66 protein-coding genes and 1 tRNA gene (1 of these 67 cut by a window edge) are annotated in these 51,796 nt (G+C 63.5%); 26 read left to right on the top strand and 41 right to left on the bottom strand.

Annotated features, from left to right (window positions below):
• The first annotated feature begins 288 nt into the window (after positions 1-288).
• Together GGR00_RS23120 and GGR00_RS23125 are read left to right on the top strand one after the other, a co-directional pair.
• A complete protein-coding gene (locus tag GGR00_RS23120) occupies positions 289-981 on the top strand; it encodes a DUF1013 domain-containing protein (RefSeq protein ID WP_055974354.1) in 693 nt (230 codons plus the stop codon).
• Between the two features lie 183 nt (positions 982-1,164).
• Positions 1,165-1,968, top strand: a complete 804-nt coding sequence (locus GGR00_RS23125; protein ID WP_184701409.1) for a class I SAM-dependent methyltransferase — start codon at positions 1,165-1,167, stop codon at positions 1,966-1,968.
• A gap of 49 nt (positions 1,969-2,017) precedes the next feature.
• On the opposite strand, the gene GGR00_RS23130 is transcribed toward GGR00_RS23125, so the two are convergent.
• Entirely contained in the window at positions 2,018-2,452 is a 435-nt protein-coding gene (locus GGR00_RS23130) for a GFA family protein (RefSeq protein ID WP_184701411.1), read from the bottom strand.
• A 106-nt stretch (positions 2,453-2,558) separates the two neighbouring features.
• Here GGR00_RS23130 and GGR00_RS23135 point away from each other — a divergent pair, with 106 nt between their 5' ends.
• Positions 2,559-2,651: a type II toxin-antitoxin system mRNA interferase toxin, RelE/StbE family gene (locus GGR00_RS23135; RefSeq protein WP_184701554.1), complete on the top strand. Its 93-nt coding sequence runs from the start codon at positions 2,559-2,561 to the stop codon at positions 2,649-2,651.
• 77 nt (positions 2,652-2,728) lie between these two features.
• Here the strand turns inward: GGR00_RS23135 and GGR00_RS23140 are convergent, their stop codons facing one another.
• The 4 genes from GGR00_RS23140 to GGR00_RS23155 form a co-directional block, all read right to left on the bottom strand.
• Complete coding sequence (locus GGR00_RS23140) at positions 2,729-3,439, bottom strand: helix-turn-helix transcriptional regulator (protein ID WP_184701413.1); 711 nt, start codon at positions 3,437-3,439, stop codon at positions 2,729-2,731.
• Between the two features lie 181 nt (positions 3,440-3,620).
• Positions 3,621-4,253, bottom strand: a complete 633-nt coding sequence (locus GGR00_RS23145) for a DJ-1/PfpI family protein (RefSeq protein WP_184701415.1) — start codon at positions 4,251-4,253, stop codon at positions 3,621-3,623.
• A gap of 25 nt (positions 4,254-4,278) precedes the next feature.
• Positions 4,279-4,452 (bottom strand): hypothetical protein, encoded by a 174-nt coding sequence (locus GGR00_RS23150; RefSeq protein WP_184117373.1) that lies wholly within the window; start codon positions 4,450-4,452, stop codon positions 4,279-4,281.
• Between the two features lie 166 nt (positions 4,453-4,618).
• A complete protein-coding gene (locus GGR00_RS23155) occupies positions 4,619-5,404 on the bottom strand; it encodes an SDR family NAD(P)-dependent oxidoreductase (protein WP_055974341.1) in 786 nt (261 codons plus the stop codon).
• Between the two features lie 208 nt (positions 5,405-5,612).
• On the opposite strand from GGR00_RS23155, the gene GGR00_RS23160 reads away from it, so the two are divergent.
• The 3 genes from GGR00_RS23160 (at position 5,613) to GGR00_RS23170 (ending at position 7,509) form a co-directional block, all read left to right on the top strand.
• Positions 5,613-5,885, top strand: coding sequence for a metal/formaldehyde-sensitive transcriptional repressor (locus GGR00_RS23160; protein ID WP_055974338.1), 273 nt, complete (start codon positions 5,613-5,615; stop codon positions 5,883-5,885).
• The gene (gene dmeF, locus GGR00_RS23165; protein WP_184701417.1) at positions 5,882-6,874 is read left to right on the top strand and encodes a CDF family Co(II)/Ni(II) efflux transporter DmeF; all 993 of its coding nucleotides are present in this window, start codon (positions 5,882-5,884) and stop codon (positions 6,872-6,874) included. Before GGR00_RS23160 ends, dmeF begins: the two co-directional genes overlap by 4 nt.
• Positions 6,875-7,035: 161 nt before the next feature.
• Entirely contained in the window at positions 7,036-7,509 is a 474-nt protein-coding gene (locus tag GGR00_RS23170; protein ID WP_184117384.1) for a VOC family protein, read from the top strand.
• 48 nt (positions 7,510-7,557) lie between these two features.
• Here the strand turns inward: GGR00_RS23170 and GGR00_RS23175 are convergent, their stop codons facing one another.
• The 5 genes from GGR00_RS23175 to GGR00_RS23195 are packed head-to-tail and all read right to left on the bottom strand — an operon-like array spanning position 7,558 to position 9,462.
• Complete coding sequence (locus GGR00_RS23175) at positions 7,558-8,007, bottom strand: GNAT family N-acetyltransferase (protein ID WP_184701419.1); 450 nt, start codon at positions 8,005-8,007, stop codon at positions 7,558-7,560.
• Positions 8,008-8,042: 35 nt separating this feature from the next.
• Positions 8,043-8,465, bottom strand: a complete 423-nt coding sequence (locus GGR00_RS23180) for a DUF1801 domain-containing protein (RefSeq protein ID WP_184701421.1) — start codon at positions 8,463-8,465, stop codon at positions 8,043-8,045.
• A complete protein-coding gene (locus tag GGR00_RS23185) occupies positions 8,465-8,689 on the bottom strand; it encodes a hypothetical protein (RefSeq protein ID WP_184701423.1) in 225 nt (74 codons plus the stop codon). The genes GGR00_RS23180 and GGR00_RS23185 overlap by 1 nt, the downstream gene beginning before the upstream one ends.
• Before the next feature lie 42 nt (positions 8,690-8,731).
• Positions 8,732-9,142, bottom strand: a complete 411-nt coding sequence (locus GGR00_RS23190; RefSeq protein WP_184701425.1) for an SRPBCC family protein — start codon at positions 9,140-9,142, stop codon at positions 8,732-8,734.
• The gene (locus GGR00_RS23195) at positions 9,139-9,462 is read right to left on the bottom strand and encodes an ArsR/SmtB family transcription factor (RefSeq protein ID WP_055974317.1); all 324 of its coding nucleotides are present in this window, start codon (positions 9,460-9,462) and stop codon (positions 9,139-9,141) included. The genes GGR00_RS23190 and GGR00_RS23195 overlap by 4 nt, the downstream gene beginning before the upstream one ends.
• Before the next feature lie 136 nt (positions 9,463-9,598).
• Between GGR00_RS23195 and ybaK the strand changes: the two genes are divergently transcribed.
• Complete coding sequence (gene ybaK, locus GGR00_RS23200; RefSeq protein ID WP_184701427.1) at positions 9,599-10,072, top strand: Cys-tRNA(Pro) deacylase; 474 nt, start codon at positions 9,599-9,601, stop codon at positions 10,070-10,072.
• Between the two features lie 6 nt (positions 10,073-10,078).
• Here ybaK and GGR00_RS23205 read toward each other — a convergent pair whose 3' ends face one another.
• Together GGR00_RS23205 and GGR00_RS23210 are read right to left on the bottom strand one after the other, a co-directional pair.
• Complete coding sequence (locus GGR00_RS23205; RefSeq protein WP_184701429.1) at positions 10,079-11,731, bottom strand: alpha/beta hydrolase; 1,653 nt, start codon at positions 11,729-11,731, stop codon at positions 10,079-10,081.
• A 439-nt stretch (positions 11,732-12,170) separates the two neighbouring features.
• Positions 12,171-14,081, bottom strand: a complete 1,911-nt coding sequence (locus tag GGR00_RS23210) for a propionyl-CoA synthetase (RefSeq protein ID WP_184701431.1) — start codon at positions 14,079-14,081, stop codon at positions 12,171-12,173.
• Between the two features lie 241 nt (positions 14,082-14,322).
• Between GGR00_RS23210 and GGR00_RS23215 the strand changes: the two genes are divergently transcribed.
• Positions 14,323-14,493, top strand: a complete 171-nt coding sequence (locus GGR00_RS23215) for a hypothetical protein (RefSeq protein WP_156381199.1) — start codon at positions 14,323-14,325, stop codon at positions 14,491-14,493.
• On the opposite strand, the gene GGR00_RS23220 is transcribed toward GGR00_RS23215, so the two are convergent.
• A complete protein-coding gene (locus tag GGR00_RS23220) occupies positions 14,490-15,245 on the bottom strand; it encodes a sulfite exporter TauE/SafE family protein (RefSeq protein ID WP_184701433.1) in 756 nt (251 codons plus the stop codon). The two genes, GGR00_RS23215 and GGR00_RS23220, sit on opposite strands and share 4 nt — an antisense overlap.
• 180 nt (positions 15,246-15,425) lie before the next feature.
• On the opposite strand from GGR00_RS23220, the gene GGR00_RS23225 reads away from it, so the two are divergent.
• From GGR00_RS23225 to GGR00_RS23235, 3 genes are all read left to right on the top strand, one after another.
• Complete coding sequence (locus GGR00_RS23225) at positions 15,426-16,142, top strand: type 1 glutamine amidotransferase (RefSeq protein ID WP_184701435.1); 717 nt, start codon at positions 15,426-15,428, stop codon at positions 16,140-16,142.
• Between the two features lie 174 nt (positions 16,143-16,316).
• A complete protein-coding gene (locus tag GGR00_RS23230; protein WP_055974303.1) occupies positions 16,317-16,559 on the top strand; it encodes a hypothetical protein in 243 nt (80 codons plus the stop codon).
• Positions 16,560-16,646: 87 nt separating this feature from the next.
• On the top strand, positions 16,647-16,817 hold the full coding sequence (locus tag GGR00_RS23235; RefSeq protein ID WP_184701437.1) for a hypothetical protein: 171 nt from the start codon (positions 16,647-16,649) through the stop codon (positions 16,815-16,817).
• A 29-nt stretch (positions 16,818-16,846) separates the two neighbouring features.
• Here the strand turns inward: GGR00_RS23235 and GGR00_RS23240 are convergent, their stop codons facing one another.
• A complete protein-coding gene (locus GGR00_RS23240; RefSeq protein ID WP_055974299.1) occupies positions 16,847-17,101 on the bottom strand; it encodes a DUF982 domain-containing protein in 255 nt (84 codons plus the stop codon).
• Between the two features lie 98 nt (positions 17,102-17,199).
• On the opposite strand from GGR00_RS23240, the gene GGR00_RS23245 reads away from it, so the two are divergent.
• The gene (locus GGR00_RS23245) at positions 17,200-17,727 is read left to right on the top strand and encodes a hypothetical protein (RefSeq protein ID WP_184701439.1); all 528 of its coding nucleotides are present in this window, start codon (positions 17,200-17,202) and stop codon (positions 17,725-17,727) included.
• 72 nt (positions 17,728-17,799) lie between these two features.
• Here GGR00_RS23245 and GGR00_RS23250 read toward each other — a convergent pair whose 3' ends face one another.
• Together GGR00_RS23250 and GGR00_RS23255 are read right to left on the bottom strand one after the other, a co-directional pair.
• Complete coding sequence (locus GGR00_RS23250; protein WP_184701440.1) at positions 17,800-18,825, bottom strand: class I fructose-bisphosphate aldolase; 1,026 nt, start codon at positions 18,823-18,825, stop codon at positions 17,800-17,802.
• 267 nt (positions 18,826-19,092) lie between these two features.
• Entirely contained in the window at positions 19,093-20,289 is a 1,197-nt protein-coding gene (locus GGR00_RS23255; RefSeq protein ID WP_184701442.1) for a phosphoglycerate kinase, read from the bottom strand.
• Between the two features lie 152 nt (positions 20,290-20,441).
• Between GGR00_RS23255 and GGR00_RS23260 the strand changes: the two genes are divergently transcribed.
• The gene (locus tag GGR00_RS23260) at positions 20,442-20,993 is read left to right on the top strand and encodes an AAA family ATPase (protein WP_184701444.1); all 552 of its coding nucleotides are present in this window, start codon (positions 20,442-20,444) and stop codon (positions 20,991-20,993) included.
• A gap of 129 nt (positions 20,994-21,122) precedes the next feature.
• A complete protein-coding gene (locus GGR00_RS23265; protein ID WP_055974285.1) occupies positions 21,123-21,506 on the top strand; it encodes a VOC family protein in 384 nt (127 codons plus the stop codon).
• Positions 21,507-21,533: 27 nt separating this feature from the next.
• Here GGR00_RS23265 and GGR00_RS23270 read toward each other — a convergent pair whose 3' ends face one another.
• Positions 21,534-22,214 carry a TetR/AcrR family transcriptional regulator gene (locus tag GGR00_RS23270; protein WP_184701446.1) on the bottom strand — a complete coding sequence of 227 codons (681 nt, stop codon included), beginning with the start codon at positions 22,212-22,214 and terminating at the stop codon, positions 21,534-21,536.
• Between the two features lie 192 nt (positions 22,215-22,406).
• Between GGR00_RS23270 and GGR00_RS23275 the strand changes: the two genes are divergently transcribed.
• A complete protein-coding gene (locus tag GGR00_RS23275; RefSeq protein WP_184701448.1) occupies positions 22,407-22,889 on the top strand; it encodes a RidA family protein in 483 nt (160 codons plus the stop codon).
• 100 nt (positions 22,890-22,989) lie between these two features.
• Here GGR00_RS23275 and GGR00_RS23280 read toward each other — a convergent pair whose 3' ends face one another.
• The 3 genes from GGR00_RS23280 to tkt form a co-directional block, all read right to left on the bottom strand.
• On the bottom strand, positions 22,990-24,852 hold the full coding sequence (locus GGR00_RS23280; protein ID WP_055974277.1) for a potassium/proton antiporter: 1,863 nt from the start codon (positions 24,850-24,852) through the stop codon (positions 22,990-22,992).
• Between the two features lie 189 nt (positions 24,853-25,041).
• Positions 25,042-26,052, bottom strand: coding sequence for a type I glyceraldehyde-3-phosphate dehydrogenase (gene gap / locus GGR00_RS23285; protein WP_184701451.1), 1,011 nt, complete (start codon positions 26,050-26,052; stop codon positions 25,042-25,044).
• Between the two features lie 24 nt (positions 26,053-26,076).
• Complete coding sequence (gene tkt, locus GGR00_RS23290) at positions 26,077-28,065, bottom strand: transketolase (protein ID WP_055974271.1); 1,989 nt, start codon at positions 28,063-28,065, stop codon at positions 26,077-26,079.
• 283 nt (positions 28,066-28,348) lie between these two features.
• On the opposite strand from tkt, the gene GGR00_RS23295 reads away from it, so the two are divergent.
• Both GGR00_RS23295 and GGR00_RS23300 read left to right on the top strand, forming a co-directional pair.
• Positions 28,349-28,621 carry a DUF4164 domain-containing protein gene (locus GGR00_RS23295; protein ID WP_055974268.1) on the top strand — a complete coding sequence of 91 codons (273 nt, stop codon included), beginning with the start codon at positions 28,349-28,351 and terminating at the stop codon, positions 28,619-28,621.
• 7 nt (positions 28,622-28,628) lie between these two features.
• On the top strand, positions 28,629-28,991 hold the full coding sequence (locus tag GGR00_RS23300) for a cell division protein ZapA (RefSeq protein ID WP_055975387.1): 363 nt from the start codon (positions 28,629-28,631) through the stop codon (positions 28,989-28,991).
• 76 nt (positions 28,992-29,067) lie between these two features.
• Here the strand turns inward: GGR00_RS23300 and GGR00_RS23305 are convergent, their stop codons facing one another.
• The 3 genes from GGR00_RS23305 to GGR00_RS23315 form a co-directional block, all read right to left on the bottom strand.
• Entirely contained in the window at positions 29,068-30,885 is a 1,818-nt protein-coding gene (locus GGR00_RS23305) for a sensor domain-containing diguanylate cyclase (RefSeq protein ID WP_184701453.1), read from the bottom strand.
• A 172-nt stretch (positions 30,886-31,057) separates the two neighbouring features.
• The gene (rpoH, locus tag GGR00_RS23310; protein WP_055974265.1) at positions 31,058-31,957 is read right to left on the bottom strand and encodes an RNA polymerase sigma factor RpoH; all 900 of its coding nucleotides are present in this window, start codon (positions 31,955-31,957) and stop codon (positions 31,058-31,060) included.
• Between the two features lie 186 nt (positions 31,958-32,143).
• Positions 32,144-33,172: an RluA family pseudouridine synthase gene (locus tag GGR00_RS23315; RefSeq protein WP_184701455.1), complete on the bottom strand. Its 1,029-nt coding sequence runs from the start codon at positions 33,170-33,172 to the stop codon at positions 32,144-32,146.
• 24 nt (positions 33,173-33,196) lie between these two features.
• Between GGR00_RS23315 and GGR00_RS23320 the strand changes: the two genes are divergently transcribed.
• From GGR00_RS23320 to GGR00_RS23335, 4 genes are all read left to right on the top strand, one after another.
• A complete protein-coding gene (locus GGR00_RS23320) occupies positions 33,197-33,577 on the top strand; it encodes a fimbrial protein (protein WP_184701457.1) in 381 nt (126 codons plus the stop codon).
• Positions 33,574-33,984 carry a VOC family protein gene (locus GGR00_RS23325; RefSeq protein WP_055974256.1) on the top strand — a complete coding sequence of 137 codons (411 nt, stop codon included), beginning with the start codon at positions 33,574-33,576 and terminating at the stop codon, positions 33,982-33,984. Before GGR00_RS23320 ends, GGR00_RS23325 begins: the two co-directional genes overlap by 4 nt.
• Before the next feature lie 79 nt (positions 33,985-34,063).
• Positions 34,064-34,138 (top strand) — tRNA-Glu (locus GGR00_RS23330).
• Positions 34,139-34,294: 156 nt separating this feature from the next.
• A complete protein-coding gene (locus GGR00_RS23335; RefSeq protein WP_184701459.1) occupies positions 34,295-34,573 on the top strand; it encodes a hypothetical protein in 279 nt (92 codons plus the stop codon).
• A gap of 702 nt (positions 34,574-35,275) precedes the next feature.
• Here GGR00_RS23335 and GGR00_RS23340 read toward each other — a convergent pair.
• The 7 genes from GGR00_RS23340 to GGR00_RS23370 all read right to left on the bottom strand — a co-directional run bounded on the left by GGR00_RS23340 (position 35,276) and on the right by GGR00_RS23370 (position 38,479).
• Complete coding sequence (locus tag GGR00_RS23340; protein ID WP_184701461.1) at positions 35,276-35,794, bottom strand: hypothetical protein; 519 nt, start codon at positions 35,792-35,794, stop codon at positions 35,276-35,278.
• 17 nt (positions 35,795-35,811) lie between these two features.
• Positions 35,812-36,483 (bottom strand): hypothetical protein, encoded by a 672-nt coding sequence (locus GGR00_RS23345; RefSeq protein ID WP_184701463.1) that lies wholly within the window; start codon positions 36,481-36,483, stop codon positions 35,812-35,814.
• Positions 36,484-36,863: 380 nt separating this feature from the next.
• A complete protein-coding gene (locus GGR00_RS23350; protein WP_184701465.1) occupies positions 36,864-37,079 on the bottom strand; it encodes a hypothetical protein in 216 nt (71 codons plus the stop codon).
• Positions 37,076-37,312: a hypothetical protein gene (locus GGR00_RS23355; protein WP_184701467.1), complete on the bottom strand. Its 237-nt coding sequence runs from the start codon at positions 37,310-37,312 to the stop codon at positions 37,076-37,078. Before GGR00_RS23355 ends, GGR00_RS23350 begins: the two co-directional genes overlap by 4 nt.
• Positions 37,309-37,608 carry a twin-arginine translocation signal domain-containing protein gene (locus tag GGR00_RS23360; protein WP_184701469.1) on the bottom strand — a complete coding sequence of 100 codons (300 nt, stop codon included), beginning with the start codon at positions 37,606-37,608 and terminating at the stop codon, positions 37,309-37,311. The genes GGR00_RS23355 and GGR00_RS23360 overlap by 4 nt, the downstream gene beginning before the upstream one ends.
• On the bottom strand, positions 37,605-38,042 hold the full coding sequence (locus GGR00_RS23365; RefSeq protein WP_184701470.1) for a hypothetical protein: 438 nt from the start codon (positions 38,040-38,042) through the stop codon (positions 37,605-37,607). Before GGR00_RS23365 ends, GGR00_RS23360 begins: the two co-directional genes overlap by 4 nt.
• 2 nt (positions 38,043-38,044) lie before the next feature.
• On the bottom strand, positions 38,045-38,479 hold the full coding sequence (locus tag GGR00_RS23370) for a hypothetical protein (RefSeq protein WP_184701472.1): 435 nt from the start codon (positions 38,477-38,479) through the stop codon (positions 38,045-38,047).
• Positions 38,480-38,656: 177 nt separating this feature from the next.
• Here GGR00_RS23370 and GGR00_RS23375 point away from each other — a divergent pair, with 177 nt between their 5' ends.
• Both GGR00_RS23375 and GGR00_RS23380 read left to right on the top strand, forming a co-directional pair.
• Positions 38,657-38,905, top strand: coding sequence for a helix-turn-helix domain-containing protein (locus GGR00_RS23375; RefSeq protein WP_377864745.1), 249 nt, complete (start codon positions 38,657-38,659; stop codon positions 38,903-38,905).
• A 1,622-nt stretch (positions 38,906-40,527) separates the two neighbouring features.
• Positions 40,528-40,761, top strand: coding sequence for a hypothetical protein (locus GGR00_RS23380; protein WP_184701474.1), 234 nt, complete (start codon positions 40,528-40,530; stop codon positions 40,759-40,761).
• Here GGR00_RS23380 and GGR00_RS23385 read toward each other — a convergent pair.
• The 8 genes from GGR00_RS23385 to GGR00_RS23420 form a co-directional block, all read right to left on the bottom strand.
• Complete coding sequence (locus GGR00_RS23385; RefSeq protein ID WP_184701476.1) at positions 40,758-41,039, bottom strand: helix-turn-helix transcriptional regulator; 282 nt, start codon at positions 41,037-41,039, stop codon at positions 40,758-40,760. The genes GGR00_RS23380 and GGR00_RS23385 overlap by 4 nt on opposite strands.
• Before the next feature lie 471 nt (positions 41,040-41,510).
• Entirely contained in the window at positions 41,511-42,104 is a 594-nt protein-coding gene (locus tag GGR00_RS23390; protein WP_184701478.1) for a hypothetical protein, read from the bottom strand.
• 55 nt (positions 42,105-42,159) lie between these two features.
• On the bottom strand, positions 42,160-42,402 hold the full coding sequence (locus tag GGR00_RS23395) for a hypothetical protein (protein WP_184701480.1): 243 nt from the start codon (positions 42,400-42,402) through the stop codon (positions 42,160-42,162).
• A gap of 3 nt (positions 42,403-42,405) precedes the next feature.
• The gene (locus tag GGR00_RS23400; RefSeq protein WP_184701481.1) at positions 42,406-42,651 is read right to left on the bottom strand and encodes a hypothetical protein; all 246 of its coding nucleotides are present in this window, start codon (positions 42,649-42,651) and stop codon (positions 42,406-42,408) included.
• A 202-nt stretch (positions 42,652-42,853) separates the two neighbouring features.
• A complete protein-coding gene (locus tag GGR00_RS23405) occupies positions 42,854-43,300 on the bottom strand; it encodes a DUF5681 domain-containing protein (protein WP_184701483.1) in 447 nt (148 codons plus the stop codon).
• A 4-nt stretch (positions 43,301-43,304) separates the two neighbouring features.
• Positions 43,305-43,700 (bottom strand): hypothetical protein, encoded by a 396-nt coding sequence (locus GGR00_RS23410; protein ID WP_184701485.1) that lies wholly within the window; start codon positions 43,698-43,700, stop codon positions 43,305-43,307.
• A gap of 12 nt (positions 43,701-43,712) precedes the next feature.
• Entirely contained in the window at positions 43,713-44,393 is a 681-nt protein-coding gene (locus tag GGR00_RS23415; protein ID WP_184701487.1) for a hypothetical protein, read from the bottom strand.
• Positions 44,394-44,453: 60 nt separating this feature from the next.
• Entirely contained in the window at positions 44,454-46,802 is a 2,349-nt protein-coding gene (locus GGR00_RS23420; protein ID WP_184701489.1) for a cell wall hydrolase, read from the bottom strand.
• Positions 46,803-46,828: 26 nt separating this feature from the next.
• Here GGR00_RS23420 and GGR00_RS28535 point away from each other — a divergent pair, with 26 nt between their 5' ends.
• Positions 46,829-46,963, top strand: coding sequence for a hypothetical protein (locus tag GGR00_RS28535; RefSeq protein WP_281389297.1), 135 nt, complete (start codon positions 46,829-46,831; stop codon positions 46,961-46,963).
• Here the strand turns inward: GGR00_RS28535 and GGR00_RS23425 are convergent.
• The 3 genes from GGR00_RS23425 to GGR00_RS23435 form a co-directional block, all read right to left on the bottom strand.
• On the bottom strand, positions 46,957-49,020 hold the full coding sequence (locus tag GGR00_RS23425) for a hypothetical protein (protein ID WP_184701491.1): 2,064 nt from the start codon (positions 49,018-49,020) through the stop codon (positions 46,957-46,959). The genes GGR00_RS28535 and GGR00_RS23425 overlap by 7 nt on opposite strands.
• Positions 49,020-50,171: a hypothetical protein gene (locus GGR00_RS23430; RefSeq protein WP_184701493.1), complete on the bottom strand. Its 1,152-nt coding sequence runs from the start codon at positions 50,169-50,171 to the stop codon at positions 49,020-49,022. Before GGR00_RS23430 ends, GGR00_RS23425 begins: the two co-directional genes overlap by 1 nt.
• A gap of 195 nt (positions 50,172-50,366) precedes the next feature.
• Positions 50,367-50,522: a hypothetical protein gene (locus tag GGR00_RS23435; protein WP_184701495.1), complete on the bottom strand. Its 156-nt coding sequence runs from the start codon at positions 50,520-50,522 to the stop codon at positions 50,367-50,369.
• A 116-nt stretch (positions 50,523-50,638) separates the two neighbouring features.
• Here GGR00_RS23435 and GGR00_RS23440 point away from each other — a divergent pair, with 116 nt between their 5' ends.
• Both GGR00_RS23440 and GGR00_RS23445 read left to right on the top strand, forming a co-directional pair.
• Positions 50,639-51,226, top strand: coding sequence for a DUF6932 family protein (locus GGR00_RS23440; RefSeq protein ID WP_184701497.1), 588 nt, complete (start codon positions 50,639-50,641; stop codon positions 51,224-51,226).
• A protein-coding gene (locus GGR00_RS23445) for a hypothetical protein (RefSeq protein WP_184701499.1) crosses the window boundary here: on the top strand, positions 51,223-51,796 show its 5' portion. Its footprint extends 386 nt past the window's final position; the window shows 574 of its 960 coding nt (coding positions 1-574); it begins with the start codon at positions 51,223-51,225; the stop codon falls past the right edge of the window. The genes GGR00_RS23440 and GGR00_RS23445 overlap by 4 nt, the downstream gene beginning before the upstream one ends.

The following is a 51,796-nucleotide window of genomic DNA, read 5'->3' on the forward strand; positions in this document are numbered from 1 at the left end:
ACATCGGCCACCTCGTCGAAACCATCGAGGCAGCCGAATGCAGGAACTACTTCGAAAACGCCGGATACGCTTCCGTTAAAACATGAAGGGCTCTAAGCCCCGCTTCCCGAGACAGGAGGCGGGGCTTTTTCCCATGCCTGCGCGGGCGGGAAGGCGTGATGGCGGGCGGTTCCAAAATCGTTGCGGTGGGGCGCGAATACGTCTATATACGGGCCGAATTTCCCATTTTCTGGTGGTCTGAACCACCGCCCGCGTGAGGGACGCGGGCGAGCGAAGAGGATATATCGCATGGCCAATACGCTGCTTATGCCCAAGGCGACCGCCGTCTGGCTGGTCGACAACACGGCACTTTCGTTCGACCAGATCGCGCAGTTCTGCTCGCTGCACCCGCTCGAGGTGAAGGCGATCGCCGACGGCGAATCGGCCCAGGGCATCAAGGGCATGGACCCGATCATGACCGGCCAGCTGACGCGCGCCGAGATTGCCAAGGGCGAGGCCGACATCAACCACCGCCTCAAGCTGTCGGACCCCAAGGTCCGCGTGCCCGAGAGCAAGCGCAAGGGCCCGCGCTACACGCCGCTGTCGAAGCGCCAGGATCGCCCGAACGCCATCTACTGGCTGGTCAAGAACCATCCCGAGCTGAAGGACGCGCAGATCTCGCGCCTGGTCGGCACGACCAAGGCGACGATCGAGCAGATCCGCGAGCGCAAGCACTGGAACATGGCGACCCTTACGCCGCTCGATCCGGTGGCGCTCGGCCTGTGCTCGCAGATCGACCTCGACATCGAAGTGCAGCGCGCCTCGCGCGGCCGCGAAGCCCCGGCGCCGACCGGCGATACGCTGCTGCCGGCCTCGCTGACCGAGCGCCTGACGCCGGAGCAGGCCTCGCCCCAGGACGAGGACAAGGAACTCGACGCCAACGCGGTGTTCGCCAAGCTGTCAGCGCTCAAGTCGAAGACCCCCGACGAAGACGAGGAATAGGCTCCTTCGCCTGCTGCGCCATCGGCGTGGGATAACGTTAAAAAAGCCCGCTTTAAGCGGGCTTTTTTCATGCCCGGATCTTGCCCAGGACGGCTGAACTGGCAGGTGTTTTGATTTGCCGCGCAAGCCACCCGGGCGCATGGTTGCTCGCGGGCAACTTCGCCTGAAACGTCGAGGTGCGAGATGAGCGGTTCCGCTGCATTCGACGCCTGGAGCGCCGGCGACAGCTACGAACACTATATGGGCCGGTGGAGCCGGCTGGTGGCGGCGAAATTCGTCGCCTGGCTGTCGCCGCCCGATCAGGCGGCATGGCTGGAGATCGGCTGTGGCACCGGGGCGCTGACGGCCGCCATACTGGCGGGTGCCGTGCCACGCTCGCTACTGTCGATCGACCCGTCGGCCGATTTCGTCGCGCACGCCCGCGCAGCGACCGGCGACAAGCGCGCCCGGTTCGAGATTGCGGATGCGCTTAATCTGCCGGCGGAACCTGCAAGCATCGATGTCCTCACGTCGGGGCTGGTGCTCAACTTCGTATCCGACAGGCCGGCGGCGCTGGCCGAGATGCAACGGGTGATGAAGCCGGACGGCCTGCTGTCGTTCTATGTCTGGGACTATCCCGGCGGAGGCATCGGCTTCATCCGCCAGTTCTGGCTGGCTGCCATCGAAATCGATCCGGCCGCAGCGGAATTGGGCGAAGACAGGCGGTTTCCGTTCTGCACGCGGGAAGGGCTGCTGGCGCTGTGCCATGGGGCCGGCCTGCGCGATGTCGTCATCGCCCCGGTCGAGATCGAAACGCGGTTCGAGGATTTCGAGGCGTTCTGGCAGCCGTTCACGCTGGGGGCAGGGCCGGCGCCGGGTTACTGCATGAGCCTGGCCGAGGATCACAGGGCGAGGCTGAAGGCGCGCCTCGCCGAACGCCTGGGCGAAGCAGGCCCCATCAGCCTTGTTGCACGTGCCTGGATCGCCAAGGCAAGCAAACAACACTGAGGCTCAGGATGCGCCTGGATGCCGGCGCTGATTGCGTCGGCCTCGGCGTCTATTCCGCGGCGATGAATTTCAGCGTGCCGGCGATGCCCGAGCCCGACGCGCCGTCCTTGCGGTCGGACGGATGGTTGATGCCGTCCATGACCGGGATTTCGGTGAAGTCGAACGGGCTGATACCCTCCAGAACCGAGGCATTGACGCCATACTGGTTGGGGTCCGAGCGACGCTGGTGATGGGTGTAAATGCCGCATTTCGAGCAGAAATAGTGCTTCGCGGCCATGGTGTTGAACTGGTAGGTGGTGAGGCTGTCCGCGCCGGCCACGACATCGACGCCGCCAAGGTCGGCCGACAAGGCGACCGCGCCCTTCATCCGGCAGTAGGAACAGGTGCAGCGCCGCGCGCTGCGCAGCCCGTCCGACAGCCTGACGCGCAGGCGGACCGTGCCGCAATGGCAGGCGCCGTCGATCTCGTGAATGTCCATGTTCATTCTGCAATTCCCGCCGTCAGGGGTGTTCCGGCTGGTCACATGAGCGGAGTCGCTGCGGCGTGCAAGTGGCCCGGCCTGATTTCGTCTTGCCCCTTCAGCCGCTCATATCGAACCAGATTGGCTCTTGCTCTACCGGATTGTCGGCGACGAATTGCATTTGGTGCGGACGGGCTCCCATTCCGCTCTTTTTCAAGACTGAGTGCGGGTTGACCCAATGGCAAAAAAAGCCCGGCTGGCGGCCGGGCTTTTCGAAGGGGCTGACGTTGGGAGGATGCGTCAGCCGTGGGAATTGCGATCGCCGAAGGATTCGCTGCGTTCGACGCTGCGGTAATAATCGACCAGCAGCTTGCCGCGCTCGGGCTTGAAGTTACGGCCGGCGGAAGCAACGGAGGCGATGCGGTCGATGCGGAAGGCACGGAAGTCGTTGCGCATCTCACACCAGGCGATCAGCGTCCAGACCTTGCCCCAGAACCACAGGCCGAGCGGGCGCACATCGCGCGCCGAGCCGCGGCCGGCCTCGTCATTGTAATCGAGCTTGAGCACATGGCGCTTTTCGACGGCGCGTTCGATCAGGTCGATCGCCTCGCGGTCGGCGTCGGAGACGACCCACATCGGCGTGTGGATCTCGGTGCGGGCGATGCGGTCCTTTTCCGAGTCCGGCAGGACCGCGCCGATCTTGACCAGGGCCTCGTCGGCGGCACGGGCCATGGCGGCGCCGCCGAAGGCGCGGACCATGCGGGCGCCGGCAACAAGGGCTACGATTTCATCTCGTGTGAACATCAGCGGCGGAAGGTCGAAGCCTTCCCTCATGAGGTAGCCTACGCCTGCCTCGCCATCGATCGGCACACCCGTCGATTGCAGGTCGGCGATGTCGCGATAGATCGTGCGCTCGGAAACCTCGAGCCACGCGCCCAGCTTGTGCGCGGTGACCAGGCGGCCACCTCGGAGATGCTGTACGATCTGGAACAGCCTGTCGGCGCGTCTCATCGAATACCCCTCAAAGTCTCGCGCTGTCCTTGGCCAAGTGGGGGCGCCTGGCCTCGGTGACAATGCGCAAAGTCAAAAGCCGTTCCGGCATACCCTTCGCGCTGGCGCTGCATGGTGCCGAAAGCCTGCGTATGCGGACCTGTTCATCCTATCATCGCACAGGCCTCCTGACAGCATAGTGTCAGGAGCCGTCACCACGTCCGTGCGCGACCATGGCATGCTCGCGGGCGACCGTGGCATGCTCGCGGGCAAACATGGCGCGCATCTCGCCGACCTGGCCGGCCTGCTCGGGATACAACGTCTCGAGGAAGGCCGCGGCGAAGGTTCCCGGCGCCGACCCCGGAGCCGAGACGATGTTGCCGTCGGCAACGGCATGCGGCACATCCCGATAGTTCGCAGCGCCGGCATAGGCCGGCTCATGGCCGAGGATCCAGTCGCGGCCATTGCTGGTGTGGGCGACGCCCTCGAACAGGCCGGCGCGGGCGAGGGCGAGCGTGCCGGCGCAGATGCCGCCGACCACGCCGCCGCGGGCCGCCACCGCCTTCAGCAGCGGCGCGACGTCGGGTGCGCCTGCTGCGGCCCATCCGTCGGAGCCGATGACGGCAACCGCGTCGAGGTCGCCATTTTCCGCCGGTTTGGCGCCGCGCACCGCATCGAGGCGGAAGCCGGCGATCGAGGTCAGCGGCGAGGCGTGCGGCGAAATCGCCACGGCGCGCGCGCCGAACCATTCGACCGCCGAGGCGGCAAGCATGCCGTATTCCCAGTCTGCGTAGCCTTCGATGAAGAGAACACCGATGGTTTTCGAGGCGGTCATGTCGCGTCCTTTCTCGCTGGATGTGTCAGCTGTTGTCGGTGCGGCGCGAGCCGAAGCGATCGGGCCAGCCGATGTCCTTGCGCAGTTCGGCGGGGAGCGAGCTCAGGAATCGCTCGGTGCGGATCTCGTTGTGAATGGTCCTGATCTTGCCGGCATAATGCCTGACCGCGCGGAAGATGTCGGGGGTGAACTTGCTCATGACTGATCCTCCAATTCTTGTACGAGAGGAGTATCGCACAGCCCTCCTGACAGCAGTCTGTCAGGAGCCGGCAGGTGTATCGAGATGCCGGCGAGGCAGGCTTGCAGCTATCGGCCTGGTGCGCTTCCTGAGTCGAAATTTCGACGCACCGGGTGCATTACCGGGCTCAGCCCTTGGCCGGCACCGTGTAGTTGAGGGCGAGCCGTCCGCCGTCGGCGAAGATGGTCTGGCCGGTGATGTAGCTGGCGTCGTCGGAAGCGAGGAAGGCGGCGATCGCGGCGATTTCCTCGGGCTCGCCGATGCGGCCGAGCGGCGTGCGCGACAGGATGCGGGCCTTGGCCGCGGGGTCGGCGTTGACGCGCGCCAGCATGTCGGTCGAGATCGAGCCGGGGCCGATGGCGTTGACGCGGATGCCCCAGGGCGCCAGCGCCAGCGCCATGACGGTGGTGAGCTGGGCGACGCCGCCCTTGGACACGGCGTAGGGCACCTGGTCGGGGATGGCGACGACCGAATTGACCGAGGACATGTTGACGATGGCGCCGGGCGCGCCGCCGGTCTTGACCTTCTCGACCATGAAGCGCGCCACCGCCTGGCCGGCAAGGAAGGCGCCCTTGAGGTTGACCCTGAGCACACGATCGAAATCGTCCTCGGTGACGTCGAGGAAATCGGCCTGGTGGTCGATGCCGGCATTGTTGACCAGCACGTCCACGTCGCCGAAGGCGTCGATCGTCGAGGCGACGAGGTTGTGAACATCGAGGCGCTTGCCGACATCGGCGCGAACGAAGCGCGCCTTGCCGAGCCGGGCGAGGTCGCGCTCGGCTGCGTCGCCCTGTTCCTGGTCGATGTCGGCGATGACGACGCGGGCGCCTTCGCCGAGGAGACGCTCGGCAATGGCATAGCCGATGCCCTTGGCGCCGCCCGTGACGATTGCCGTCTTGCCGTCGAGTTTCATGTCCGCTCCTGTCACCGTTGCCGCGAGGGCGAATCCAGTGGCGGACAGTGGCGGGAAGGGCGGGCGGGGTCAACGGGGCGGGATGTTGCCTCTCCTTACCCCCACCCTTGGTCCCTCCCCACAAGGGGGAGGGAGGAAGGCAACGCTTGCGCCATTGCAAACGCCGCTTCATAATATAGGATACCCCCCTATATTATGTGAGGTGGCGATGTCCCATGTGATCCGTGAAAAATCGAAGCTTCTGGCGCGGGTGCGGCGCATCAAGGGCCAGGTCGAGGCGGTGGAGCGCGCGCTCGAGGCCGAGCTCGGCTGCAGCGACGTGCTGCAACTGGTCGCATCGGTGCGCGGCGCCGTCGGCGGGCTGACCGCCGAGCTGATGGAAGACCACATCCGCGACCATGTTCTCGCGCCCACCGACGCGGCCGAGCGCCAGCGCGGCGGCGACGAGTTGATCGACGTCATCAGGACCTATCTGAAATGAGCCACGACCATCCGTATCCGCACGGCCATTCCCATGACCGGCACCATAGCCATGACCATGACGGGCAGGAGCACGGGCATCGCCACGACGCGTTCGAGCCGGCGCACAGCCACGTCTTCCTGGGCGAGCGCCACGACCGCAATGCGCGGCGGACGATGTTCGTGATCGCGCTGACGGCTGCGATGATGGTGGTCGAGATCGTCGCCGGCACGATCTACGGCTCGATGGCGCTGGTGGCCGACGGCTGGCACATGTCGACCCATGCAGCGGCCATGGCGATCGCGGCACTCGCCTACGTCTTCGCGCGCCGGCAGGCGCACAATCCGCGCTTCACCTTCGGCACCGGCAAGGTCGGCGATCTCGCGGCGTTTGCCAGCGCGGTGATCCTGGCGATGGTGGCGATCTATATCGGCTGGGAAAGCGTCGTCCGGCTGATGAACCCGGTAGCGATCAATTTTCGCGAGGCGGCGATCATCGCCGTGGTCGGGCTGGCGGTGAACCTTGCCAGCGCCTGGCTGCTGCATGATGGCGGCCACGATCATGCGCATGGACATGATCATGGGCATGGGCACGACAACAATCTGCGTGCCGCCTACGTGCATGTGCTGGCCGATGCGCTGACATCGGTGCTGGCGATCTTCGCGCTGGTGATGGGCGCGATCTATGGGCTCCGGTGGATCGATCCGTTGATGGGCATCGTCGGCGCCGTGGTCATCGCGCGCTGGTCGTGGACGCTGATCCGCGACGCGGGGCGCGTGCTGGTCGACTACGTGCCTTCGGGCGAGGACCTGCCCGACGAGATCCGCCAGGCGGTGCAGACCGACAAGGACGTGATCACCGACCTGCATGTCTGGCAGGTCGGGCCGGGCCATCACGCGGCCATCGTGGCGCTCAAGTCGAGTGCGCCGGCAACACCCGAGAGCTACAAATCGAAGCTCGCCCACATCCAAGATCTGTCGCATGTCACCATAGAAGTGCAGCCGGCATAGTATTCAGGCTGCCGTAGGGGTAGCCTGTCGGGCCGGCGGCGGAACGCCAGGCGCGCTGGCGCATTCTGTGTTGGTAGGCATGCCGGCGTCGACAGCGAGCGGCTGCGGCGTGCGTGAAACCGGGCGGGACCGGGCTTCAACGAGGAGGACCAGCAATGGCCATCGCCAAGAACACGATCTGCCTGTGGTACGACAAGGACGCGGAGACTGCCGCGCGCTTCTATGCCGAGGTTTTTCCGGACAGCAAGGTGGGGGCGGTCCATCGCGCCCCCGGCGACTATCCCTCCGGTAAGGAGGGCGACGTGCTGACGGTGGATTTCACGGTTGCCGGCATTCCCTGCATCGGCCTCAATGGCGGGCCTGCCTTCAAGCACAACGAGGCCTTCTCGTTCCAGATCGCCACCGACGACCAGGAGGAGACGGACCGCTACTGGAACGCCATCGTCGGCAATGGCGGGCAGGAGAGCGCCTGCGGCTGGTGCAAGGACAAATGGGGCATCAACTGGCAGATCACGCCGCGCGTGCTGACCGAGGCGATGGCGGCCGGCGGCGGCGAAGCCAAGCGGGCGTTTGCCGTGATGATGGACATGAAGAAGATCGACGTCGCCAAGATCGAGGCGGCGCGAAGAGGGTGATGTCGCCCTGAGGCGTGGCGGCCTGATCTCGGCCCGTAACCCCCAGTGCTAGGGGAGCTCCTTTTGCAGCCTGGCGGCAGGCGCAAGATCGGTTGCGACCGTCTTCACGAATCGAAAGCCTGACGCCTCGTAGAACGAACGCGCGCGCTCGCCGGCAACGACGCCGAGCGTTCGCGCGCCGAACGCCCTGGCGCGGCGTTCGGCTTCGGCGAGAAGCATGCCGCCAATGCCCTGTCGCCATGCTTCGGGTGCCACGAAGAGGTCTTCGAGCTCGGCATGAGTGGCAGCGTCGGCCGGAAGGACAGTGACGAAGCCGACGATCTTCCCGGCGATTTCCGCGACCGCGACATGAGGCAGTTGCGTGGCCGGAACCTCGCGCGCCTCCGCCAGCGCCTGCAACTCCTCGACATGGTCGCCCCAGGCCAGCGAAGATCGCAGCTTGAGTGCTCCAAGCGCATCCCTGTCCGCAGCGAGAGCGGTCCGGATGCCGATGGTCATGGCAGTTCCCGTGCGATCGTTCAGGGCGGTGTCCTTCACATCTTCTCGCCGGGCAAGGCGCTTGCCTGTTTGACCCATTCGGAGAACTGCTGCTCGTCGAACGGCTTGCCCTCGTAGATGTCGAGATAACGCACGTCGGCCTGCTTCGACGTACCTGATGGCAGCGGGGAGAGCTGCGCGCCCTTGAAGAAGGCGACCTTGACGTATTTCGTCATGCAGTGGAAGCCGAGGAACCAGATGTCCTTTTCCATGCCGTAGAAGGGCGAGTTCCACTTCACTGCCTTGACCACGCCGGGCACCGCGTCTGTGACGAGAGCGTCGAGGCGGCGGCCGACGTCCTGCTTCCAGCCGGGCATGGCGTCGATGTAGGACTGGACGACGGCGTCGCCGTAACCCTTTGCGATCTGCGGATTGCCGCCCGACAGGAGCTTTGCCTTGGCGGGTTCCTTTCCGGTCATCAGGCGCTGCCCTTCGCTGCAGACACGGGACTTCCCCGGCCGTTGAAATAGGGCACGAAGAACATGTAGATGCCGGTCGGGATCAGCACGAAGAGCGGCGGAAGCGGCAGGTAGTAGGACCACTCGGGCAAGGTGGTGACGGCCATGCCGGCGAAGATCGATGCGACGGCCAGGCAGAAGACGAGCGACGTCCAGCGGTGGATGGTGCGGATCACAGAGTTCATGGCAATGCTCCGGGATTTCGATGTGGTTGCGGGGGTGCGCGGTCAGTCCAGCTTCGAGACGACGTTGCCCAACGCGTCGAAGAAGCGCGGCCAGCCGACGGTGGCGCCCTGGAAGTAGGATTTCTGGGCGGTGGTGAAGCCGCGCTGTTCCATGCGCAGGCTGGTGCCCGACGCGGTGGGGGCGAGCGTCCAGGTGACGATGCTGCGGAGGTCCTTGGTGTCCCAACGATAGGCCAGCGCGCGGTTCTCCTCGACCGTCTCGACCTGGCAATCGACCTGGCCCCAGTCGGCGGAGAGCGTGAAGCGGCGGCTGGCCTCGGCGGCGAAATCGTTGTTCATCAGCCATTCGGCGATGAGATGCGGCTGGGTCAGCGCGCGCCAGAGCTTTTCGGGCGGATAGGGAAAATCGCGCTCGACCACGACCGAGCGCGTGGTTTCCATGGTTTCGGTCATTGGTCCATCCTCCTGAGCAGGTTGTCGAGATCGTCGAAGCGGTCGTTCCAGAAACCGGACATCTCGCTGGTCCAGTCGACCAGCGTCCTGAGCGCGGCACGCTCGGCGCTGTAGTAGGTGTAGCGGCCTTCGTGCCGGTCGCGCACCAGGCCTGCGGACTTCAGCACCTTGAGGTGCCTGGAGACCACCGGCTGCGAGACGCCGGCGCCGGAGAGCAGCCCGACGACCGTCGTGTCGCCCTCGCGGCAGAGACGCTCGAAGAGCCCGCGGCGGGTGGGGTCGGACAGCGCCCGGAACATCGCGTCGTGAATTTCAGACATCACTCATACCTATCTGGCTATGCGATGACACATAGCCATATAGGTATGAGTATGTCAAGGAGACGACGACCGCCGAAGGGCATGATCCATTTTGGTAGCCCTTGCGAATGGCCGGGCCGCTGTTGCACAACGGGGCATGTCCAAGACCACTCCCGCCACGCTCGCGCTGACCAAGTCGGGCATAGCCTTCACCGTCGCCACCTATGACTACGATTCCGGTGCCGAGCGCGTCGGGCTGCAGGCGGCCGAGGCGATGGGGGTTGCGCCTGGCATCGTGCTCAAGACGCTGATGGTCGAGGTCGACGGCAAGCCGGCCTGCGTGGTGGTGCCCTCCGACCAGGAGGTCAACATGAAGAAGGTCGCCGCCGCCTTCGGCGGCAAGGCGGCGCAGATGATGAAGCCGGTCGATGCCGAGCGGCTGACCGGCTACAAGGTCGGCGGCATCTCGCCCTTCGGCCAGCGCAAGCAGGTGCCGACGGCGGTCGAGGAGATGGCGACGCTGGAGGACGAGATCTACCTCAATGGCGGCCAGAGGGGCCTTCAGATACGCATGCGCCCCGACGACCTGATCGCAGCGCTCGGCGCCAGGGCGGCCGACCTCATCCGCTGACCCGCGTCATTTGCGGGCATCGATGAAATGCTGCTTCAGCCTGGCGACGGCATCGGGAGTCCAGCCCTCGATGTCGGCAACCTGCATCCAGGCATCGATGTAGTGCTCGGCAGCGTAGACGTGGCCATGGCCGATGGGCGCGGTGGTGGCCATGGCGATGTCGAGCGTCAGCTGGAGGAAGGTGACGACCGGGTACCAGCGAAGCTCGGGCGACACGTCGGGCCCGCGCGGCGTCTTCATCCAGTCGGGCTCGCGGTAGAGCGCACGCGGCTCGTAGAAGACGATCGGGTCCGAGGCGTATTGCAGGTAGACGAGGCGCAGCGGACCCCAGCTGGCGCCCGGAATGTCGAGCGCGTTCTTCTGGGCGGTGAAGCGGACATAGGAGCCGTCGCGGAACTCGGGCAGCCATGCCGGCGTGCCGGGATTGCGGCCGTCGGTGATCGAGCGCCAGATGCGGCTGGCGAAGGGCGGGCCGCTGAGCAGGGCGCCCTGATATGGGTCGCCAAGGACCTCGAACAGTTCGTTGGACAGCTCGGTGCTGAGGGCGCCGAGGCTGAGGCCGAAGAGGTAGAGTTTCGGGCGCGTTTCGCGGGGCAGGGTGCGCCAGTGGCCGTAGACCTCGGAAAACAGCGCGCGCGACTGCTCGGCGCCGTAGCCGGGCTCGACCAGCAGCGACAGCCAACTGGCGAGGTAGGAATACTGGGTGGCGACGCTGGCGACATCGCCATCGTGCAGGAACTCGATCGGGTCGAGGGCCTGTTCGTCGACCCAACCGGTGCCGGTGGGCGTGACGATGACCAGCGTCGAGCGTTCGAAGCCGCCGGCGCGCTTGAGTTCCTCCAGAGCGAGCTTGGCGCGCTGCTGCGGCGTGTCGCCCGATTGAAGCCCGACATAGACGCGGACCGGCTCCAGGGCCGGTTTTCCGGTGAGCTTGCCGATGTCGGCTGCGGTCGGGCCGGTGGCGATGTAGGAGCGGCCCATGCGGCCGAGATCCTGCCAGCGGACCAGCGAAGCGGTGCTGCCGGTCTTGCCCGGTTCGGTCGGCTGCTGCGTCTCCGGCGGCATCAGCGCGTCGAGGCGCTGGAACGAGCTGTCCATCACGCGCAGCCCGTAGCGGAAGATGATGCCGTCGGCGGCCGACCAGAACAGCAGCACTGCAATGGTGGTGCCGATGACATAGGAGACGCGCGTCGGCACGAAGCGGCGCAGCTTCTCAGAGACGAAGATCAGCGTCAGCTTGAACAGCCGGCCAAGCGTCACGAGCACGACGAAGGTGACGAGCGCGATGGCGCCGACTTCCAGCGGGTGGGCGGTGTCGACCGGGTCGAGCTGCATCAGGCCGCGAATCGAATTCTGCCATTCCGAGGCGCGCCACAGGAACACCAGGCCGACGATGCCGCAGGCGATGGCGGCAACAAGCTTGCCGCCGACCAGGATGCGCGCCTTGAGTTCAGGCAGCTCGAGGTAGCGCCACAGCCAGCGCAGGAAGAAGCCGCAGCCATAGCCGACGGCGGCGGAAAGGCCCGAGAGCACGCCCTGGGTCAGGTAGGTGCGCGGGATCAGCGTCGGGGTCAGCGATGCCGCGAAGAACAGCGTTCCCAACAGCAGGCCGGTGGTCGAAAACGAATACCAGTACCTGACGACCCAGTTCCGCAGCATCTTCAGTGCCCCTCATGCATGTCGGGGCAACTTGCCTCGGGCCCGGCGTGCAGGCAATGGCACAGCGTCCAGATCTGCGGGACAGGCTGTGTCGAGCCTAGCGCCCTCGTGGTTCGACAGGCTCACCATGAGGGCTACTGGCGCGCCTCACCATGAGGGCTACTGGCGCGCCTCACCGTGAGGGCTACTGGCGCGCCTCACCATGAGGGCTACTGGCGCGCCTCACCGTGAGGGCTGCTGGCGCGCCTCACCGTGAGGCTGCTGGCGCGCCTCACCGTGAGGGCTGCTGGCGCGCCTCACCGTGAGGGTTGCTGGCGCGCTTCACCGTGAAGGCTACTGAAGCGCTTCATAATGAGGGCTGAGGTGCTTGGTGCGGCCGACCCAAAATCCTCATGGTGAGCCTGTCGAACCATGGGATTTTGGGTCCATCGCGAGGGTATTAGTCGACGCCGATGCCGCGGGCCTTCAGCGCCTCCGTGATCTCGTCGAGGATGACGGGATCGTCGATGGTTGCCGGCATCTTCCATTCCTCGCGGTCGGCGATCTTCTGCATGGTGCCGCGCAGGATCTTGCCCGAGCGCGTCTTGGGCAGGCGCTTGATGGTGACGACCGTCTTGAAGGCGGCGACCGGGCCGATGCGGTCGCGGACCAGGCCGACGACCTCCTTCTCGATGGCGCCAGTGTCGCGGACGACGCCGGAGTTGAGCACGATGAAGCCGCACGGGATCTGGCCCTTCATCGCATCGGCGATGCCGATGACGGCGCATTCGGCGACGTCGGGATGCTCGGCCACGACCTCCTCCATGCCGCCTGTCGACAGGCGGTGGCCGGCGACGTTGATGATGTCGTCGGTGCGGGCCATGATGAAGAGGTAGTTTTCGTCGTCGACGAAGCCGGCGTCCGCCGTCTTGTAGTAGCCGGGGAACTCGGCGAGGTAGGCGTTGAAGAAGCGCTCGTCGGCATGCCACAGCGTCGGCAGGCAGCCGGGCGGCAGCGGCAGCTTGACCACGACGTTGCCGAGCGTGCCGTGCGGCACCTCATGGCCGGCGTCGTCGAGCACGCGCACGTCGTAGCCGGGCATCGGCACGCAGGGCGAGCCGTACTTGACCGGCAGCAGGCCGAGCCCGACCGGGTTCTGGCTGATCGGATGTCCGGTCTCGGTCTGCCACCAATGGTCGATGACCGGCACGCCGAGCTTGAGCTCGGCCCATTTGATGGTCTCGGGGTCGGCGCGCTCGCCGGCGAGGAACAGGGTGCGGAACTTCGACAGGTCGTATTGCGGCACGAAGGTGCCTTGGGGGTCTTCCTTCTTGATGGCGCGGAAGGCGGTGGGGGCGGTGAACAGGGCGACGACGCCGTGTTCCGAAATGACACGCCAGAACGTGCCGGCGTCGGGCGTGCCGACCGGCTTGCCCTCGAACAGGATGGTGGTGGCGCCGTGCAGCAGCGGGGCATAGACGATGTAGGAATGGCCGACGACCCAGCCGACGTCGGAGGCGGCCCAGAACACCTCGCCGGGCTTGACGCCGAATTCGTTCTCCATCGTCCATTTGAGTGCGACCATGTGGCCGCCATTGTCGCGCACGACGCCCTTGGGCTGGCCGGTGGTGCCGGAGGTGTAGAGCACATAGAGCGGATCGGTGGCGAGAACCGGCACGCAGTCGACCTTGCGGCCGGCAGCCCTGGCAGCGCTGACGGCCTCGGCATAGTCGAGGTCGCGGCCGGCGACGAGATCGCAGGTCAGCTGCGGCCGCTGCAGGACGACGCACCGTTCCGGCTTGTGGGCGGAAAGCTCGATGGCGCCGTCGAGCAGCGGCTTGTAGGCGATGACGCGGCCCGGCTCGATGCCGCAGGAGGCCGAAATGATCAGCTTGGGCGTGGCGTCGTCGATGCGGGTGGCGAGTTCCTTGGCGGCGAAGCCGCCAAACACCACCGAATGGATGGCGCCGAGGCGGGCGCAGGCGAGCATGGCGAAGGCTGCTTCGGCGACCATCGGCATGTAGATGATGACGCGGTCGCCCTTGCCGACGCCCTGGTCGGCGAGCACGGCGGCCAGGGCCGTGACCTCGGCGAGCACGCCGGCATAGGTGAATTTCTTCTGGGTGCCGGTGATGGGACTGTCGTGGATCAGCGCCACCTGCTCGGCGCGGCCGCCCTCGACGTGGCGGTCGAGCGCGTTCCAGCAGGTGTTGCACTCGGCGCCTGAGAACCACTGGCCGTAGACGCCGCCTTCGGCATCGAACACCTTGTCCCAGGGCTTGAACCAGTCGATGGCGCCCGCCGCCTCGGCCCAGAACGCCTCGGGGTTGCGGACCCAACCGTCATAGACCTCGTGATAGCGAGATGGCATGGCGTCTCCTTCCCAGGATATTGGCCCTTCAGGGCGTCTCGTTTGGTTGGTCTTGTAACCGCCTGTGCCGCGCGGCGTCCATTTGACCTTGGTTTAACTGCCGGCCAGCAAAGCCGATCTGGCCCGGAATTCCGATGCGGTTTTGCGCACGCCGGGTGTTCGCCTGATGTAGCGCGCGCTGCTGCCTGTTGGCGGTCACGATAGCAGATTGCCGGCGGCACTTTGACAGGGGCGCGGGAAGTTGATCAAAGGCGGCATGTCGAAGGCGCTGTCGCTCATCATCCTGGCCATCATGGCGATCCAGATCCTCAAGCCGCTTGGCCTGCCTGGACTGAGGCAGCGCCGCGATTTCTGGAAGCTGGCGGTGCTGGCGCTGGCGGCGATCTCGATAACCGCGCTGCTGGGGCACTAGAGCGCCGAGGCGAGGCCCTGCCATGAAATGTGCGCGCCGAGCAAAGCCAGCCCGGCAAAGAACCAGCGCCTGAAGGTTTCCGGATCGATGCGGCTGCGCAGCCAGCCGCCCAGCCACATGCCGGCCAGCGCCGGCACGATGGCGTAGCCGGAGAGGCCCATCGACTGGAGCGGAATGGCGCCGTTCCACCACAGGCCGATGCCGAGGGCGACCGTGGACACGGTGAAGGACAGGCCGAGCGCCTGGACGAGGTCGTCGCGGCCGAGGCCGAGCCCGCCGAGATAGGGCACGGCCGGGATGACGAAGACGCCCGTCGCGCCGGTCATGATGCCGGTTGCGGTGCCGACGAGCGGGCCGGCCCAGCGTTCGGCCCGGGCCGGCACGGCCATGCGCAGCCGGAGCAGGCCGAGGGCGGCATAGGCGAGCAGGATCAGGCCGAGCCCCGACGTGACGATTGTGGTGTAGCTGCTGGTGATCAGGCCGGCGGAGGCGATCGTCGCCAGGAAGACGGCAAGCATCATCGGCCGCAGGCGACGCAGCAGGGCGGTGACGTCGGGGCCGGCGAGCAATTGCCAGACATTGGTGACGAAGGAGGGCAGGAGCAGGATGGCAGCCGCATCTGCCGGCAGCATCACCAGCCCGAGCAGGCCCATGGCGACGGTCGGCAGTCCGAGGCCGACGACGCCCTTGACCAGCCCGGCAAGGACGAAGATGGCACCGATGACGATGAGGAGAAGATAGGGCTCGGGCATCGGGCGAGGATGCAATGGCAGGGCGGCAGTGACAATGGGGAGCGGACGATCGGAGACGGGGCACGCGGCGGCAACTCTGATTCGCGCTGGTCCTGCCTCAACGTTTTGGCGGCTGTGCCTCATGATCGGGGGGCGGGATCGGCCATTGTTGTCGGGATCGGAGATGGTCGAGGGCAGCGCATGAAAATCCTGGTTTTCCAGCACCTGAAGGTCGAGCACAGCGGCGTGTTCGGCGAATTCTGGCGCGAGGCCGGACATGAGGAGCATGTCGTCGAGCTGGATGAGGGCGAAGCGATCCCCGATCTCGACGGCTTCGACATGCTGGCCGTGATGGGCGGGCCGATGGATGTGTGGCAGGAAGACGAGCACCCCTGGCTCGTGCCGGAGAAGGCGGCCATCCGGCGCTGGGTGCGCGAGCTTGGGCGACCCTATCTCGGCATCTGCCTGGGGCACCAGCTGCTGGCCGATGCGCTGGGCGGCAAGGTCGGGCTGATGAAGATGCCCGAGGTCGGGCTGGCATCGGTGGAGCTCACGGCGGCAGGCCAAGGCGACCCGCTGTTTGCCGGCGTCGCGGCGTCGCTCGAGACGCTGCAATGGCATGGCGCGGAGGTGTCCGGCCTGCCCGTGGGCGGCGAGGTGCTGGCCGGCAACGCCGCCTGCGCCATCCAGGCGCTGCGCGTCGGAGCGCGCGCCTATGGCTTCCAGTATCACATGGAGATCACCGACAGGACGGTGGCCGACTGGTCGCAGATCCCGGAATACAAGACGAGCCTGGAACGCGCGCTGGGTGCTCAGGCCGCGGCGCGGCTGGGCGAGACGGTCAAGCCGCATCTCAACGGCTTCCGCGCCACCGCAAGGCGGATCAACGACAATTTCTTCGGAGCCACTGCCCGCTAGGGTGCCTGGCAGCCCAGCGGCGGCGGTACTCGCCGCCGTCCGGAGCAACCCCGGACGGACCGACCGTCAAGGGGGCCCGCCGGGGCAAAACCCCATCCCAACCCCGGCGAGCCTTACCTGACCTCGAAAGGCCAGGCTCCGGCCATCGCCGGCCAAGGATACCAAGCACGACGCATGCCAACGCGTTCTGTGCCGGAATGGGACGCTGGCCAGGTCTCCGCTGCCGGTGACGTGCTGGACTTGCCCACGGCATGCCGGTACGACGGCTTCATGAAGCAGAACACCCTCTACCTCATCATCGGTGCCCTGGCCGTGGCCGTGATCGCGCTTGGCGTCTACATCTTCCGCGAGGAGACAAAGCCCAAGGGCGTCGAGCTGCGCATCGACGAAACGGGCATTTCAGTGCAGGAAAACTAGGCACCGCCTGCCGGACACGACCGGGCCAGATGGAACGCTCCGCCGCTTCAGGTGTTGTCTCATGGCGAGACAAACCTGGAAGCCGCGATGTTCGAGCTTTTGCAAAACCTGCTTGCTGCGGCCTTCCCGGGAAAGCCGGCAGACGAAGCCCATGACGCGGCCCTGGAAGAGGTGACCGCGGCCAGCGAACGGCTGCACCGCGATCTCGATACCTGTTTCCAGGCGATCCAGGACCAGATTTCCGATTTGCGGCGATAGGTGCCGGCATTCGCCCGTGGCCTGGGCGATCAGTCCTTGTCGGTGATGAGGACGCTTGCGTCGCGCGCGGCTGCGATGAAGGCGCGCCGGGCAGCCATGACCGGCCTTTCGCCCGACATGGCATCCGAACATGCCTGGAGGGCGGCGCGATGCTTGGGGCCGCGCTTGCCGGGCCAGTTGTTGAGCAGGAAGGCCGACGCCTCCTTGGCGGTGCGGAGAATGAGCGGGGTGCCGGCCGGATCGCTCTTCACGGTGACGGGGGTTTCAAATCTGATATTTTCCATGGCTGCTCATACGCCAAAGCGGCGGGGGAAGCGAGGCATGTAACTGGGGATGTGCACGCTTGCCTGTTGCGGCTTCCCCGCCGTTGGATCATGCCAGATTGACGGAGGCGAGCTTCCGTGTGGCAATGGCCGTGAAGTGGGGCCGTGAAGCGGCGGGCAGGACGTTGATGGACACGGGTGGCGCGATACAGGGTTCGTTCGGACCACAGACGATGGGCGCCATGGTGATTGCCCTGGTCGTCTACGTATTTGCCTCGTTCCTTGCCATCGCGGTGCTCGCCCTGGCCGCCGAGACCTTTGCCTTCGCGATCGACTGGCTGCTCGGCGGTTCCAGGCCCAACGTCCTCCAGCTTGCCGGTTCCGTGCTCGGCGCCGTCGCCGGCATCTGGGCGGCCCGGCTTGCCTGCGACCTCACCTTCAACGCCTACAGGCCGCGTTCCGTTTTCTGGATGTTCGCGGTCGTGCTGACGATGACGACGTTGAGCAGGTTTTCGCTGCCGTTCACGACGACGCAGGCGATCCTGGGGACGCAATATGCGGTCGCCCTCGCAGCGGCGCTGCATTATTTCTGGCGTGACCGGGTCGCGCTCGCCGCGGTGGACGGCGACATGGTGCGGACGGACTAGGCGCGGGGCCGTCCGGGCATAAAAAAGCCCCGCGCGAGGCGGGGCTTTTCGTTTGGTGCCAGAAGGCCCGGCTTACGCCGCCTTCTCCAGCCCCGACTTCCACTGGCCGAGCGCGGCGAGGTGGTTCATGTGGGCGCGGTGGGTGAAGGCGGCCTGGCCGGCGCCGAGGTTCTCGGCCTTGCCCGACCATGCCTTCTGCGGGGCTGCCTGCAGCGCGCGGCCGTAGGAGAAGGTCAGCTTCCACGGATGCGGGCCGATGGCATTGATGGCGTTGAGGTTGGCGGTGGCGTCTTCGTCGGACTGGCCGCCCGACAGGAAGGCGATGCCCGGGACCGCTGCCGGAACCGTCTCGCGGAACAGCTTGATGGTCTTTTCGGCGATCTCCTCGGCGCCGGCCTGCTTTGCGGCCTTCTTGCCGGAGATGACCATGTTCGGCTTGAGGATGGTGCCTTCGAGCACGACGCGGGCGGCGTAAAGCTCGTCATAGAGCTTGACCAGCGTTGCCTTGGTGACGTCGTAGCAGGTGTCGATGTCGTGGGCGCCGTCCATCAGCACTTCCGGCTCGACGATCGGCACGATGCCGGCTTCCTGGCACAGCGCCGCGTAGCGGGCGAGGGCCTGGGTGTTGGCCGAGAGCGAGTAGGCCGAGGGCACGTTCCTGGTGGTGTCGATGTCGATGACGGCGCGCCATTTGGCGAAGCGGGCGCCAAGCTTGTAGTACTCGGCCATGCGCTCGCGCAGGCCGTCGAGGCCTTCGGTGATGGTGTCGCCGGGGAAATTCACGATCGCCTTGGCGCCGGCGTCGACCTTGATACCGGGAATGGCGCCGGCGGCCTTGATCAGCTCGACCAGCGGGGTGCCGTCGGCGGCGTTCTGGCGAATGGTCTCGTCGTAGAGGATGACGCCCGAAATGTACCTGGTCATCGCTTCCTTGGTGCGGAACATCATTTCGCGATAGTCGCGGCGGCTGTCGGCCGTCGACTCGACGCCGATGACGTCGAAACGCTTCTTGATGGTGCCGGAGCTTTCGTCCGCAGCCAGAATGCCCTTGCCACCCGCCACCATGGCGACGGCGATGTCTTCGAGACGTTCGCTCATACAAATACCTCCTGAACAGATGCCCCGGGCGCATAGCAGAAGCATCCCGGGAACGGAATGCCGGGGGCCAGCCTATAACCGATTGAAATTATTTCAATCGGTTTAGCTTCAGGTGAGGCCGGCCTGCAAATGGCGAGGGTCTGCGCTTCCGGTGCTCACGTACCTGAATGTACGCTCCGCTCCGGTTCTCGACCCTCACCACTTTCGGCTCGGCCTGACCTGAAGCTCGACCTGCCCCGGCGTTTGGCGGCAAGGCTGGTTGCAGCCTCAGGCCTTGAGCACGTCGACACCGGGCAGGTCCTTGCCTTCCATCCATTCGAGGAAGGCGCCGCCGGCGGTCGAGACATAGGTGAAGTCGTCGGCGACGCCGGCATGGTTGAGGGCTGCGACCGTATCGCCGCCGCCGGCGACCGAAACGAGCTTGCCGGCCTTGGTGCGAGCCGCGGCATGCCGGGCGGCCGAGACGGTCGCCTTGTCGAAGGGCTCGATCTCGAAGGCGCCGAGCGGGCCGTTCCAGACCAGGGTCGCGGCGCGGTCGATCCAGTCGTTGATCGACGCGACTGTCTTTGCGCCGACATCCAGGATCATGGCATCGGCCGGCACGGCGTCGATGGCGACGGTCTCGTTGGCCGCACCGGCCTTGAACTCGCGCGCGATGACGCCGTCCGACGGCAGGATGATGGCGCAGCCCGCGCTCGCCGCCTCGATCATGATCTGCTTGGCGGTGGTGGCGAGATCGTGCTCGGCGAGCGACTTGCCGACATCGGTGCCGCGGGCGGCCAGGAAGGTGTTGGCCATGCCGCCGCCGATGACCAGCGCGTCGACCTTCTTCACGAGGTTCATCAGCAGGTCGATCTTGGTCGAGACCTTGGCGCCGCCGACGATGGCGACGACCGGCTTGACCGGGTTGCCGAGGCCCTTTTCCAGCGCCTCGAGCTCGGCCTGCATGGTGCGGCCGGCATAGGCCGGCAGCTTGTGGGCGAGGCCTTCGGTCGAGGCGTGCGCCCGGTGGGCGGCGGAGAAGGCGTCGTTGACGAAGATGTCGCCATTGGCGGCGAGTTTTTCGACGAAGGCCGGATCGTTCTTCTCCTCGGCCTTGTAGAAGCGGGTGTTCTCAAGCAGCAGGACGTCGCCGTCCTTCATGGCGCCAACGGCGCTAGCTGCCTTGTCGCCGATGCAGTCGGCGGCGAAGCCGACCGGGCGGCGGATGACTTCAGCGGTGGCGGTGGCGATGGGCGCCAGCGACAGGGCCGGGTCGGGGCCATCCTTGGGGCGGCCGAAATGGGCGAGCAGGATGACCCTGGCGCCCTTGCCGGAAAGCTCGGTGATGGTGGGAGCGACCCGCTCGATGCGGGTGGCGTCGGAAACCTTGCCGTCGGCCATGGGGACGTTGAGGTCGACGCGGACGAGAACCCGCTTGCCGGCGACGTTGCCGATGGTGTCGAGGGTCTTGAAGGCGGCCATGGGGTTTCCCTTTCCCTTTTGGAGATCGCGCGGACCATACCCAGCGTCAGCGCGGATGCAAGGTTTGCGCGGGGCGGGGGACGAAATTTTGATGCGCTGGCCCTTCAGGTTGTGGCCGCGAGCGGCTATCGCCGGGGAAACGTGGGGGAAGCATGCGCATCGCGGTCACCGGCACGCACGGCAGCGGCAAGACAACCCTCATCGACGACTTCATCGCCGCATATCCCGGCTATGAGCACGAGCAGGAACCTTATTGGGTGCTGGCGCAGCAGGGCACGCCGTTTGCGGACGCCGCCACGCCGGCCGATCTCGAGGAGCAACTGGAACAGAGTTGCACGATGATCCTGGCTTCGGCGTCGGCGCCCGATATCGTCTACGACCGCTGCCCGCTCGATTTCATCGCCTATCTGGAGGTGGTGGGCGCGCAGGAGGCGTTCGAGTGGACGCCGAGCGGCAAGCTGCTCGGCAGGATCGAAAGGGCACTCGCTACCCTAGGGCTCGTGGTCTTCCTGCCGCTGTCGCGCCCGGACGAGATCGACGCGACGATCGAGTTTCCCCGGCTGCGCAACAAGGTCGACGCCCGGTTGAAGTCGATCATCCGCGACGACGAGCTCGGCCTGCTCGAAGGCGGGCCTCACATTCTCGAATTGCGCGGTACGCGGGGCGGACGGGTGGCGCGGCTCGGGACCGTCGTTACCGGTTGAGAATTGCGCGGCGCCGTCTTCTGGCCATGTGCTTCCCTTGCTGGGTCCGAGCACTGATCGACTTTGTTTGTTCTTGATATGTTCTATATTCGCTGATACGGTTCGCCACAAAGCTGGAGAACGATCTCGATGAGTGCTTATGCCACTGTTGGTGCGGTCGACGACGCCAAGTCGACCGCCTTCTATGACGCGACTTTGGCCACGATCGGCTGGAGCAAGCACACCGAGTTTCCGGGATGGCACGCCTATTCGGAGGGCGGCAAGGGGGACGGATTCGTGCTCTGGGTCTGCAAGCCGTTCAATGGAGAGCCAGCCAGCGCCGGCAATGGAGCGATGGTCGGCTTCATGGTCAAGTCCGCCGCCGAAGTGGATGCCTTCTACGCGGCGGCCATGCGCCATGGCGGGACAGATGAAGGGAAGCCGGACGCGCGACCCCACTACGGGCCGGACTGGTATTCCGCCTATGTCCGCGATCCGGCCGGGAACAAGCTCTCGGTCGTCCATAACGGTTGAAGTGACGTCGGCCCCTGGCGTAAGCCATCACCGTCTCGTGGCGAGGCCATCGAGCAGGAGGTCGAGGCCTTTCCTGAAGGTGCCATCCCAATCGTCGTCCAGCAGCAGGCGGGAGCGCTCGATCGTCGGGTAGCGTTCGCCGAGACGTGCAAGGCGCTGCTGTGCGGCGGCCCTGTCGTCTTCGGAGAAGTCGAAGCTCGCCCGGGTGACGGTGGCGCCCATGACATGGTTCCAGAGCGACCATATCGCGGCGTTCAGTTCCGCATCCGCCACTCCGGCCCGCGACAGGATCCCGCCCAGCAACTCCAGGCGATTGAGGATGTTCGGGCCGAGCGCCCGGCCCGGCAGCAGCGATGCCGACCAGGGATGGCGCAGCATGCCGGCGCGCCAGTGCTCGAGCAGATGAACGACTTCCGCGCGCCAGTCTCCCGGCACGACCGGCTGCGGCGGTCCGGGGTATTCGAGCACGGCGTCGAGCGCCAGATCGAGGACATCGCCCTTGTTGTCGACGTGCCAGTACAGGCTCATCGTGCCCGCGCCGAGACGGTCGGCCAGGCGACGCATCGTCAATCCGGCGACTCCCTCGGCGTCGAGCAGGTAGACCGCGGCCGCGACGATGCGTTCCAGAGAGAGGGGCGGTTCGTTGCGCGGTTCCTGCGCGGGCCGGGGAGACCGCTTTTTCAGGGCACCGCTGCGCTTGGCTGCCATCCATCTTCCTCGCTGTTGCGTGCGTCGATCCTGGCCGGGGATGTCAGTAATGTCGATCCCGGCCAATTGACTCGTATGCTGTACGATGAGATGAATCGTATATCGTACGAGACGGGAGCGCCAGAGGCGAAGTTCAACCAGGCCGGCCGCGAGGGCAGGTTGCCCGCCGTCCGGGAGCTCGAGAGAAAAACCATGTCACACGCAATCAAGCATCTGCTCATCGGAGGGCTCATCATCATGGCAGTTCCCACCGCGACGACGGCGAACGAGAACGATCTCAAGCTGACCATCGTCAACCCGAAGACCCTCTACGACCCGTCGCCGAACGGCTACAGCACGGCGGTGATCATCCCTGCCGGAGCGCGGGTGGCCTACATCTCCGGGCAGGGCGGCCAGGACAGCAAGGGAGGCCTGTCGCCGGACTTCGCCGTTCAGGTCAAGCAGGCCTATGCCAACCTGGGCGCTGCGCTCGAACGGATCGGCGCCAGGCCCGACCAGGTCGCCAAGCTGACGGTCTTCGTGGTCGACCACGACATGTCCAAGCTCGGCGTGCTCACGGAGCGCGTGACGGACATGTTCGGCACGGCGTTGCCGGCGCAGACCCTGGTTCCGGTGCCCAAGCTTGCTGTCGACGCCATGCAGTTCGAGGTCGAGGCGGTGGTCGTCCTGAAGTAGCCGCACGGGGTGAGTTTGGCAGGAGAGGCGATGTCCGTCCGCTTGGCGGGAGTACCCCAACCCTTAGCCCCTCCCCACAAGGGGGAGGGGGATTCTCGGCTCAGGCGTCCTCGGACAGGCCTTCAGAAGTCGTTGCGGCGTCCTGCCTTGCCGCCGGTTTCTTCGGACGTCCGGCAAAGAAACGCCGGACGCGGTCGCCGATTTCGCCGGCGCTGAGGAAGACCGGAACCGGGGGCGGCGGCGGGGCCGGTTCGATCGACAGGCCGACCGAGACGATGCGGCCCTTTTCGTCGACGTCGCGGACGATCAGGTCGATGAGGCCGAGCGAGACGCGGTCGGCATATTCGACATGGCCGCGCAGCCGCTGCGTGATCAACTCGGCGATGGTGAGCTTGCGCTCCTCTTCGCGGATGGCGGCGCCGTAGACCGCCTCGAGCTCGCCGGCGAGATGGGTCTGGTCGACGGTGAAGGCGCCGAAGAAATCCTCGTCCTCGGCATCGACCTCGGCGCGGCTGGCGAACAGCCGGTCGAGCAGGCGCGGGTAGCGGTCGGGCACGAAGATGTAGACGTTGTCGCCGGCCTGCAGGCGGCCCATGTCCTGGAAGCGCATCGAGCGACCGTCGCGCACGACCAGCGATGGCCGGGCCCAGCGCGGGATGCGCTGGCCCCTGGCGACGGGCGAGCCGGGCACAACGCGATAGGCGAGAAGCTCGTGGTGGGCGGAGCCGGGCAGTTCGAGCTCGACCTTGTCGAGCGGGCCGTAGCGCTGCGGCACGATGAGGCCGAGGCGGCGGGCGAGCGGGCCGACCGTCCAGCCCTGGATGACCAGCGAGGTCAGCACGATGATGAAGGCGATGTTGAAGATGGCGCGGCCGTTTTCCAGGCCGCCGAGCAGCGGGGTGATGGCGAGCAGGATCGAGACCGCGCCGCGCAGGCCGACCCATGAGATGAAGGCGGTCTCCTGGCGCGGGATGTTGAACGGGATGAGGCAGAGCCAGACCGCCACCGGGCGGGCGACGAACATCAGGAACAGGCCGAGCACCAGCGCGGAGACCAGGATCGCCGGGAACTGCGACGGCGTGGCGAACAGGCCGAGCACCAGGAACATGATGATCTGGGCGAGCCAGGACATGCCGTCCTGGAAACGCTTCAGGGTGGAGACGGCGCGGATGTCGGAATTGCCGGCGACGAGGCCGGCGAGATAGACGGCGAGGAAGCCCGAGCCCCCGACGGCGCCGGCGGCTGCGAAGACCAGCAGCGACAAGGTGAGCACGAAGATCGGCAGCAGGCCGCGGTCGAGGTTGAGCCGCTCGACCAGCTTGACGATCAGGAAGCCGCCGAGCAGGCCGATGGCCGCGCCCAGGATCATCTGGACGATGAAGCCGACGACGAGATCGACGAGCAGCAGATCGGCATCGGGCTTGGCGCCGAGCGCGATGATCTCGACCAGGGTGATGGTCAGGAAGATGGCGATCGGGTCGTTGGTGCCGGATTCGATTTCGAGCGTCGAGCGGACGCGCTCGCGCAGGTTGATGTTGCCGGCGCGCAAGAGGAAGAACACGGCGGCCGCGTCGGTGGAGGCGACGGCCGCCCCGAGCAGGAAGGATTCGAGCCAGGTGAAGCCGGTGAGGTAATAGGCGGCGATGCCGAAGATCACCGTCGTGATGCCGACGCCGACGGTGGCAAGCGTGAGCGCCGGCAGGCCGGCCTGGCGCAGGACGCCCACCGGCGTGCCGAAGCCGGAATCGAACAGGATGACGGCCAGCGCTATGGCGCCGACGAAATAGGCGATGTGGGCGTTGTCGAAGACGATGCCGAGGCCGTCGACGCCGGAGCCGAGGCCGATGCCCAGGAAAAGCAGCAGCAGCGGGGCGCCGAAGCGGAAGGCGATCAGGCTCGAAAATGCCGCGGCCACCACCAACGCGGTGCCGACCAGCGTGACCAGATATACCGCCTGTTCCATCCCGACCCGTCCGCGAAGCGCTTGCTAGCTGCGTCGGTTGAGAGTGCGGCGAAGAAAAGGCCGTGTGCAAGCCAGAATGGATTTTTGCCGGCTGAGCCAATGATTTTTCTGCGCTGCAGCAAAAACGAAAACGCCCGGCCGAAGCCGGGCGTCGTCAAGCGGATCCGAAGATCGCGATCTGCCGCCTGGTCAGGCGATGGTCTTGCCCATGGTGACGGCGGTGTCGGCCATGCGGTTGGAGAAGCCCCACTCGTTGTCGTACCAGGACATGACGCGGACGAGGTTGCCCTCGATGACCTTGGTCTGGTCGAGCGCGAAGGTCGACGAGGCCGGGTTGTGGTTCATGTCGATCGACACCAGCGGCTCGTTGGTGAAGGCGAGCACGCCCTTGAGCGGGCCGTTGGCGGCAGCGACGAGCACTGCGTTGACCTCTTCGACGGTGACGTTCTTCTTGGCCACGAACTTGAAGTCGATGCACGAGACGTTGGGGGTCGGCACGCGGATCGAAACGCCGTCGAGCTTGCCCTTGAGTTCAGGCAGGACGAGGCCGACGGCCTTGGCTGCACCGGTCGAGGTCGGGATCATCGACATCGCCGCGGCGCGGGCGCGGTAAAGGTCCTTGTGCATGGTGTCGAGCGTCGGCTGGTCGCCGGTGTAGGCGTGGATCGTGGTCATGAAGCCCTTTTCGATGCCGAAGGCATTGTTGAGGACCATGGCGACGGGGGCCAGGCAGTTGGTGGTGCAGGACGCATTCGAGATGACGATGTGGTCCCTGGTGATCTGGTCGTGGTTGACGCCGTAGACCACGGTCAGGTCGGCACCGTCGGCAGGCGCCGAGACGATGACGCGCTTGGCGCCGGCGGCCAGATGCGCCGAGGCCTTGTCCTTGGAGGTGAAGATGCCGGTGCATTCGAGCGCGATGTCGACGCCGAGTTCCTTCCACGGCAGCTGCGACGGGTCCTTGATCGCGGTGACCTTGAACTTGTCGCTGCCGATGTTGATGCTGTCGCCTTCGACCTTCACTTCGTGCGGGAAGCGGCCATGCACGCTGTCGTAGCGCAGCAGGTGGGCGTTGGTCTCGACCGGGCCGAGATCGTTGACGGCAACGACGTCGATGTCCTTGCGGCCCGATTCATAGATCGCACGCACGATGTTGCGGCCGATGCGGCCGAAACCATTGATGGCAACTCTTACGGTCATGTCTGATCCTCCTGGGGGAACGTCTTAAGCCTGAAGCCGAGCCTTGGCAGCCTGGGCGGCGGCCTCGGCGGTGATGCCGAAATGCTTGTAGAGGTCTTCGATCGGAGCGCTGGCGCCGAAGCCGTGCATGCCGATGAAGATGCCGTCGGTGCCGATGAAGCTGTCCCAGCCCATGCGGATGCCAGCCTCGATGGCGATCTTGACCTTGGCGTTGCCGATCATCGCCTTGCGGTATTCGGGGCTCTGCTTTTCGAACAGCTCGAAGGCGGGCACCGAAACGACGCGGGTCGGGTGGCCGGCTTCCTGCAGCAGCTTGCGGGCACCGAGTGCGATCTCGACCTCGGAACCGGTGGCGAAGATGGTGACTTCGGCATCGCCCTCGGCGGTGGCCAGTTCGTAGGCGCCGTAGCCGCAGAGGTTTTCCTCGACGAATTCGGTGCGCACGGCCGGCAGGTTCTGGCGGGTGAGCGCCAGCGTCGACGGGGTGGTGCGGTTTTCGAGCGTCAGCTGCCAGCATTCGGCGGCCTCGGTCGCGTCAGCCGGGCGGAAGACGATGTGATTGGGAATGGCGCGCAGGGCGGCGAAGTGCTCGACCGGTTGGTGCGTCGGGCCGTCTTCGCCGAGACCGATCGAATCATGGGTCATGACGAAGCCGACGCGGATGCCCATCAGCGACGCCAGGCGCATCGCCGGGCGGGCATAGTCGGAGAAGCACAGGAAGGTGCCGGAGTAGGGGATGACGCCGCCATGCAGCGCCATGCCGTTCATGGCAGCCGCCATGCCGTGCTCGCGGATGCCGTAGTGGACGAAGCGCTGGCCGTAGTCCTCGGCCGAGATCGGCTTGGTCTGGCTGGTCTTGGTGTTGTTGGAGCCGGTCAGGTCGGCCGAGCCGCCAATGGTCTCGGGCACGACGCCGTTGATGACCTCGAGCGCCATTTCCGACGACTTGCGGGTGGCGACCTTCGGCTTTTCGGCGGCAAGCTTCTTCTTGTATTCGGCAATGGTGGCGTCGAAATTGGCGGGCAGGTCGCCGCGCATGCGGCGCTCGAATTCGGCGCGCACTTCGGTTTCGGCCTCGGCGAGACGCTTTTCCCAGTCGTTGCGCTTCTTGGCCGAGTTGAGGCCGGCGAGGCGCCAGGCGTCGAGGATTTCCGAGGGGATCTCGAAGGCCGGGTATTCCCAACCGAGCGCCTTGCGGGTCGCCTCGATTTCGGCGGCGCCGAGCGGCGAGCCATGGACCTTGTTGGTGCCGGCCTTGGCCGGCGAGCCGAAGCCGATGGTGGTCTTGGCAGCGATCAGCGTCGGGCGGTCCGAGCGCTTGGCGGCCTCGATGGCGCCGGCGATGGCCTCAGGGTCATGGCCGTCGATGGCGATCGTGTTCCAGCCGGAGGCGGCGAAGCGGGCCAGCTGGTCGGTCGAGTCGGCGAGCGAAATCGGGCCGTCGATCGAGATGTTGTTGTGGTCCCAGAAGACGATCAGCTTGTTGAGCTTGAGGTGACCGGCAAAGGACAGCGCTTCCTGCGAGATGCCTTCCATGAGGCAGCCGTCGCCGGCGAGCACGTAGGTGTAGTGGTCGACCAGCTTGTCGCCGAACTGGGCATTCATGATGCGTTCGGCAAGCGCCATGCCGACGGCGTTGGCGAGGCCCTGGCCGAGCGGGCCGGTGGTGGTCTCGATGCCGGCGGCGTGGCCGTATTCGGGATGGCCGGCGGTCTTGGAGCCGAGCTGGCGGAAATTCTTGATCTCGTCGAGCGTAATGTCCTCGTAGCCCGAGAGATAGAGCAGCGAGTAGAGCAGCATCGAGCCATGGCCGGCCGACAGCACGAAGCGGTCGCGGTCGTGCCAATGCGGATTGGCCGGGTCATGCTTGAGGAAGCGGGTGTAGAGCACGGTTGCGACGTCCGCGGCACCCATCGGCAGGCCGGGGTGGCCGGAGTTGGCCTTCTCTACGGCATCGATGGACAGAAAGCGGATCGCGTTGGCCATCCGGTCGTGTTTTTCGCGCGAGGACATCGTCCCTCCCATAACCCTTGGAAAGTGGGGCGACGGGAGCCCCGGAAAAGTGGGCGACACATAGCAGGCATAGGGCTTGAGTCAATAAATCGGTGCGTTTTCGCACCCTCATTGCGGCGCCAAGTCACGCCTGCGCGCCTTTCCGATATTCGCGCTCGTGCGGTTATTGGGGGAAAGGCCAAACAGCTTTGTTGACGCCTCCTTCAACCGGTGCCTAATGTTTCACCCATAACGCGTTCTGAAACGTGCGCGATTCGGTGATGGGCGAGGGTCTACGGGAGCCATGACCGGGGATACTACACTCAGGGAAGTCATTGGCCGGCTTGGCAGGGCGATCGAGACGCTCGAAAGTGCGGTCGCAGCTCGACTCGAGCACGAGCAGGACTACGGCGAGGCTGAAGCCGAGGTCCAGCGCATGAATGCCGATCGTGCCCGCCTTGCGCAGGAGCTCGACAATTCCGAAGCCCGCGCCGAAAGGCTGGAAGAAGCCAACAAGGAAGTCTCGCGGCGGCTCGTGACCGCCATGGAGACGATCCGCGCCGTTCTGGACAGGTAGGATGGAGATGGCGCAAGTCACAGTTACCATCGACGGCAAACAATACCGCATGGCCTGCGACGAAGGGCAGGAAGAGCATCTGATCGATCTCGCCAACCGCTTCGACCGCTATGTCCTGCATCTCAAGGATTCGTTCGGCGAAATCGGCGATCAGAGGCTGACCGTGATGGCTGGCATCATGGTGATGGACGAGCTTTCCGAGCTGCAGAAACGCGTCAAGGGCATGGAAACCGAAGTCCAGACGCTGCGCAAGACGCGCGACGACGCGCTGACCAAGGCCGACAAGAACGACGCGGCGCTGACCGGCGCGCTGGGCTCGTTGGCCGAGCGCATGGAACAGCTGGCGCTGGGCCTGACACGAAAGGCATAGGCTGGGAGTTCGATCTCTCGCGCGGACAGCCGTCGCTCACGTGGCGGGCGGTGACCAGTCCGGCCACAGTGGCTGGTCACCGCCGTGAAGCTGCCGCACTTTCAGTCTGTCTATGCGTGCTGCGATGGACGTGCGCGTCTTTGCTGCCATGTTCCCCATGTGGCGCAGGCTCGCTGGGCAACAAGATCAGAGACGGAATCCGCGTCATTTCCGATCCTTGCGCCGAGGCGATTTGGGTTCGATTGCGGCCAGCAAGTTTGGCGTTGTAAAGTAGCTTGTCGGCTTGTTCGTAGAGCGCAGCGAACTCGGCATTTGGCGGCGCATCATCAGTGATGCCCATGCTGGCGGTTACGGGCCGCCCAAGGCCTGGAACGGCATTGGCGACGACGGCGGGGATCGCCTGCCGCCGACGTTCCGCTCGAACCTGGGCATCCTCTCCCCGAACAAGCAGCACGAATTCCTCTCCGCCGAGGCGGAATGCGTGAACTTGCGGGTCTGCATGGAGGGCTTCGGCCACGGCCTTCAGCACGGCGTCGCCGACCACGTGGCCGTGAACGTCATTGATCGCCTTGAAGTGGTCCAGGTCGAGAACGGCCAGCGTGCGGTAGCCTTCGGAGCGGAACCTTTCGAAATTCTGCTCGATTGCCCGCCGGTTGAGCAGTCCCGTCAGTGCGTCGCGTTCGGACAGGCGCTCCAGCATGTCGGCTTCGAAACGTGCGCTGTCGCGCTGGCGCTTGATCGTCATGAAGCGGTCCGCCACGCCGAGCGTGGTGAACAGAACCTCGCAAGCACAGCCCACATAGAACAGCAACATGGCATCGTTGCTCTGCAACCCGGGAACCACACCCGTGACCAGGCGCACCAATCCAGTCATGAGCACCGGTATGTAGCCGATCGCCTGGAACCTGGCGGCCCGACTTCCGCGCAGCAGCGCGTCGGCGACCGACACCATGAAGATGATGAGCACCGGTGCAAAAGCCGCCGTGTACACCGTCGACTGAAATTGGCGCCCGACGAACGGAAATGCCGCGTGTGACGTGCCTAGAAACATCGCCCATACGGCGCACCAGAACAGCGCCCGCCTCAGGAGCGGATGCATGCGGCCGGGTTCGATGAAGCTGTGCGTAAACATAGCCCCGGAAGCGACCGTAAGGCCGAAGATCACAGTCGTCATCCAGCTCAACGTCATTGCCGGCGGATCGAAGAGAACGACTGCGAGACCCGAAGAGACCAGGATGGTCAGCAACAGGGAAATCGTGAGCATGGAATGCCAAAGCAAGAACGGCTCGCGCAGGATCCGGTAGAAGGCCGCGTTGAAAATGAGCGGCATGGAGAGCATTCCCGCAAGGATCGCCAGGAAAAGGAGCGACCGCATCAGGTCTGGGCCCAGGGCAATGTCAGAGGGTGACAGATAGGCTCTTTCCAGCGTCATCTGGTGGCTCGGCAAATCGATCGCGACAACGACCTGCAGCGTGTCGCGGGTTACGGCCGGCAGGGGAGCTTTGAAATAGCCGCCGCGCAGAGCGCTGCGCAATTCATCGGCCGACAAGGAGGTCTGGCGCATTGCGCCGTCTCGGTCGATCGCCAGCAGATGCACTGCCGCGAGCGCGCTTCGCCTTGTGAAGAGATACTGGGGAAGGGCATCGCGCGGACCGATTTCGAAACGCAGCAGCGCCCGCTCGCCTTCGAGCGAATAGATCCGCTCTCCGCAGGCCCAGCGCCCGGGCGAATGGATCACGGAGCCCAAATCCTCCGACAAACTGCTTGATGCCCAGCAGGAGCTGCGAATGTCCCTGGCTTCAGCTGCGTCAAGGGGGGCCGCGCCCAGAGATGCAAGCATCACGAGGCTCAGCACCGCCGCCACGAGCGCTTTTCGAAGGTCATTCCAGAACATTGATTGACGCTATGCGCCAAGCATTGAGATGCGGTTACCGACCCCCAAATCGGCGCGGGTCCGGAAACACAAACGCCGTGCGTCACGGGGTGACACACGGCGCTGCAGGGATGGTTCAGGTCGCGTTCTCGCTTGCAGGTGCGTTCAGACGCGCAACCTGCGAGCCAAAAGCTCAGGCGTCGATGGTGCGGAGCGCCTGGGCCTGCTTCTTGGCGGCGGCCTTGACCGCGTCCTGAACCTTTTCGAAGGCTCGCACCTCGATCTGGCGGACGCGCTCGCGGCTGATGTCGAACTCGGACGAGAGCTCTTCCAGCGTCAGCGGCTCGTCGGCGAGGCGGCGTGCCTCGAAGATGCGCTTCTCGCGGTCGTTGAGCACCGACATGGCGCTGGCGAGCATGCCGCGGCGGTTGTCGAGTTCGTCCTGCTCGATGAGCATGGTTTCCTGGCTGTCATGGTCGTCGACCAGCCAGTCCTGCCATTCACCCGACTCGCCTTCGCTGGCGCGGATCGGCGCGTTGAGCGAGGCATCGCCCGACAGGCGCCGGTTCATCGACACCACCTCGGCCTCGGAGACATTGAGGCGCGTGGCGATTTCGGTGATGTGCTCGGGCTTCAGGTCGCCGTCGTCAAGCGCCTGGATCTTGCCCTTGACCTTGCGCAGGTTGAAGAACAGGCGCTTCTGGTTGGCGGTGGTGCCCATCTTGACCAGCGACCACGAGCGCAGGATGTACTCCTGGATCGAGGCCTTGATCCACCACATGGCGTAGGTGGCCAGCCGGAAGCCGCGCTCCGGCTCGAACTTCTTGACGGCCTGCATCAGGCCGACATTGCCTTCCGAGATGACTTCGCCGATGGGCAGGCCATAGCCGCGATAGCCCATGGCGATCTTGGCCACGAGACGCAAATGGCTGGTGACCAGCTTGTGGGCTGCGCCGGTGTCCTCATGCTCATTGTACCGCTTGGCGAGCATGTACTCTTCCTGCGGCTGGAGCATCGGAAAGCGGCGGATTTCTTCCAGGTAGCGGCTGAGGCCGCCTTCACCGGAGACGATACTGGGTAGTGACTGGGCCATAAAGCGCCCTCCCTCTGCACGAGAAATGCTCCCTGATCCAGGCGAGCATGTGGCGCGGCTGCCGAATGCACTGTCGCGCCATGGGTCTTATACAGGAACAAAACCGGAAAAGACACGATTTGTTCAATGCGAAACAGTGTGTCACGCCAAAGTGAACAATGCGAGTCAGGTTTTCTGATCGGAGGTTCAGAGATTCCGAAAGCCTTCGACCAACTCCCCCATGTCGCGAGGCAAAGGCGCCTCGAACCGCATGATCAAATGGGTAGCCGGGTGGCGAAATGCAAGGAGCCTGGCGTGCAGGGCCTGGCGCGGAAACGCCTTGACCGCCGATTTCAACGGCTCGGGCAGGCGGTTGGACTTGGTGCGGAAGGCCTGGCCGTAGTCGGGATCGCCGACGACGGGGTGGCCGATATGGGCCATGTGGACGCGGATCTGGTGGGTGCGGCCGGTTTCGAGCCGGCACTCGACCAGGCTGGCGGCGGCGAACTCGCCCTGCTCGGCGCCGAACCGCTCCAGCACGGTGAAATGGGTGATGGCGTGGCGGGCGTCTTCGCGGTGCTCGGGCACCACGGCGCGGCGGACGCGGTCGGCGTGGCGGCCGAGCGGCGCATCGACCGTACCGGTCAGCCGCTGCGGGATGCCCCAGACCAGCGCATCGTAGGCGCGCTCGAGATCGCCGGTCCGGCCGTGGTCGGCGAATGCTTCCGACAGCGATTTGTGGGCGCGGTCGGTCTTGGCGACGACCATGACGCCGGAGGTCTCCTTGTCGAGGCGGTGGACGATTCCCGGCCGCTTGACGCCGCCGATGCCTGACAGGCTGTCACCGCAATGGTGGATCAGCGCGTTGACCAGCGTGCCGGTCCAGTTGCCGGCGCCGGGGTGGACGACGAGGCCGGCGGGCTTGTTGATGACGATCAGCTCGTCGTCCTCGAAGAGGATGTCGAGGGCGATCTTTTCGCCCTCCGGTTCGGCCGGCTCGGGCTCGGGCATGTCGATGGCGACCTGGTCGCCGGGCGCGAGCCTGCGTTTGGCCTCGTCGACGACCTTGCCGCCGACGCTGACGGCGCCCTGCTTGATCAGCGCCTGGACGCGGCTGCGCGACAGGTCGGGCGCGAGGCGGGCGGCCAGCCACTGGTCGAGCCGAAGGCCTGCGGCATCGGCACCGGCTTCGAGCACTATCAAAGTGCCTGCCGCTTCGCTATCTGATGCGCTCATCACAATTGTTCCGAAAGTTTTGACATGTCTCGGCCCGACATAGACGAAGAAGACAAGCCGCTCGACCCGTCGGTTGAGCGTGTCCGCAGGAAACTCATCCGCTTTTTCATCATCAATTTGGGGCTGTTGTTCATCGCCCTTATGGCCGTCATTGGCGGCGTTGTCTACAAATCGCGGACGGCGACACCGCCTGCCTCGGTGGCGGGCGGCGACATCAAGGTGCCGGCGGGTTCCCAGATCAGCGGCGAGATCATGCTGCCGGCCGGCGCCAAGGTCATGTCGCAGGCCCTGTCGGGCAACCGCATCTCGATCGATGCCGAGCTTGCCGACGGCAGCCGGACCATCTTTCTCTACGACATCGCCGAGCGGCGGCTGATCGGCCAGTTCGCGATCAAGGCGCAGTGAGCGGATTTCCCGCCTCGGGCCGCCGCGTCGCCACGGTTTCGGTGGTGGTCGCGGACTATGATGCGGCGATCGCCTGGTATGTCGACAAGCTCGGCTTCGTGCTTGTCGACGATGTCGATCTCGGCGGCGGCAAGCGCTGGGTGACGGTCGAACCGGGCGGCGGGCAAGGGGCGAGGCTGCTGCTCGCCAGGGCCGACGGGGAGGCGCAAGCCGCCGCCATCGGCAACCAGACCGGCGGGCGGGTGTTCCTGTTTCTCGAGACCGACGATTTTGCCCGCGACCACGCGCTGATGCTGAAGAAGGGCGTGGCGTTTCGCGAGGCGCCGCGCCACGAGGCCTATGGCACGGTCGCGGTGTTTGCCGATCTGCACGGCAATCTGTGGGATCTGATCGAACATCGGCGTTGAGCGGCAGGTCGCCGCAATAATATCCCGACAGGGGCTGTTGCTTTTTCGAAAACGCCAGCCTATATCGCCGATCTCGGCTGCGCCCATCGTCTAGCGGTCAGGACACCGCCCTCTCACGGCGGGAACAGGGGTTCGATTCCCCTTGGGCGTACCAACGATTTCAGGCACTTAGCCTGACTGCGGCAAAATTCATCAAATATCAGTCAAATATGTGCTCCGAGGGTCTCGGAATTAACACCAAATTTGGGCCGTCTTGTCGCTGGTGGGGGCTAGGAGCATATTAAGGGCGTCCGGCGAAAGGGGGCCCACAATGCTGCGTCTTGGCTTCATGCTTGGGGCTATAGTAGCTCTCGCGTTCCCTGCCCATGCGGCAGAGCGTTGCCGGTGGTATATCCACGAGACAAACCCGGATTCATGGATACAGGACAACGGCGCCGATCTGTCGGTGCATTTCCCTGGCGACGGTGCCATGAACTTCCAATTCATCGTCTATGAGGTTGACGGCCTGCCGAACGTCAAGCGGCAACGTTCACCGATCCGCACGGGGCAGGGAAGCCCTCAACATTCCACTTCCGATTTGCCGAGGTGAACGGACGCAGGGCAATGATAGCGGACATGGAGTTCTACTATCAGGCGTGCGAACTGCCCAAGCCGCCCACGCTCCCGCCAGCTTAGTATTTTGTCGCCTTGAGCTGGCGTAATGGGTAGTCGAGCCTTTCGGCTCGTTTCCTTTTTGGCTGGGATGGGATTGTGCTTGGCTCGGGTGCAGTCTCAAATGGCACGGGTTCCCGGCTCGTGGAGTTGCGGAGCTTGAAGGCTTGAGCCTCTGATGCCTCAATCCGCAACAGTTTGCCGCCAAGGTGAAACGCTTTGAGTTCACCACGCTCGATCAGGTTGCGTATGTGCCGCTCAGAGCACTGCCATTCTAGCGCTAGCGTGCGAGGACTGTAGGCATTTGGCATCTGCGCCTTCTCCGAATTCCCCCAGAGTACGCGTCCGATGTATCGCGCCAATGCCGCGCTCTTATTGTTACGGAAGCGAAATGAAAGTCAGTTGATTTCATTTGATTAAGATCAGGCGGAACGCCTATTCGGAGCCCACTTTAGGCGAGCGACATCAAGGGCTTATCGATCTGACTGGTGGCTGACAACCGGCGCAAGCCCTTGGAAATTCGGCGCTTTTCGAGCTATCTGGGGGTGCGATTACCCGCCATTTAATTAACTTAACCTATTGATTTTCAATGAACGGCGGGAAGAGCAGGCTGCGCGGAGAAGCTTGCAGTCAAAGTTGGCTAGCGCGGAATGTGACAGGCCACCGAATATAGGCTCTTCCCACAACTTCCTCCCCCGGCCGTGTGATAGCTGAACACCTGATAAGGTGAGTTAGATGCAGAACAGTAATCTTGAGCAATCCGTTCCGGCCTAGCTTCGCAACCGAAGAACCGATAGTTCCTTGGGCACATAGCCCGGCGCCCCGCTTGGCAATTATCATAGTGCCAGACCGGTGTCGCATCATCAGGCAAGCCGTGACAGATGACATCCACTGTCGCCAGGCCGCATCGTCCTCCGGGAACGTCTTTTATGACCTTCGCAGTAAATGCGTAGTGTTGCATCCCGCGATCCGTGCGGATGGAACAAATTACCTCGCCGACCGTCTGAACAGGTGTGCCGCAGTTAAAGAACGCATCTGTACCGCCACCACATGAGGCTCCCCATTGAGCAATACAAGCTAGATGGCGTTGCTCGGCTGGCAGCGCCGAAGTTGCGAAAGTGGCTACGGCGGCAATTGCATAGAACGCGAGCTCCTTCATTCGCAGTTTTCTCCCACTCAGTTGGGTGGCGGCATAAGCACAGGCGGAATTGGCAAAGGTGTTGGAGGCGGCAGTTGCGGGGGCGTCGGAGGCGGCGGAGGAATGATGTCTGGTGGCTGAGGCATCCCGGTAGGAGCTATCACGGGCGGGACAATTGGCGCAGTTGGCCTTGTGTTATCGATGGTCCATTGAGCAGCATCGATGGCTCGATTGGGCGGCGGTTGAGGGGCATTTGGGCCGGTTGTTGAGACAGACCCAGGTGGCGCTCCCGGAACGGGCGCTCTATTTTTGTTTTGCTCCATCAGAGACTTGATGAATGCCTGAGGAATCATCCCAGACAACGCTCCTGATGGGACAGTTAATCCAATAGCATTTGCAACGTCTTTCGAGAGACTGACGCAATTTCTTGTAATTAATGAATAATCCTTTGTATCATAGCTTTTTATGATCGATGATACCTTCTGTTCTTGATTTGGTGTAATGTATATCGTAAATGTTATTTCTGATTTGGCATCATCAAGGGTCTGCGTTACTACGCCTTTTGTAGAGTAGAATTCTTTTACATATGCGGCTTTTTCGTTGTGGTCTGGATAAAATCCAGCAACAGTATTATAAAAACGCTGGCCGTTGTCGAGTTCACGACCGAGAAGTATGTACGCGTGCCCTGGTGACACTGGAATCGCTGTCATGCTTCTGGCTCGGAACTCCAGAACGGGCCGGCTGGAAACATTCATGTCAGGTAACAGGAGTTGAATGTCCTCGTCCCCTGCCACGCCTAAGCGTGTCCCGCCAAGTAGCAGGGCTAATGCAAGGAGGATTTGCATCTTCGACCGACCCATTGGATTCAGGCCGCTTCATGGCGGCGTTTCCCCGACAGGTCTTCCCGTCGGTCACTATCCGCTCCCTCTTACCCAGATATTGCTACCGTTGTTACAAAGAGTCCATCACCCACCGTAAAGAGGAATACAGAAAGACTTTCGATTGGGTAGCAAGCCCCATTGCGGCGTCGCCACGACCGTTGCGGCGCCTACAATCGCGCCATGTTGAATGAACAGGCGTCGAGTGATGTTCATTTCAGGGCAGTCCGCTCAAGAGCTATGTGGATCTCACCCGAAAGTGAGGCGGCCAAATTCATGGTATCGGCAAGGCTGGCCGTCACGTTGTCGCGGTATGCGCCCTCTCCAACGTTATCGAGCGAGCGCGCGGCCTGTTCGCAAACAATGAGGAGGGCATGGAGCCGGTCGGATTTGGTGATGATGGAATCGGTGATGACTTGAGCGCTCATGCTTCATCGCCTCTCTGACCTTCGTGCCGCGACAGGGCGTCGTGCATCACGCCGACCAGCTCATGCGCCGTCCGCAGTCCGGCACCGATAGCGTCTGATAGACCGGCGGCATCGCCGCCGGTCTGAATGGCCCAGGCCGCGTTCTCGCACAGGCGGATGATGGCCGCAGCTTCGTAGCTGCACTGCATCACTTGATCGGCGGTCATGTCTTCTTGGGGAACAAAGCGGTTCATGCGGCACTGCCTTTCAGCGGCATGCCGTGGTGTAACCGGGGGCCGGCCACGCCATGCGGGTCATGAAAGGTGTCAGCCACCGAGAGGATGCCTGTTCTTATATTGGGCTGAGCACTGCACAAGATGACGTAGCAAGGGCCGCCGAGGGCTTCCTCGTACAGTGCCTTGAGCTGGTCCAAATGGTGCCTGAGTTCTGTGGTTCTGTCGCGAGGTTGGGCCTCGCTGGTAGAGGTTGCTGCTGCGGCGAATGCCCCGCCAGCAGAGGTGCGCAGGAACCCGCGACGGGTGATGCTCATGACCGTGCCCCCTTTCGTGCTTTCCGGCTGGTTGCTGCTTTGCGGTTACTCTCGATGCGGACAGCGTGATTGATACGGTCACGCACAAGTGCTGCCTCGACTTTCGGGCTCCACCGGGAGCCCATGGCGAAACGCTCTTTCCAGCGAAGGAACCGAACGGCAGGAGCCGGCACGAACAGGAGATGATAGGCCTCGTGCTCCCACGCCCGTTCGACAGACGCGCGGTAACGCCTGGCCTGCATAACCTCCAGGCTATGTAGTCCGTTGACAGCGACGGCAAGGCGATAGTGCCACCAAGCCACGTTACGCTGATGGTGGCACATCTGGACGCGAGCCCAGCCCTCATCCCATGAATCTGCTGGCCGGGCGGGCTCCACCGTCACGGGCTCGCGCTCGTTGCGAACATCAGCCAGAACAACGACATTGGAGGCCATGGTCAAGCCTCCCGCACAATGACGATGTTGAAGCGGTGGGGGTTGTCTGCATCGACCGCGCGGCCCATCCACATTTCCCCCGCTGTGGGGTCGATGTCTCGGGCAGCGCGGGCGTAGGCCTTGGCGTGGTAGAGCAATCTGCTTTCTGCGCTACCCTCTATGGAGCCGAACAGGACCGGCAGAGTGCTGGCCGTGGCGGGGTAGATTTCGGCCATGCACTGGCCGTCATCGCATTCCGCCAAAGTGGCAGCCAGCTCGCGCGCCAGTTGACGGGCCCTCACCCACGGGTGTTCCGATTCCACTCCAGCCGCCGGCGCTGGCTGAACCGCCGCGACCGTGAGAGTCGCGGCGATGGCAAAATTTGCACCTGCCATGAGAGCACAGCGGCGGCTGATTTCGGGCATACCTTCGGCGGCTGCCAGCTTGCGCGTGGACATTGTTTTGTCTCCCTGGTGTTAAGTTTTGGTAGGGTTGGGCGACGGGCGCGCCCCTTGCTCAATAAACGCTTTCTGTCTATTCCTAAGCATCTAAACCGCATGATGTCAACAGTTTTGGTTCATTCATGATATATAAATGTTTATGAATGCACCTTGGCCGCTCAATTGCAGAGGGAAATGAACATGCTGGACGCTAAGCAGATCAGGGCTGCACGGGCTCTCTTGGAGTGGTCGCAGCCAGATCTAGTGGCAGCCACCGGCCTGTCACTGACCACAATTCGGCGCATGGAAGACAACGACATCGGCCCAGCCCGCAGCTCAGCAGCCAACGTCCAGGCAGTCCAAACGGCCTTGGAAACAGCCGGCGTCGTCTTCATTCCCAAGAATGGCGGGGGTGCAGGCGTCCGCTTGAAAGACCCTGATTGAAAGGCACTATCGCTGGCTTGTCACGGAATGGGCATGCACTGGACTGGCCGCGCTACAGCCGGGGTGCCATACGGGAGAACAGGCGGAAGCTAAGGCAGATCGGCGCGGCTGTGGCAGGGCGATTTTCTTGAGCGGTGGGAAGCGCGCCGGCTGCGGTAATGCCGTAGACCGAAATCTACCGGCGCTAAACGGACTTTCCCTTCTTCTGCCGTTGAAGGTGCGTAATCCGCTTTTCGATACGCTCACGCTCGACGAATGATGTCGCGGTTTTTAGGAACTTCTGAAGCGCTCCAATGTCGTGCCACGACTGTTTGACTTCCCAACTGCGCTTGTCCCTTAGCCGGGCGTCCGTAACATAGGACAAGGGACCATATGCCGTAGGCATCTTTGCGGTGTCGCGGCATTGGAAGCGGGTCTCGCTGGGACTCGGCCCTCGCTGCCATTCGCTGCCCACTGTGTCAGGCAGATCAGCTTTCTCCCACTGGAAGCGCGGTCCCATGTTTCCTCCGCCATAGTGGCTGCGACCGAGTCAAGCTCATTGCGCGAACGGATCCCGCGCATTGCAGCCTAGACGCGAAACGCTCTGGCGGGAAGACTGTGGCCATCAGAGAATTTTGCCTTGCTGTTACCCTGCTGTTCTCAGCATTGATCGACGGGCGCTGGGCACCTATCTAGCCCCGATGAATAAAGCCTTGCACGTTCTCGCCCTGGCCGGTGCAATAGGCCTTGTCGCGGTGCTCTTGGTATCTCCCGCGAGCCTGCGCCCCTCCACCAACCAGACAAACACAACCATTTCTGCCATAGCCGCCCGCTGAGAGGCGATTGGGTGATGTCGAGTCCCTCGGCTGCCTATCGCTGCTCAACGCGTGCTGGTGGTTTCCTTTGATTGTTTTTCAAAGACGCCAGCGCCTCGCGCGCACGCGCGTCTTGCGCGCGATGTGATGTCACAAAAATCTTTGCGTCCGTAGCGACTGGCAAGAAATCTTCCCGCTCGTCGAGCATGACGTTTTTCGACGGTTGTTTAACCGCCCTCGACCTTCACGAGGTGATCCGCTCCAACAGATAGGGAGCGAGAGGAAGACGGATCGTGGAACAGCTTTGCCGGATCTGGGTGCCGTTCCAGCACATCGAGGTAAGCCTCTTCCAAAGCCATCATCGCCGCGACCCGACTCTCGCAGCGGTCTCCACCACGTGCGCCGCCCCAAGCCGGGAACCACCGCCAGTAACTTTCGCCTCGGATGCTGTCCGCGTAGATGCGCCCTAGCCGACGTTCGCCGTCGAAGGCGCTGTAGTCCTCGCGCTCTAGGTCATCTTCCCAAGTGTGGCGCCACTGAACGTCAGGAAGGTTCGATTTGCTCGGCTGCGGCATGAGAACGAAATAGGAACAAACTCCTTGTGGAGTCAATTCACATCGCTCACAAGCTACCAGCCGCGATATGGTTCGCAGGAGCGCGATTATCGGGTACTACTTCAAATCCGAACCCACCCCCGACGAATGAACAGGCACGAAAAATGGGATGCCAACATTGCCCCGAGAACTCGCCCTAACTGCCCGGCAAGTCACAGCTATATGCAAGGGTGCAGCAAAGGCTGGGTTCGTCGCGGAGGTAAAGATAGGCGACGTGTTTGTTCGCCTCATGCCGGGCGAAATGGCTAACGCACAAGGGGTCGGATTTGACCCGGATAAGCCTGAAACCTTCGATACCTTCGAGCAATATTTGGCCTGGCGGGATAGGCGGGCCTCAAACATGGCCCCAACGGGCATTTCGAAAATGATGGAGGCAAGGCTGGAGGCCTTTGGGGCCAAACTTCAGGCTAAAGCCGATTTCCGTCGAAAGCGAAAGCAAGCGGATTAGACCAGTGGTGCCTTCGGCATCGTCACGCCGATTTTCTCGCCGTCATCGATGAAGTTGGCGCCCTTCTCCCGCAACGCCATTTCGACAGCCAGCGCCGAGGACCGGCGCGGGTCTCCTGTGTCGTTCTCCAGGTCGTTCAACGTCGCACGGCTCACCCCGGCCAGTTTGCAAAGGTCGGTTTGGCTTAGGCCCAGCATGGCGCGGGCGGCTTTGATGTGACGGCCTTCCATAACCGGGTTGTATTCAGCGGCAGTCAATCTGGCAACGATACCTGACATTTTGTCTGTTTCCGAACTGATTTGCGTCCTATATAACACTAAATGGTTCCGGTAGGAGACATTTAGATGGTTATGGCAGGCAAATTGCTCGCTGCACTGGTCATTGCGGCTTCACTGAACCCCTCGAATGTATTAGCTGGCCGGGAGGATCCGACATGGAATCCGCCCCCGGAGTTCGACTATCCGTTCCCCGGCAAGATGGAGGTGCGGTACTTTCCGCAACATTTGGTCGTGAAGGAATGCCACCGGATCGGCCCGGGCCTGCGGCACCTGTTCGACTTGCGCGGATGCTCGCGCCCCGTGTCGAAGTCCTACTGCCTGGTGATTGTGTCGTCAGAAACGTACAAACGCGCAACGCCTAGCGCTATTCTTCGGCACGAACGAGGCCATTGCAACGGGTGGAAGCATCCTGTCCCAAGGCCCTAAGCGCCGCCCATGCTGTTCTTCAGGCCTGGATAGTGACGCGGCCTGCTATCCGTTTGTTTTCGGACTGTCAGGCGTCTTGCCTACTTCCCAGAAGAGAATGAAATCTACCGCGCTCATACCACCAGATGCAGGAGCCGACAGGTCAAATTTCACGCCGGCATCGCGAAGGGCCGTACCAATTGCCGCCTGAGATTTCGGGTCGATTGCTCTCAATACGACCGAATCCTTAGCCGTCTCCGTGGTATTTACCTGCCAACCACTTTTGGTGAAAACGTCGGTGATCTGTCCGCTCAGCGGGACGGTAGGATCTGAAAATATTTCGACGTTAGATGGGGAGCTTTTGAGGAGGTCCATTAGCTTGGACTGTTGAGCGCTGGAAAGTTGCTGCTCGATTTTCTGGAATCGTTCTTCCACTTGCTTGCGGTAGTCGTCACGCTCACCCTTGAGCTGGCCAATTTCTGTGTCCTTTAGTCGGACTTCGCTCTGTGCGTTGGCAACTTCTTGGCGCATGAAAAGCAGCCCGAGACCGAACCCCGTTACAATGAAAATGAGCACAGCGACTGGTGCGCCCCTCACGACGTGCCACTCGCTTTTGAGATGTTCCAGAGCCCCCATGTTGAATTCATAAATGAACTCCATTGGATTCGGAAAGAGTTTTCCGCGACGCTTATCACGCCCGCGTCAGCCGTAGTTCTTAGCTCCGCGACAACACATAGGGTGGCTTGATGTACGGCTCCTTGCCGCTGCCGGGTGCCATGCAGATCAGTCGGATTATGGCAATGTCGCCACTATCGGGGTCAAAGCCTTCTGCCTCCAGCAGCCGCTCGGCTTCCGCTTCCTCCTCATCGCTAACAACGAGCCTGATGACCCGGTGCTGCGGCTTGGTGTCGGGCGAACTGCGCTCAAGCCGCTCCAAGCGGGAGAGTATGTTTGGCATCGATCAATGCTCCATCGTGGTCATACCGACCGGGTTTTGCCGTTCACTTCCGCGAGGGATGAGCTGGACGAACTTGCTGACCGCGATTGGGTCTAAGTCCGGTGGCAACGTGCCATCCACCAACCGCTGCGAAAAATCGGCCGCCAAGGCAGGCTCGCTCATTCCCGATGCCGATTTGATGTTTGCCCTGAACAATGGGTCCGGCTGCGCTCGCTGCTCCAGACGCTCCAGGCGAGATAGCAGGGCCATCAGCTTAACTCCCCTAGGTTTTCCTCGTGGGACTTCAGGATGCCAGATAGATTGAAAGGCTCGCCGCCAATGGCGCCTGAAACCTCTATTGCGCCGGGATGCGACCGCAACAGCACGTCTTCGAGCTGGTATTCGTAATCTGCCTCGTCAGTCGCAATGATAGTCGCCCGCTGCGTAGCGCCGCCAGGGCGAGCCGATAGGGTCATTTCTTCGCCTGCCTTCCCTCAAGTGCCGCGATGCGTGCCGCTAGATCGTTTGTCTCGATAGCCTTTCGCTGGGCCTCCAGAAGGCCGACAACCACCGCCGCCTCATCTGGCGATATCTCGCCGTCTGCGACTTGGCGATTGACCACAGCGAGCGCGCCAGGCAGATCTTCCGCCTTGTTGACCTCCGGCAGATCGAACTGAATTCTAGCGCCTTTGCGGGGTGGCCAGACACGGTCGAAAATTGCCCGAGCGGCAATTGCGTCCCCGCCCTTGGCCTTGATTATCATTGCTCGCGCAATTTCCTCCACCTCGCCCTCTGCCAACGCATCGAGGGCGACCAGCACCTTAGACCGCGAGCCGGAAGGCCTGCCGTTCGGGTTGCCAGATTGGCCGGGCCGGAATGGGCGCCCGCGCTGTTGCTCTGCTGTTTTGCCAGCGGTCAATGCTTCAATGCCTCGTGTCAGTGGGCCGATGTACAGGTGACTCCGGCTCGACGTAGGTGGTAAGCGGCGCCTCACCGCCATTCAGGATATGATGCACCATCAGCGCGAGGTCGCCCGTGGCGTAGGAAAGGAAAAGCTGCCCCTGCTCGTGAAGCGACCGGGCCCACCTGTAGTCATTCATGGACCGCGCCCTGGCTGCGGCTGCGTGGAGGCCATTTGCGGCCATGATGTAACACAGCAGGGAATCGAACGAGGCCTTGCGATCGGGCGAGCAAGCCAGGCCCACCAGGTCCGCGAGCTTTGCGGGTATTTCGGAATTCGGGTCGGGCCGGCCCGTCATCCCGTCCGTAACCTGCTTCGCGAAATCATCGAGCCAATCGGCTATTTGGGTCTGTTCCATGCCCATTGTCCTTCAGGCAAATGAGTGTGCTTCCATGCCGTAGATGACGCCGCCCGCGCTGGTGGTGTAGCCAATGGGGTAGGCAGTTTGAGCCTGCATGTTCCACTTCCAGCCAACGGCGATGCGGTGGCCCGTGTCGAGGGCCATTTCCCGCTGACTGTGGAAGCCCGTCAGCGTAATGGGAGCGGTGGTGTTGGCTCTGGCAACACCTCCGATCAACACCCCGTCGTGCGGGATATTGATGGTCCCGCTGTCGCTCGCCGGGAAATTGGGGTCGCTGGTGATGCCGCCTCCACCCCCGCTTCCGACAGATTCGGCAAAGCGTGCTACTGAAGCGACTCCCGTTGCAAACACGAACACGGCACACGCCTGCGCAGTGGCCCCGAAGCTTATGCTGACGCTTCCCGAGGTTCCCGAAGGCCTCGCCGCCCAGACGCCGCAACTGGCACCGCCGACCCCCGGTCCCCCAGCGTCACCGCTATCTTGGCCATTCGCCGCTACACCGCCAATTGTTGCCGCGCTCTGGTTGACCACCGCGTTTGCAGCATTGACCAAAAGAGCCGCAACGATGATTGCTCGATTGGTGAATTCCGCGCCGAAATCTAGGCCTGCGAAGGTGTAGGAGCCTGAGCGATCGGTTGTATCGGTCGCCTGGGCTACCAAGTCGATTTTGGTCGGCGTGATGCCGGCCATTATTCCACAAATTCCCGGTAACATATTGCTCTCCGTTGTTCGCGAGAAGGAGGCCGCCCTTTAGTAGAGCCCTCCCTTACCTTTAGAAATCGCGTCCGCTGCGCGAGGGCTGATGTCGCGCATCTGCCGGTCGGTCAGGTTGCTTTCACGCCCGCCAAGGGCACCGCGCACCCCTGCCGGCGCGTTCGGGAACGGCCCACCACTCTTCGGGTTGGCAAAGCGCATCTGCTGGGTGAATCCGAATTGATCTGTTACAGGCATGCCGAACGTACCGATCCCAAGCCGGTCGAGCGGATTCTTGCCCTTGGCCAGATCGCCGGCCACCACGGCCCCAAGAGCAGCCCCTACCGGACCAGCCAGGAAGCCACCGAGGCCACCGCCTACGACCGTTCCAAGGCCACCCCTGATCTTGCCACCGAGGTTGCTCGGGACGGATGGGGTTTGGACGCCCTGCCCGCTGATCGGGCCAGCAATGCCGGGGCCGCTGGATGCCATCTGCTGCCCGTTCGCATTGGTCGTGGTCGTCGCGCCGTACTTGTTCGTGACGCTGATGTTGCCGAACTGGTCACGAGAGACCGTATTGCCGCCCGTTGCTGCGCCTGAATTGGCCCGGCCTGCATAGACATCGGCAGCGGTGAATTGGGGCTCGGGAACCGACGCGGTCTGGAATGCCTGGTCAACGCGCTGGGTTGGTGTCATGACACGCGGCATCTTGGGCGCGGTGACTGGCGCTGGTGGTGGCGTGGCCGGGACAAAATTGGGTACAACCGCGCTCGGGGGCAAAAGCCCCGTCTGGGTGATCGGCCCCACAGTGGGTGACATCATTGCATTAATGGCCGGCGTTGGGTTCGGCACCCTGCCCGCGCCGTAGGAGGCGTATTGCTGGGCCAAGGACATCTTGGCGTTGGGTGCTGCGGGAGCGGCAGCAGGCGCAAAGTTACCCCTAGGGATATTGTTCATGCTGCCCATGGGAGCGACAGGCGGGCGGCCACGCATGGCAGGCGCAGACGCCAGGGTGTAGCCGAAGCGTTCCGGGCTAGGGGAAGCTGGTAACCTGCTGAGGCTCTGGGTGGGCGTCTTGAGGGCAGGGGCCGTCATACGGGGAGAGTTGAAAGACGGCAGGGCAACGCTGCCCAACCCACGCATGGTGTCCATGCTGGGGGATGCTGGCCGGTTGGGCATGGGCGCGGCCTGTGCGCTCGTGACAAGGCTGAGGCTAGGCAGGGGTGAGCGTTCCACCGTACCAAGCGGGGCGGCCATCAGGGTGTCAGGCGTGCGGGGCTGGGGCGCATGCATCGACTGCGGGAGCGATTTTTCATAGAAGGAGGCTGGCATAACCCCCGTGTTTCGAGCGTCCGCCAGTAGTTCCTTGTTGGCGTTGCCGAGGTTGCCCCATTCGTAATCCTGGCCGGGTCCGGGCGTGAACTGGTCAACATGCAGCCCTTTGGCGGCCATGTAGTCGGTGCCGAAGCCAATGCCCTTTGCACCCTTGGCCGCCATGGCTTGGGCAACATCGGTCATCTGCTGCGCGTTGGCAGTGGCCGTGAGTAGTTTTCCGTTCGGGTCTTTGATCTGGATATCTGCCGCCAGCCCGGTCTTGTGGCGATTAGAGCCGTGCTGATGGCCACGGTTTTCCTGCCCTGAAATGACATCGACCGAATAGCCAGGTCCGAGAACATCACGCACGGCGCTGCGGGCAATGTCGATTGTGGTCTGGTTGGGCTTGTTGGGGCGGTGCGGGCCCATGTTGTAGCTGACATCGGCCAGATTAGACCTAAGCGCTGGCTGCTGGTCTCCCAGAACGTCCATGCCGTACATTTCCGGGGTGGAGCGCAAGCCGTTCGGCGCGAGCGTTTCAAGCCCACGGGGGCCAACATCGACCGAAGGGCGGCTAACCGGCTCATAGGCGGGGAAAGCGGCGGTTCGCAGACCTGCACGCTCTGCCGCAGTAGTCGGCGGAACGGAAATGCTGGGGCGTTGCGGCCCTGCTGGGTTGATTGCTGTGGGCTGGCGATAGCCTGCCGCCGTCCGAATAGTCCGGCCTTGTGGATCCTCGAAAAAGATATGCCCCGTCGTCTTGCTAATCTGACTGAGACCCTTGGGCAGATTACCCTTTGTGCTCGGGGTGGAATAGAACATGCCAGCATGAACGGGGCCGGCGGTGTTCACATAGTTCCAGGCCTCTTTCGCAAGCGCGCGATGCGCTTCGGTTCCTCGTGGTAACTGCTTACCGTATGCATCGAACTGGCCAGGGGCGCTGATGACCGAACTAACGTCAACGCCAAGCCGATCCATACGGTTCTTGATGGCCGAGGCGATTGAAATCATGTCGCGGAAGCGCTGAGAGCGAGACCCTGAGACGGCCTCGCCCAACAAGACATCATCCACGGAAGATGCTATTTTCTGCATTCGGTGCCCCTGCGGAGCTTCTGCACTTGGACGAAAAGCCGGACTTGCTGACGCTGGTCAGCTACGTGATAGCTGCGGCCATTCTCCTGCCGGTTGGCTGGTGGCTGAAGGAACAGCAACTGTTCGGTTTCGGCGCGTGGGTGGTGAGCTGGTTTCATTGAACAGCCATCGCTGCGCCCCTCACGGGCACCGAAAGCATGTTCCCCATATGCTCTAGGGCCTGCATGTAGCTCGGGCTCAACGCTGCGTTGGCAGTGGCACGGGAGAGTGCCGTCGGGTCACTCGACATCAACAGCGTGGCAATTTGCTGCATTATGCGGTCGTCGATGCGCTGACCCACATGGCGCACGCCCTTAGCCGCTGCCGCGCCAGTCAATGCGCCCTTCCAATCGCCGCCAGAAATCGCGAAGCCCGAACCGGCACCAATGCCAAGCTCGACAAGCTGCCGGGCCGTAGTGGAGTTGCCCATTGCCCCGCGCAGACGGTCGGCCAGGTCTTCAACGCGCACGTAGGCCTCTATTTGGCGCATCTTCTGCGGGCCAAAGACAACTTCCATGGATTCGCGGGATGCCTGCGACTTGAACACTTGATTGATGACGTTGGCTCGGTCGCCCGATGCCCTGATCCGGTCAATGAGTTCTGAGGCGTAGCCGGTCGCGAACCCAGCCCGTTCGGCAGGCGTGAATTTCAGGTATGCCGCCTTAGTCTCAGGAATGAGACGCGGTGAGTTGGCGAACTTCTTACCTGCCTCAATGGCGTCTTCCGCGCCGAAATAGCCGGCTGCGCCCATGCGGGCATTTTTGTATTGCGGCACCGCGCTATCGAGCATGGAGACAAGGTGCGATTTCAGCGCCTTGAGGTCGGCTGACATGGTGCTGTCGCCCGAGCGATCGACCTTGCCAATCATGCCGTCAAGATTGCGCTTCACCTGGTCCCAGAATGCGAGATTGGGGAGCGCCGCGTTTCCCTTCGGGTCGCGGGCAAGCGTCATCCTGCCGTCCGGGCCGTAGGCAAACGGGTTGCGAACCGGCGCAAAGCCTTCCACCACAGCGCGGTTTGCGCCCCTGGTGGTAGCCTGCCGCGCTGCGGCCTGCATCGCCGGGGCCTGCATCAATTGCTCAAAGCCCTCGTGCCACATCGCTTGTGCGCCGGGCGCCTTGAGCGCGGCGTCATATGCCGGCTTGTTCACGCGGCGAGCGGTTTCCTTGATTGCCTGCTGATAGCCGAGGTCATCGACAGCCCCACCCATCAAATCTTTTACGAATGCCGTGGCGCGGGTGGACTGGCCGGCAAAACGGTCGTTTGCGGTTCGCTCGATTGTCGCTCTGGCTTCGGGGGATTGATTAGCAACGGAGCGGGCAAGCGCGCGCGTGGCTTCGCCGCCCCTGTCTGCGTTGAGCAGGGGAACGCCGGCCTGACGGGCCACAGCCTCGTCACTAGCGTTCAGCATGCTGCTGGCGTCTGCTTGCATGTCCCGCTGCATGACGCGCCCCACGCGCCTTTCGGCCTCCTTGGGGGCGTTGCGGATTGCGCCCAAGGTCGGAGCCACCTTGTTGCCTACAGCGCCCAAGCTCTGGCGGATTGCGCCGCCCACGATGGGGATTGCGCCACCGATAACCGCACCGGTTGCACCGCTGTTTATCGCGTCCTCTGCCGAGCCGCCCCTAATCAGGGTGTCCGCTGAATTGATGGCTCCCGAGGACAGTGCCGAGTTGCCGACGCGCGCGCCGAACCCGCCTGTCATGCCAAGGGCACGAGCCCCGGTTGCAGTCGCCCCAGCCGCGCCGGTTGCGGCTATGTTGCCGGCAAGGGCACCAGACATCGAGGAGAGCGGGTATTGTTTGGTGCGGTCTTCGCGGCGTTTCCAAAGCTTCCCACGCATCTGCGCGGGGTCCTGGCCTCCCAACCGCCCCATAATTTCGGTGCCGAGATAGTCGGATCCAGTCTGGAGAGCAGGGCCAATAATCGGGATATCCCCGATGGCGTGTTCGGCCCAAGTCTGGCTTGCTCCGCCAAATGTCTGGGGCTCGGACGCGGGCAAGCTGTCTAATTGCTGGGTGATGCCCGACAGCTCCGAACGAAGGCCTTCGGGCTGTGTGCCCGACTGTCCGAGCGAAGCCGCAATCTCGTCAACGGTCGCGTTCTGCTGCTCAGGCGTGAGCGACAGAAAGCTGTCGTCAACCTTCACGCGCTGGCCATTGATGTTGAGAGTTGCCATCAGGGTTCAACGCTCCACTGCACGCCCGTGCCAGTGCGATTGCCACCGCCCTGCCCGCTGACACCGCCGCCCGGCTTGTAGAACGACCCACCACGCATCTCAGTGGCACGTTCGCGGTAGAACTGTTGGCGACGGGCGACTGCCTGCTTGGCGCGCTCAAGAATGCCCCTGCGGACTTCCGGGGGCTGGCTGGAAGAGCCGGCGATTTCGAGCAGGATCTTGCGTTCACCTTCCGTAGGCGCCGCACCGAACGTAGCCTTCAGCGTGGCCAAGGCCTGCTGCTGGACGAGGTTATCGTATTCCATGGTTGCTTGGCCGGCATCCGAGCCGAACGTGCCCGAGATATAGCCGCGTGTTCCCGCCATCGGCCCCGAATACGCCTGGTTATTGAGTTCCAGGGCGCGGTCGAGCAGCGGCATGGCCGTATCCGTCACCTGTACCATCTCGTCGGCCTCAAGGATGGCCTTCTTGTCGGTTGCCGTGAGCGGCTGCGCATCTTCGCGTGGCATTTTGCCCGTGAGGAGGAAGGACTGATAGCGCGGATCATCCGGGGTAAGGCCGTACTGCTCTGCGGCCCGCTGGCGCTGCGAATAGTCGTCCATGCCCGCGTTTGGGGCTGTAATCCACTCGCTGGTGTCGGCGTTATACAACCGACCATCGCCCGCATTGATCAGGTTCGGCTTTTGCGCCTTTCGCTTGTCAAGCAGGAGACCAAGGGCGTCTCTCGGCTCAAGGCCCAAACCCACGAGTTTAGCCAACTCGGGGTCATTCTGCTGGAGGTATTCCAGTGTCTTGTTGCGCTTGATAGCCGGAGCGGCAGCCGAGAAGGCATTGCCTAAGTTGGCAGCGTTGCCCTGGTTGCCCAAGAGAGCGCCCGCTACAGGCAGGGCGATATCGGTATCCAGGAAACGGGAAAAGCCAGATTTTGGCGTCTGAGCCCGAAGGCCTGGCGGGGGCGGGAAGCTATTAGGACCGAGGCCGGGGCCATTGCCGGGCGTCTGGGCAAACTGCCCCGTGTTCTGCGGGCCGCGAAAAAGATTGCTGAGAATGCCAAGCAGCCCCTGGGAGGGCGAGCTAAGGCCGGGAGCAGGAGCAAACGGCAGCCCATTCACGCCGTTTAACATGTCCATGAAGCCGTTATCCGTAGCCATTGCCCGCGCCCTTGCTCATCGCGGCCAGTGCCGCCGTTTCGTCGCTAATCAGGAGACTGCGCCCCTTGAGGTGAGCCCCACGCAGCAAGCCGGCGCGTGCGTCCGCCACTATCTGGCCGACAGGGCGGCACTCGCTGCGATGCCGCAGCCAAAGCGCCATGAGGTTCATTTCGCAGGGGGAAGCTGTCGTCGCCATCATGCCGCTACGCGCTTGGTGGCTTCGGTTAGGCTCAAGCGAACAAGGTCGCTGAGTGTTAGACCGCGCTCTTTCGCAATCTCGGCAAAACGTCGCTTCTCGCCGGGGCTAACCCTGAGGCGGATGTTCTCGATCATCGCGTCGGTAAGGCGCATCGGTCGAATTTCCCTGTTTCGGCACAGAGAATGTATCGCAGCGGCCTATTGCTTGCGTTCCGCATCATCGGCAATGTGCGGCATTATCCGCAGTATAGGCTTCGCCTGGGGGGAGAATGCCGGTACCTTCATTCACAATTGATGGCGTATTGCCGCCCTATGTGGGGCTAAACGGACCAGGCGGCGCGTTTGAGGACCTAAGCCCATATGAGGTTTCTGCAGTTGAGGTTGTAACGACCTTCGGAACAAGCCCCAATCGGAGGGACATCTTGCGCAAGTGGCTCGACCATCGGGCAGCGCTCCGAGCAGCTGGCCTCGCACGAGGGTTTCAGTGGCTCGACGGGAGTTTCGTGGAGACCAAGGAACCAAAAGACCTAGACACGGTTATTTTCACCTATCGGCCACTCGACGCGGTGGGAAATGACGTAATATGGAACGCGCTTGTTTTGGCAAACCTCGCCCTTCTGGAGCGAGGGCAGGTGATGCAGGCCTTTAGACTGGATGCGCTACTGATCGATCTCGACAGCGGCAACCCTGAATTCATGATCGATGTTGCGCGGTACTACGTCGGCCTCTTTTCCCATCGTCGAGGGGACGACCTATGGAAGGGCATGTTAAAGGTTAGGTTAGAGGATGTCGCTGACGACGCAGCCGCATTAGCGATTCTCGAAGCTGCCCCGGCAGTCGGAGCCGTCGGACCATGAGTGCATCGAAGAAGTCGGGACGAGATTTCGCCAAAGCCGACCGTGCAGCGGTTTCAGGCTTGCTCAAGCGCACAACCGAAGCGGACATTTTGACACGCCTCGGGTTAGAATCCAGGTTGAGAGACCTTGATGCCGAAATCGCCGCGCAAGACCTTGAGCCAATAGAGACATACGCTTCCGCTGCGCTCTTCTTCGGGGGGCGACCTGTCGTCGGTTCGATTGGCGTCGAGGCTGAGTTCGGCGCGGGCGCGGTGTCTACATTCCAAGATTTGGTGGCGAAAGTTTTAGCCAAAAACACAGCCGGGCTAGGTGTCAAGGGCCCCGTCGCGAATAAGTCAGAAGCGACAATGCACATCACCAATATCGTTCGCGGCTCATTTGGGTTCCTTCTTGAAGAGATACGGGCGCAGTCTCAACTTGTCGACACTAGCCTCAAGTGGGCGGTCGAGGAGTCTTCCTCGTTGCTCAGCACGTTTGGTGAGGCTGACGAGGAACATTTTCAAACTGCCGTATCGGGTGCAGACAAGCGCATCCTAGCCACCGCACGCGACTTTTTCGAATTGATGCGCC

It is taken from the genome of Aminobacter aganoensis, assembly GCF_014206975.1.
In the GTDB taxonomy this organism is placed as follows: Bacteria; Pseudomonadota; Alphaproteobacteria; order Rhizobiales; family Rhizobiaceae; genus Aminobacter; species Aminobacter aganoensis.

Bases quoted from the DNA above. Each gene is read 5' to 3' on its own strand.
- GGR00_RS23320 (WP_184701457.1), top strand. From the start codon at position 33,197: ATGTCTCGGCCCGACATAGACGAAGAAGACAAGCCGCTCGACCCGTCG.
- GGR00_RS23305 (WP_184701453.1), bottom strand. From the start codon at position 30,885: ATGTTCTGGAATGACCTTCGAAAAGCGCTCGTGGCGGCGGTGCTGAGC.
- GGR00_RS23345 (WP_184701463.1), bottom strand. From the start codon at position 36,483: ATGACAGCGATTCCAGTGTCACCAGGGCACGCGTACATACTTCTCGGT.
- GGR00_RS23415 (WP_184701487.1), bottom strand. From the start codon at position 44,393: ATGGCCGGCATCACGCCGACCAAAATCGACTTGGTAGCCCAGGCGACC.
- GGR00_RS23160 (WP_055974338.1), top strand. From the start codon at position 5,613: ATGTCCCATGTGATCCGTGAAAAATCGAAGCTTCTGGCGCGGGTGCGG.
- GGR00_RS23205 (WP_184701429.1), bottom strand. From the start codon at position 11,731: ATGCTGCGGAACTGGGTCGTCAGGTACTGGTATTCGTTTTCGACCACC.
- GGR00_RS23410 (WP_184701485.1), bottom strand. From the start codon at position 43,700: ATGGAACAGACCCAAATAGCCGATTGGCTCGATGATTTCGCGAAGCAG.
- GGR00_RS23385 (WP_184701476.1), bottom strand. From the start codon at position 41,039: ATGTCAGGTATCGTTGCCAGATTGACTGCCGCTGAATACAACCCGGTT.
- GGR00_RS23265 (WP_055974285.1), top strand. From the start codon at position 21,123: ATGAGTGCTTATGCCACTGTTGGTGCGGTCGACGACGCCAAGTCGACC.
- GGR00_RS23375 (WP_377864745.1), top strand. From the start codon at position 38,657: ATGAACATGCTGGACGCTAAGCAGATCAGGGCTGCACGGGCTCTCTTG.
- GGR00_RS23250 (WP_184701440.1), bottom strand. From the start codon at position 18,825: ATGAGCGAACGTCTCGAAGACATCGCCGTCGCCATGGTGGCGGGTGGC.
- GGR00_RS23155 (WP_055974341.1), bottom strand. From the start codon at position 5,404: ATGAAACTCGACGGCAAGACGGCAATCGTCACGGGCGGCGCCAAGGGC.
- gap (WP_184701451.1), bottom strand. From the start codon at position 26,052: ATGACCGTAAGAGTTGCCATCAATGGTTTCGGCCGCATCGGCCGCAAC.
- GGR00_RS23370 (WP_184701472.1), bottom strand. From the start codon at position 38,479: ATGTCCACGCGCAAGCTGGCAGCCGCCGAAGGTATGCCCGAAATCAGC.
- GGR00_RS23435 (WP_184701495.1), bottom strand. From the start codon at position 50,522: ATGCGCCTTACCGACGCGATGATCGAGAACATCCGCCTCAGGGTTAGC.
- GGR00_RS23295 (WP_055974268.1), top strand. From the start codon at position 28,349: ATGACCGGGGATACTACACTCAGGGAAGTCATTGGCCGGCTTGGCAGG.
- GGR00_RS23280 (WP_055974277.1), bottom strand. From the start codon at position 24,852: ATGGAACAGGCGGTATATCTGGTCACGCTGGTCGGCACCGCGTTGGTG.
- GGR00_RS23130 (WP_184701411.1), bottom strand. From the start codon at position 2,452: ATGAACATGGACATTCACGAGATCGACGGCGCCTGCCATTGCGGCACG.
- GGR00_RS23340 (WP_184701461.1), bottom strand. From the start codon at position 35,794: ATGAAGGAGCTCGCGTTCTATGCAATTGCCGCCGTAGCCACTTTCGCA.
- GGR00_RS23315 (WP_184701455.1), bottom strand. From the start codon at position 33,172: ATGAGCGCATCAGATAGCGAAGCGGCAGGCACTTTGATAGTGCTCGAA.
- GGR00_RS23195 (WP_055974317.1), bottom strand. From the start codon at position 9,462: ATGTCTGAAATTCACGACGCGATGTTCCGGGCGCTGTCCGACCCCACC.
- GGR00_RS23360 (WP_184701469.1), bottom strand. From the start codon at position 37,608: ATGAGCATCACCCGTCGCGGGTTCCTGCGCACCTCTGCTGGCGGGGCA.
- GGR00_RS23140 (WP_184701413.1), bottom strand. From the start codon at position 3,439: ATGAGACGCGCCGACAGGCTGTTCCAGATCGTACAGCATCTCCGAGGT.
- GGR00_RS23400 (WP_184701481.1), bottom strand. From the start codon at position 42,651: ATGGCCCTGCTATCTCGCCTGGAGCGTCTGGAGCAGCGAGCGCAGCCG.
- GGR00_RS23355 (WP_184701467.1), bottom strand. From the start codon at position 37,312: ATGAACCGCTTTGTTCCCCAAGAAGACATGACCGCCGATCAAGTGATG.
- GGR00_RS23430 (WP_184701493.1), bottom strand. From the start codon at position 50,171: ATGGCTACGGATAACGGCTTCATGGACATGTTAAACGGCGTGAATGGG.
- GGR00_RS23220 (WP_184701433.1), bottom strand. From the start codon at position 15,245: ATGCCCGAGCCCTATCTTCTCCTCATCGTCATCGGTGCCATCTTCGTC.
- GGR00_RS23150 (WP_184117373.1), bottom strand. From the start codon at position 4,452: ATGAGCAAGTTCACCCCCGACATCTTCCGCGCGGTCAGGCATTATGCC.
- GGR00_RS23365 (WP_184701470.1), bottom strand. From the start codon at position 38,042: ATGGCCTCCAATGTCGTTGTTCTGGCTGATGTTCGCAACGAGCGCGAG.
- GGR00_RS23270 (WP_184701446.1), bottom strand. From the start codon at position 22,214: ATGGCAGCCAAGCGCAGCGGTGCCCTGAAAAAGCGGTCTCCCCGGCCC.
- GGR00_RS23175 (WP_184701419.1), bottom strand. From the start codon at position 8,007: ATGACCATCGGCATCCGGACCGCTCTCGCTGCGGACAGGGATGCGCTT.
- GGR00_RS23420 (WP_184701489.1), bottom strand. From the start codon at position 46,802: ATGCAGAAAATAGCATCTTCCGTGGATGATGTCTTGTTGGGCGAGGCC.
- GGR00_RS23145 (WP_184701415.1), bottom strand. From the start codon at position 4,253: ATGACCGCCTCGAAAACCATCGGTGTTCTCTTCATCGAAGGCTACGCA.
- GGR00_RS23225 (WP_184701435.1), top strand. From the start codon at position 15,426: ATGAAAATCCTGGTTTTCCAGCACCTGAAGGTCGAGCACAGCGGCGTG.
- GGR00_RS23275 (WP_184701448.1), top strand. From the start codon at position 22,407: ATGTCACACGCAATCAAGCATCTGCTCATCGGAGGGCTCATCATCATG.
- tkt (WP_055974271.1), bottom strand. From the start codon at position 28,065: ATGTCCTCGCGCGAAAAACACGACCGGATGGCCAACGCGATCCGCTTT.
- GGR00_RS23240 (WP_055974299.1), bottom strand. From the start codon at position 17,101: ATGGAAAATATCAGATTTGAAACCCCCGTCACCGTGAAGAGCGATCCG.
- GGR00_RS23395 (WP_184701480.1), bottom strand. From the start codon at position 42,402: ATGCCAAACATACTCTCCCGCTTGGAGCGGCTTGAGCGCAGTTCGCCC.
- GGR00_RS23210 (WP_184701431.1), bottom strand. From the start codon at position 14,081: ATGCCATCTCGCTATCACGAGGTCTATGACGGTTGGGTCCGCAACCCC.
- GGR00_RS23190 (WP_184701425.1), bottom strand. From the start codon at position 9,142: ATGACCGAAACCATGGAAACCACGCGCTCGGTCGTGGTCGAGCGCGAT.
- GGR00_RS23230 (WP_055974303.1), top strand. From the start codon at position 16,317: ATGCCAACGCGTTCTGTGCCGGAATGGGACGCTGGCCAGGTCTCCGCT.
- GGR00_RS23185 (WP_184701423.1), bottom strand. From the start codon at position 8,689: ATGAACTCTGTGATCCGCACCATCCACCGCTGGACGTCGCTCGTCTTC.
- GGR00_RS23120 (WP_055974354.1), top strand. From the start codon at position 289: ATGGCCAATACGCTGCTTATGCCCAAGGCGACCGCCGTCTGGCTGGTC.
- GGR00_RS23235 (WP_184701437.1), top strand. From the start codon at position 16,647: ATGTTCGAGCTTTTGCAAAACCTGCTTGCTGCGGCCTTCCCGGGAAAG.
- GGR00_RS23390 (WP_184701478.1), bottom strand. From the start codon at position 42,104: ATGGAGTTCATTTATGAATTCAACATGGGGGCTCTGGAACATCTCAAA.
- GGR00_RS23335 (WP_184701459.1), top strand. From the start codon at position 34,295: ATGCTGCGTCTTGGCTTCATGCTTGGGGCTATAGTAGCTCTCGCGTTC.
- GGR00_RS23125 (WP_184701409.1), top strand. From the start codon at position 1,165: ATGAGCGGTTCCGCTGCATTCGACGCCTGGAGCGCCGGCGACAGCTAC.
- rpoH (WP_055974265.1), bottom strand. From the start codon at position 31,957: ATGGCCCAGTCACTACCCAGTATCGTCTCCGGTGAAGGCGGCCTCAGC.
- dmeF (WP_184701417.1), top strand. From the start codon at position 5,882: ATGAGCCACGACCATCCGTATCCGCACGGCCATTCCCATGACCGGCAC.
- GGR00_RS23300 (WP_055975387.1), top strand. From the start codon at position 28,629: ATGGCGCAAGTCACAGTTACCATCGACGGCAAACAATACCGCATGGCC.
- GGR00_RS23180 (WP_184701421.1), bottom strand. From the start codon at position 8,465: ATGACCGGAAAGGAACCCGCCAAGGCAAAGCTCCTGTCGGGCGGCAAT.
- GGR00_RS23440 (WP_184701497.1), top strand. From the start codon at position 50,639: ATGCCGGTACCTTCATTCACAATTGATGGCGTATTGCCGCCCTATGTG.
- GGR00_RS23350 (WP_184701465.1), bottom strand. From the start codon at position 37,079: ATGAGCGCTCAAGTCATCACCGATTCCATCATCACCAAATCCGACCGG.
- GGR00_RS23425 (WP_184701491.1), bottom strand. From the start codon at position 49,020: ATGGCAACTCTCAACATCAATGGCCAGCGCGTGAAGGTTGACGACAGC.
- GGR00_RS23260 (WP_184701444.1), top strand. From the start codon at position 20,442: ATGCGCATCGCGGTCACCGGCACGCACGGCAGCGGCAAGACAACCCTC.
- ybaK (WP_184701427.1), top strand. From the start codon at position 9,599: ATGTCCAAGACCACTCCCGCCACGCTCGCGCTGACCAAGTCGGGCATA.
- GGR00_RS23255 (WP_184701442.1), bottom strand. From the start codon at position 20,289: ATGGCCGCCTTCAAGACCCTCGACACCATCGGCAACGTCGCCGGCAAG.